Genomic DNA, 57,671 nt, shown 5'->3' with positions numbered 1-57,671 from the left:
ATGACCGAGAGCAGTACTTGTCGACACCGTTCAGGGCGAGCCACTACCACCGATTCCCGGCCTGGTGAAACCCTCGTATCTCCGGATTCTGACCAGGCCGTCGCCAGTTCCGCGACGCGGTTCACGTCCTGCCGCCGGGAGATCTGGCATGCCGCCGATTCCGAACCTTCGTACAGCCCCCGCCACCGCCATTGCCACCGACGACCCGTGGAGCCGGTTCTACGAGTTCATCGGTTACGCGGTCGGACAGCAGTGGAGGGATCAGGGCGCATCGCTCAGTTCCTCCAGTGGCTCGTCGTCGACGCGGGCAACCGCCGGCCCGCCGAAGGCGCGCCCTGGAGCCGGCAAGGCCGCCTGAGGGCTGTACTTCTCGGCATCCTCGATCGGGATGATCCGCACCTTGTCCTTCGTGCCACGGGGCCCGGGCCGGACCACGATCCGGTGGACGACCATCGACAGGGCTTGACGCTTCGCCCAGGCCTCCAGCCCCTCCCACTCGGTGAGGATGCCCCGGAACACCTGGGGGCTCGGGGCCACGGCCGGCACCGGCACGCTCTCCCGCTGCTCGATCTGCACCTCCAACTTGGCGATCGCGTCGGTCAGCTCCCGATAGCGGTGCTCGTAGCTCTCCAGCCTTGATCATGCCCTTGGTGTAGAGCGTGACCAGCCGCTCCAGTTCGGCGTTCCGCTCGTTGAGCTGGGCATACTGATCCACTTCAACGGGCCGTGCCACCGGGGTCGCCGCGGCCTCCCTGGCCGAAGCCGCCGCGATGGTGTCTCCCTCCGGAGTGACCCGCGACACCAGGAACGAGCGGACTGCGTCTTCCACGACGGTGAGGAGCACCGTGCCACCCGCGCACGTGGCCCCGCGAACCTTCGCCGAGCAGCGGAAGAACACCGAAATCCCGCTGTCACCGTTCTTCCGCTTGTACTTCGTGCTACCGGACACCATGCGCCAGCCGCACAGATCGCAGTAGATCAGGCCCGTCACGCTGTGAGCCGGGGAATTGTCCCGAGTACTGCCCGACCTGCTTCCCCGCCGCGCCTTGTACGCCGTCCAGAGGTCCTCGGGAACGAGCGGATCGTGAATCCCTTTGATCCACTCGATGCCGGGAGCGTCCACGTGGCTGCTCCCGAGCTCCTTCCGGTACTTGGTCGGCTGGTGGCGTACGTATCCCGCCTGGTAGCCGCTGTCGAGCATCCGGTACCACTTGCCGATGGTCAGGACCGCCCCTTCACGGGTGCGCAGGCCGCGCGCTGTCATGTCGACCACGATGCGGTTCATCGGCTCTCCGGCCGACAGGCGCTCGAACATCTCCCGTACGTAGGCGGCCTCCGACTCCTCGACGTGGAGAGCTCCCACACGGCACTTCTCGCAACGCGAGTCAGGATCCCCCTCCAGCGGGCGCCGGCACTTTCCGTAACCGAATCGGAGCTGACCGTCGTGGGTGACGCCGCGGTTGCGTCGGTGGTCGTGGGTCTCCATCCAGGATTCACGACTGCGGTCGACCTCGTACTCGGCGACGATCAAGTGCGTGTTCCGGCCGAGCCGACCGCCGCTGCTGGAGGTGTCGATATCCTCCTTCGCCGCCCGGATCTCTCCGCCGGCCTGCTCCAGGCGCTTGATGTTGTAAGAGCTCAAGGTCGCGTCACGCCCGAACCATGACCAACGCCACACCAGAACTACGTCCGCTTCGCCCTTTTTTGATTCGTTGGATGATCTGCTCCACCTGGCGTTTAGCGAAGTACTTGCCACTCAGGTTGAGGTCCTGCAGCACGTCGATGACGACCATGCCCTCGCGCTCCGCCAGCGTGTTGCACGCATCGATCTGGAGTTCGGGTGAGATCTTCTCGTCCTTGTCCCTGTACCGTGATACACGCACGTAGATGATGGCGCGCTTGGGCTGCTGGGGAAGCGAGGAGCCGGTGAGCAAGCCTGGAGTCACGGCCGATCCCACCCTTCTTGATCCTGAGCGGACGTTTGTGTCATGAGTACTAGTATCGGAATCGTCGGCCTGCCGAATGTCGGCAAGTCGACCCTGTTCAACGCCCTGACCAAGAACGACGTGCTGGCGGCCAACTACCCGTTCGCCACCATCGAGCCGAACGTCGGCGTCGTGGGTGTCCCCGACCCCCGCCTGAACAAGCTCGCCGAGATCTTCAGCTCGCAGAAGCTCCTCCCGGCCACCGTCGACTTCGTCGACATCGCGGGCATCGTGCGCGGTGCGAGCGAGGGGGAAGGCCTGGGCAACAAGTTCCTCGCGAACATCCGCGAGTCCGACGCGATCTGCCAGGTGATCCGCGCGTTCAAGGACGAGAACGTCGTCCACGTCGACGGCAAGGTCTCGCCGAAGGACGACATCGAGACGATCAACACCGAGCTGATCCTGGCCGACCTCCAGTCCGTCGAGAAGGCCGTCCCGCGCCTGACGAAGGAGTCCCGCCTCCAGAAGGAGAAGGTCGCGGTCCTCGCTGCCGTCGAGGAGGCCCAGAAGATCCTCGAAGCGGGCGACACCCTCTTCTCCCGGGGCATCACCGCCGGCACGGCGAAGGGCCGGCTGCTCCACGAACTGCACCTGCTCACGACGAAGCCCTTCCTCTACGTCTTCAACGTCGACGAGGACGAGCTGGTCGACGAGGACTTCAAGAACGAGCAGCGCGCCCTGGTCGCCCCGGCGGAGGCCATCTTCCTGAACGCCAAGATCGAGTCCGAGCTGATCGAGCTCGACGACGATGAGGCCCTCGAGCTCCTCCAGTCGATGGGCCAGGAAGAGCCCGGCCTGGCCACTCTCGGCCGCGTCGGCTTCGACACCCTGGGCCTGCAGACCTACCTCACCGCAGGTCCGAAGGAAACGCGCGCCTGGACGATCAAGAAGGGCGCCACGGCCCCCGAGGCTGCCGGTGTGATCCACACCGACTTCCAGAAGGGCTTCATCAAGGCGGAGATCATCTCCTTCGACGACCTCGTCGAGACGGGCTCGGTCGCCGAGGCCCGCGCCAAGGGCAAGGCGCGCATGGAGGGCAAGGACTACGTGATGCAGGACGGCGACGTGGTGGAGTTCCGCTTCAACGTCTAGCGGCTGATTCCTTGATCGGCCGATGCGGCTGGTCAGCATAGGAAACCCCAGTTCAGGGGCCAGGTCTTCGGGTCTGGCCCCTTCCTGTTTTCTCCGGTGGATTCAGCCCTTTTCCGGGTCGTGTGCTGACTTGGTGCTGACCCTGCGGAGGGGGTTGGGTCGGTGATGAGCTGGGCTTTCGAGGGGGCAGTGAGGGCGCCGGGATGGCCCTGGTGAGGGGGAGGAGGGGCGAAGCCCTCAGCGGCCCGCTCGCGGGCCCTCTTTATGCAAGAACGCGCATAGTCGCGAGAGTGCATAGACGGCCGTGCATGGCGTCCGTACCGTCGTTCTGGGCGGCTCCGGCAGGGGGCTGCGGACTTGGGGGTTCACGTGTCCGAGCGCACTGGATTGACCCGGCTGACGGGCGGAGACGACAAGAACGGCAACGGAAGCGGGGAGTGCGGACAGGGCGACTGCCCGAACGTGTACCGCACCGAGAAGGGGAGCATCGTGGTGCAGGGAGACCTGTTCGACGGCTTCACGCCCCCGCAGGGGGAGGGCCTGGTGGAGATTCCGGAGAGCGTGTTGCGGGAGGCAGTCCGTGCTCTTGGCTGGTGAGAAGTGGCAGGCGAAGTTCAGCGAGTTCACGAGTGAGGCGTGGCGGCTGGAGACACGCCCCGTCTACCGCGTGCCACAGGAGGCGGACGAGTTCTCCCGGTTCCTCGCAGGGGAACGGTTCCCCGGCCCGTACGAGGACGACTGGACGGCGCTGATCCGCAGGCACCGCGAGACCGGCGGGACGATCGGCCGCGTCCATGTGGTGACGCGTCCGCTCTCGGACTACCTGCGCTTCGAGTTCGAGCGGTACTACCGCCATCAGGCTCCGGTGGGGGAAGACATCCGCATCCTCGATGTCACGGATCGGACGAACCCCGTGGCAGGTGTCGACGACTTCTGGATGTTCGACCGCTCCACGGTCGTCCTGATGAAGTACGCCGACGACGGGACGCAGATCGAGCGGGAACTGTACGAAGGTGACCCCGCCCCGTTCCTGGAGTACCAGCGCATCGCTCTCGCTGAGTCGGTCCCGTTCCTGGAGTACGTGACTGCGTGACGTTCGAGCCCGAGCAGCTCGGCCAGTCCGCTCAGGAACTCGCCGCCACGCTGCGGAAGCTGCGCAAGCAGGCCGGTCTCTCCGGGGACCGGCTTGCCGCGCGCTGCAACATGTCGCAGTCGAAGGTGAGCCGCATCGAGAATGGTAAGGTGCGCCCCACCTTGGTGGACATAGAGCGCCTGCTCACTGCTCTGGAGGCCCCGCCGGCGCTGGTGGCCGAGGTGTCGGCGCTGGCCCGTATCGCCGCGACGGAGTGGCAGGACGCCCGCTCGATGCGTCGCAAGGGCCTGGACAAGAAGCAGCTCGAACTGGCAGGTCTGGAAGCGTCCTCGTCGCACTTCCGGTTCTTCCTCCTGTCCATGCTCACGGCTCTGCTGTCGACTCCGGAGTACATCCGGGCCAGCCTGGAGCACATCCCCGGTGAACACAGCCGGGCGGTGGCGAAGAAGCTGGAGCGGCAGGACATCCTCTACGACCGCCGCAAGCAGTTCACGTTCCTCGTCACCGAACAAGCCGCGCGCTCCCCCTTCGTCCCGCCGGACGCCATGGCCGTGCAACTGGACCGGTTGGCGTCGCTCACGCACCTGCCGAACCTGCGCCTCGGCGTGCTGCCCCTGGACACCCGGCTGCCGGGCTGCCCGCTGAACACCTTCACCGTCTACGACGAGCGCTTGGCGACGGTGGAGACGACGACGGGGGTCATGGTCTTCCGCGACCCACGGGACATCCGGATGTACCTCGACGAGTTCGCCGGGTACGAGGAGCTGGCGCTCTTCGGTGAGGACGCACGGAATCGCCTTGCGGACTGGACCGCGGCCTTCCGAACCTGATCTTTAGTCCAGGACGTGACTGAACCTCGATGACGTCCCTGTCTGCGGGAATGATGCCGTGTCATCGGAGAACCCAGGCGGGGAGACGTACGAGATGCGCGATACGTACAAAGCACAGACGACGATGTCCGAGACGGTGGCGCTGTCTCTGCCGCCGGTACGTCCGGAGCCCGTCGCGGGCTGCCGGGACTGTCTCGGCTTCGCGGTGCAGCGGGTCAACGCGGGGTCGGTCGGGGACTACTCTAGGGTCTCGGACATGAATGTGACCCTGCGGGCGCACCTGCGCGACACGCACGGGGGCGATCAATGACCCGCGCCGTGCTGCGGTACGTGACGCACCGGATCACCCAGCACCCGGACACCGACGTGACGTTCGAGGCCGAGTGTCTCCACTGTGAGTGGACAGCACATCCATCGGTAGACGGGGCGGCCGTGGACATCGAGTGCATGGGCCACACCGGGCGCAGCGGACACAAGGGGTTCCGGCGTTTGTGCACTTCGTTTGCGATAGTGGCCAGGATCGATAGCGGTGAGAGACCTGACTCGTCGAGTGGAGAGGTCCGTCCGTCCGAAGCCGCGGGTGGTGGGGTATGACCCCTTGAAGCCCGCTTCACCGGCCGCCACGTCTTAGCAGCTCGGATTCCGCCACGGTTCCAAGGCCGACGAGAGCCTCCCAGCGCACCCCGTCAAGGCCAGCATTCCGGTAGGTCAGCGGCGGCAAGAGCGTCTCGGAGGGCCTCCGCCGGCACTGTGCGGGGCCCCTCACCCGGATGCTCAGGCTGCAGTCTCGTAGAGCCACCGGCTAACCAGGGTGTAGCCGTCAGGAAGCTCGTCCCCATCCGTCAGCTCCCTGTATCTCTCCCTGGCCTCCGGGCTGGCCTGCTGGCCAGGGGGGAGCCTTCGCAGGAAAGGGTCGCGGTCGGGGTCTGGATAGGACTGGCGGGTCTGGCTCGCAGCTTCAGGGGCGGAGAAAGGCTCCTGCGCCTCGCTGTCCTCGGCTTCGTCTTGCGTCATGCCGTCCGACTTGAAGACCATGACGGCAACAGCCACGCCCGCAGCGACGCCCGCGGTCATGACCGTGGCTTTGACTACGCGGGTCGTCCTCGGGTGCTTCTCGGCCCAGTCCTTCGCCCGCTTGCGGAAGGAGGTGGGCTCGCCATCGTCGTTGGTGGGCTCGTTGGGCGTGGAGTCAGTCACTCACACAGATTTACCGGACGCGGCCCTCAGCAGTCAGGCAATCAGCCGACATCGCCCGATCAGGTTCCGTGGCGCTCGTACGTCTTCAGGCCTCCGCGAAGGTGCATCCTTTGGTCGCCGCAGACCCGATTGCCGTCTTCGCTCTGTGGCCCGCCGGGCGTCCCTGCTGGCGGGGACCGCGAGTCGTCTCTCTTCCCATACAGGGCAGCTCGGTCGCTTTCTCTACTACGCTTCCCGCGTGGACTCGGCTGCCGTATGCGTGAAACTCGCATCGATGGCTGGAAGCGGCCGCGCGACGTGCGTCACGCCGCAGGCATCAGGGTTGGCGGCCCGCGCGACCGCCATGACATACCGGGAAGAAGAGCCTTGGCCCTCAAAAAGACAGACCTTTACAGCTCGCTCTGGAAGAGCTGCGACGAGCTGCGCGGTGGGATGGACGCCGGCCAGTACAAGGACTACATCCTCACGCTGCTCTTCATGAAGTACGTCTCTGACAAGGCAAAGGTCGACCCCGACAGCCTCATCGACGTTCCGCGCGGCGGTTCCTTCGATGACATGGTCGCCGCCAAGGGCGACAAGGAGATCGGCGACCGCTTCAACAAGATCATCAGTCGGCTCGCGGAGGAGAACGATGACCTGCGCAACGTCATCGACCTCGCCGACTTCAACGACGAGGAGAAGCTCGGCAAGGGCAAGGAGATGCAGGACCGCCTCTCCAAGCTCGTAACGATCTTCAGCGACCTTGACTTCCGAGGCTCCCGAGCCGAGGGCGACGATCTCCTCGGCGATGCCTACGAGTACCTGATGCGCCACTTCGCCACGGAGTCCGGCAAGAGTAAGGGGCAGTTCTATACCCCCGCCGAGGTGTCCCGCGTTCTGGCCAGGGTGGTCGGCATCACCAAGGACACCCGCCAGGACCAGACGGTCTACGACCCGACCTGCGGCTCCGGCTCGCTTCTCCTGAAGGTCGCTTCCGAGACCTCACGCGGCATCACCATCTACGGCCAGGAGAAGGACAACGCTACGTGGGCGCTGTCCAAGATGAACATGATCCTGCACGGGAACGAGGACGCCCTGGTTCTCAAAGGCGACACCATCACCAGCCCTCAGTTCACCAACGGCAACGCACTCCAGACGTTCGACTTCGCCGTGGCTAACCCGCCGTTCTCGATCAAGTCCTGGAGCAATGGGCTGGAGCAGGAGTACGGCCGCTTCGAGTATGGCCGGCCGCCGGAGAAGAACGGTGACTATGCCTTCCTGCTGCACATCCTCAAGTCGCTCAAGAGCACGGGCAAGGCGGCGGTCATCCTTCCGCACGGCGTGCTTTTCCGCGGCAACGCCGAAGCTGACATCCGTCGTCGCCTGCTGAAGCAGGGATTCATCAAGGGCATCATCGGCCTCCCCGCGAACCTCTTCTACGGGACCGGCATCCCGGCCTGCATCATCGTTCTGGACAAGGAGAACGCTGTCAGCCGTACCGGCGTCTTCATGATCGACGCGTCCAAGGGCTTCATCAAGGACGGTAACAAGAACCGCCTCCGCAGCCAGGACATCCACAAGATCGTTGACGTCTTCACGCGGCAGACCACGATCGACCGCTACTCGCGCATGGTTCCACTGTCGGAGATTGCCGATCCGAAGAACGACTACAACCTCAACATCCCCCGCTACGTCGACTCCTCCGAGCCCGAGGACATCCAGGACCTCCACGCCCACCTGCACGGCGGTATCCCCGACCGCGACCTCGACGCGCTCAGCGGTTACTGGGACGCCTTCCCGCAACTGCGAGGTCAGTTGTTCCAACCGAACCGTCCTGGCTACAGCGACCTGACCATCGACGTCAGCAAAGTTCAGCAGGCGGTCCTCGACTCGTCCGAATTTCAGAAGTTCACCGACGAGGCCCGCGAGCTTGCCGCCAGGTGGTTCGACGCCTATCGCAAGCAGCTCGAAGAGATTGACGCCAACACCAAGCCGAATGACCTCATCGCCACGATCGGTGACGACCTGCTCACCCGCTTCAAGCCGGTGCCCCTGCTGGACGAGTACGACGTCTATGAGCAGCTCATGACGTACTGGCATGACGTCATGCACGACGACGTCTTCATGGTCATGAACGACGGCTGGCTACATGCCGCCAAGCCGCGGCTGATCACGGTGAACAAGGATCGCAAGGCCTCGGAGACACCTGATCTGGTAGTGGGATCGGGGCGCAGCGCCGCCAAGTACAAGACGGATCTCATTCCGCCGACCCTGATCGTGGCGCGCTACTTCGCAAAAGAGCAGGCCGAGCTTGACGAGCTCGTGACGACAGTGGAGGAGTGCAGCCGCGCGGTTGAGGAGTACATCGAGGAGCACGCCGTCGAGGGTGGGCTCCTAGCGGATGCCGTGAAAGACGACAAGATCAACAGAGCCCTCGTCTCGGACCGCCTAAAGGAGGCGCGACACGAAGGTGTGGATGCCGACGAGGTAGAGGCGCTGGCGCACCTAATCAAGCTGTACAACGCGGAGGCGGTAGCCAAGAAGGCTGCCAAGGAGGCGGAGGCGGCGCTTCACCTCGCGACACTGAAGAAGTATGGCGACCTCACTGAGAGCGACGTGCGGACACTCGTACTGGACGACAAGTGGCAGGCGATGGTCTCGCGTCGCGTGTCCGCCGAAGTGGTGGCCCTGACGCTCGCTCTTGTTGCACGGATCCATCTGCTTGGTGAGCGCTACGTCGAGACAGTGGACATGCTGCATGAGCAGTTGAACGCCCTTGAAGCGAGGGTCAACGGGCACCTTGCGGTTTTGGGGGTACGGGCATGACGCCTACGACAGCGACGTGGCCCACGAAGACTCTGGCCGAGCTTGGAGCTCAGATTACGAGTGGTTCGCGAGGCTGGGCGTCCTTTTATGCTGATCATGGAAGCCTGTTCGTCCGCATCACGAATCTCAACCGAGGTGACATCCAACTCGACTTGACTAACTCGCGCTTCGTAGACATCGCTCCGAAGAATGTTGAGGCCGTACGGACGTGTCTCGCGCCTGGCGACCTTCTCGTCTCCATCACTGCCGACATCGGGATCATCGGATACGTGGACGAAAGGGTCCCGACTCCGGCCTACATCAACCAACACATTGCCCGAGTGCGTTTCGATTCGCGCTTGGCTGATAGTCGATTCGTCGCTTACTACCTGTCGAGTTGGGAGCCTCAGCGCCGGTTCGTTGGCGCTACCGACACTGGTGCCAAGGCAGGCATGAACCTGCCCGCAGTAGCCGCGCTGACCACTGTGGCCCCGCCCTTGCCTGAGCAGACGCGGATCGCTGAAGCTCTCTTGGACGCGGATGGGCACATCGCAGCCCTCGAACGCTTGATCGTCAAGAAGCAGGCGGTCAAGCAGGGGCTCATGCAGCAGCTCCTCACCGGAAAAACACGCCTTCCTGGATTCACCGAACCATGGTCGGCGCGGAGTCTGGGCGACCTGCTGGCCTACGAGCAGCCCGGTCGATACCTAGTGAGGACAACGAAGCAACTTGACGCAGGTCGCGTTCCCGTACTCACCGCTGGTAAGACATTCATTCTCGGATTCACCAACGAGCTCCATGGCATCTACGAGGCCCATCCGGTAGTGATTTTCGATGATTTCACCACTGCGTCGAAATACGTGGACTTTGACTTTAAGGCGAAATCATCAGCGATGAAGATCTTGAGCCCCAAGGGGAGTGTTTGCCTGCGCTTCATCTATGAGCGAATGCAATTGATCGACTTCCCACTCGGGGACCACAAGCGGTACTGGATCTCGGAGTACAGCAAGCAGGAACTCTTGGTCCCTGGTGAGGAGGAGCAGGCAGCCATCGCTCAGGTCCTCGCCGACGCGGACGATGAGATCGATGCGCTGAAGGTCCGAGTCGCAAAGGCCCGATCCATCAAGCAAGGCATGATGCAGGAACTCCTCACCGGACGTAAGCGCCTACCTATGGAGGGGGAGACAGCGGTATGAGTGACGTCGGGCAGGTTGAGCGCGAGGCTCAGAACCGAGTCGTGCGGTTGTTCAAGGAGCAGCTGAGCTACCGCCACCTCGGCAGCTGGGAACGCCGCGCTGGCAACTCGAATATTGAGGTCGAGCTGCTGGAGGTAAACCTCCTCGCCCGCGGCTACGACAGCACCCTCGTCAGCAAGGCGATCGACCAGCTGAAGAAGGCTGCCGCGCTCGGTAGTGGTCGTGACCTGTACGAGGCGAACCGCGCCGTTTACGGGTTGCTGCGCTATGGGGTCAAAGTCAAGTCGGGAGCAAGTGAGCGGTATGAGACGGTCAAGCTTATCGACTGGGACGACCCGCAGGCCAACGATTTCGTCGTCGTTGAGGAGGTGACGATCGTTGGGAAGCAGACGAAGCGACCCGACATCGTGCTCTACGTCAACGGCCTGGCTCTGGTGACCTTGGAACTCAAACGCTCTCGGGTCGCCGTGAGCGAGGGCATCCGGCAGACCATCGGCAACCAGAAGCCCGAGTTCATTCGGTCGTTCTTCTCCACCGTCCAGCTCGTGCTCGCCGGCAATGACGTAGAGGGCTTGCGTTACGGCGTCATCGACACACCCGAGAAGTATTGGTTGCAGTGGAAGGAGCCCTCTGAGGTCGAGGAGCCGCTGGACCGTGCGCTTCTCCAGATGTGCGGTAAGGAGCGGCTGCTTGAGCTGATCCATGACTTCACCGTCTTTGACTCCGGTGTCCGTAAAGCGTGCCGTCACAACCAGTACTTCGGCGTCAAGGCCGCGCAGGAACGTATCGGTCGACGCGAGGGCGGCATCATCTGGCACACCCAAGGCTCGGGAAAGTCGCTCACGATGGTGTGGCTGGCGAAGTGGATCCGGGAACTTCCGGGCGACACACGCGTTCTACTGATCACCGATCGCACCGAGCTGGACGAGCAGATCGAGAAGGTCTTCAACGGCGTCAACGAGCAGGTCTATCGCACCAGCAGTGGCGTGGATCTCCTGGACACCTTGAATAAATCCGCTGAGTGGCTTATCTGCTCTCTCGTCCACAAATTCGGTAGCTCGGCGGATGGTGCGGACGCAGCCGAGGCGAGTAACGAGTTCATCAAGGAGCTCAAGGCCAGGGTCCCCAAGGGATTCAAGGCCAAGGGCAACCTCTTCGTCTTCGTCGACGAGGCCCACCGCACCCAGTCCGGCAAGATGCACGACGCGATGAAGGACCTGCTGCCGGGCGCCATGTTCATCGGATTCACGGGAACGCCGCTGCTCAAGGCGGACAAGGCCACAAGCATGGAGACCTTCGGATCGTTCATCCACACGTACAAGTTCGACGAGGCCGTCGAGGACGGTGTCGTACTCGATCTGCGCTATGAGCCCCGCTCCATCGACCAGCACCTGACGTCGCCGGTGCAGGTGGACAAGTGGTTCGAGGCCAAGACCAGAGGCATGACCGACCTGTCCAAGGCGGAGCTGAAGAAGCGCTGGGGCACGATGCAGAAGGTCGTCTCCTCCGAGCCCCGGGCTAAGCAGATCGTGCAGGACATCCTCCTCGACATGGAGACCAAGCCTCGGCTGATGGACGGGCGGGGCAACGCCATGCTCGTGGGCGAGAGCATCTACCAGGCGTGCAAGTTCTACGAACTGTTCTGCAATGCGGGCTTCCGGGGGAAGTGCGCCATCGTCACTAGCTACGCGCCGCGTCCCGGCGACATCTCCAAGGAGGACTCCGGCGCAGGCCAGACGGAGAAGCTCCGCCAGTACGACATCTATCGCAGGATGCTCGCCGACCACTTCGGAGAGTCTGAAGACGTCGCTATGACGAAGGTCGAGCAGTTCGAGAAAGAGGTCAAGCGGCAGTTTGTCGAGGAGCCGGGCCGCATGCGCCTGCTCATCGTGGTCGACAAGCTTCTGACCGGGTTCGACGCCCCGAGCGCCACATACCTCTACATCGACAAGACGATGAGCAACCACGGCCTGTTCCAGGCGATCTGCCGGGTCAACCGCCTCGACGGGGACGACAAGGAATTCGGTGGCATCGTCGACTACCGGGACCTGTTCAACTCGCTCCAGGACACCATCAGCGACTACACCTCCGGTGCACTCGACGGGTACGAGCCGCAGGACATCGAGGGCCTGCTGACTGACCGGATCGGTAAGGCGCGAGAGGCTCTCGACGAAGCGCTGGAACGGATCCGCGCGCTCTGCGAGGTGGTCGCGCAGCCCCGGAACACGCTCCAGTACCAGCAGTACTTCTGCGCGGCAGAGCCGGGCAACGCCGGACAGCTCAAGGCCAACGAGCCCAAGCGGGTCGAGCTCTACAAGGCCGTGGCCGCCGTCACGCGGGCCTTCGTCAATCTGGCGAACGACATGGAAGCCGCCGGGTACACGAGCCAGGAGATTGAGAGCATCCGGGCTGAGATCCGGCACTACACGGCTGTCCGCGACGAGGTAAAGCTCGGGGCTGGCGAGGACGTCGACTTCAAGCAGTACGAGGCCGGTATGCGGTTCCTTCTGGACACCTACATCCAGGCAGACGCGTCCGAGGCCTTGTTCGACTTCGAGGAGACCGGTCTCGTCCAGCTCATCGTCGAACTCGGTGCCGGAGCCCTCGACAAGCTGCCGAAGGGAATCAGGAACAGTCCTGAAGCGGTTGCCGAGACGGTCGCCAACAACGTGCGCAAGCTGATCGTTGAAGAGCGTGCGACGAACCCGAAGTACTTCGACAAGATGTCGGAGCTGCTCGACGCCATAATCGAGGAACGGCGCAGGGGCGCGATCGAGTACCAGGACTACCTTGCCAAATTGCTGGAGACTGCCGCGCAGCTCGGCAGCGGAGAATCAGGCGACGCCTACAAGTACCCTGCCTGGGCCAACAACGGGGCACAGCGAGCGCTGGTCGACTTCTTCCTTCCCGATGAGCGGCTGGCTGTCGAGGTCGATACGACGGTGCTCCACTCCAAGCCGCACGCGTGGGTGGGGAACCCGTTGAGGGAGCGGCGGGTCCGTAACGCGCTCAAGCGAACACTGCCCGATGACTTCGATCGGCTTGACGAGCTCTTCGAACTGGTGAAAGCACGGCATGAGTACCACTAGCGCCCACTTTGCTGTTCGGGGCATCGATGTCCAGGTGATCTACAAGGACATCAAGAACCTGCACATCGGTGTCTACCCCCCCATAGGTCGTGTTCGGGTGGCTGCCCCTCAGCAGCTGGATGACGATCAGGTTCGCCTGGCCGTCATCCAGCGGTTGCCGTGGATCAAGCGCCAGCAGGACCAGCTGCGTTCAGCCCAACGGCAGTCGGTACGCGAGATGGTTAGTGGCGAGTCCCACTACGTCTGGGGCGTACGACGTCGCTTGAAGGTCATTGAGCGACCCGGGCGCCCGCACGTTGAAATCGACTGCGACCGAATGCTGCTGTACGTGCCGATTGGTACGAGTGAGGAGCGCCGCCGCGATCTGCTCGACAAGTGGTGCCGCGAGCAACTCCGTGAGGCGATTCCTGCGCTCATCGAGCGCTGGGAGTCGAAGCTCGGGGTTTCGGTGCCGTGGTGGGGCATCCGGCGGATGAAGACCAAGTGGGGCTCCTGCAACCGGGAGACTCGCCGCCTGTGGTTCAACTCCGAACTAGCCAAAAAGCATCCAGAGTGCCTTGAGTACGTCGTCGTGCACGAGATGGTCCACTATCTTGAACGGGGGCATGGCCAGCGCTTTGTCGAGTTGATGGACGGCTTCCTGCCGGACTGGCGCAGCCGCCGCGATGGTTTGAACGCGGCACCGCTCTCTGATGAGCTGTGGGCGGGACGTTGAGTGCGGCTGGAGTTGCTCGGGCCTGGACGTTCACCACGGCAACAGTCCGGCATCCGTTCTGGAGGCCGCGGAGACGGTGGGCGTACTTCCGTCGCTCGAAGACTTTGAGTGACGTTTATCAGGTATCCGAGTTAATGATGAGGGAAGCGTCCCGCTTCCTCCTCAAATCCATTAGATGACGATGACGAGGAAGGTGCTGGACCCCATGGCGAAGCTTCGGTTGACCGTAGGGCGAGGCCACGTCGAGGAGCTTGCTCGACTGCGTCATCCCGTTGGAGCCATCGAGGAGCTGATCTGGAACTCCCTCGATGCGGATGCTGAACACGTCACCGTGGAGCTTGAGCGCAACGACTTCGGTGGCGTCGACCGCGTCGCCGTGATCGACGACGGCACCGGTATCGACGCGGAGAAGTGCGGCGACTACTTCGAGCAGATCGGCACGTCGTGGAAGAAGCGGGCGCAGGCCAGCGAGATCAAGAAGCGTGTGCTGCACGGGAAGAACGGGCGAGGCCGGGTCCGGGCGTTCGCTCTCGGCAGTGAGGTGCGCTGGACCAGCGTGAGCGGGGCGCAGGGAAGCCGTCGCCGTGTCGTCATTGAGTCCGACCGCAGCTCCATGGATGAGTTCGATGTCAGTGATCCCGAGGCGACGGCCGAAGTGACAGGGACGGCCTTCGAGGCGTTCGGCGGCGAGGATCTCCAGAAGCTGACCGAGGACGCCGCCCGGAACGCACTGACCGCCGCCTTCGCACTTCATCTGGAGGCGTACCCGGACATCTGCATCACCTACGACGGGACGCGGCTGGACCCGGCGTCGGAGCAGGTTCACGTCGACACGTACGAGGTGGCGGCTCCGTCGGGAAGTCCTCACCCGCCGGCCCAGCTGAAGATCATCGAATGGTCGCGCCCGTACTCCCGGGCTCTGATCCTGTGCGACGGCCGGGAAATGTCGTTGGCGCAGCTGAAGCCGGAGATCCAGGCTCCGGGCTTCCATTTCACGGCGTACCTGTCCTGGTCGGGGTTCGAGGACGATTCGGTCGGCGACCTCGCCTTTGCCGATTGGACGCCGGAGGGGCCTGCTGCCGAGGTGCTGGCCGAAGCCCGGGAGCGTATGCGTGAGCACTTCCGTTCCCGTGCCGACGAGCGTCGTCAGGAGCTCGTCGACTCGTGGCGCGCGGAAGGTTTCTACCCGTATACCGGCGAGCCCGCCAACGACCAGGAGCGCGCGGAACGCGAGACCTTCGACGCCGTGGCGACCGCGGTCGTCCGGCACCTGCCGGCGAGCAAGAGGGCCCAGAAGGTGTCCTTCGCGCTTCTGCGCTCCGTCCTGACCCACGAGCCGGGCGAGGTGCTGCGCATCGCCGAGGAGCTCTTCGCGCTCTCCAAGCAGGAGCAGACGGAACTCAGCCGACTGCTGGACCGTACGCCTCTGTCTGCTCTTATCAAGGCGTCGACGGCGACGACCGGACGTCTCGATTTCCTGTCGGCTCTGGAGCACCTCGTCTTCGAGCCTGCGGCCAAGGGGCGGGTCAAGGAGCGCACCGAGCTGCACCGGATTCTGGAGAACGAGTGCTGGATCTTCGGCGAGGAGTACGGGCTTCACGTCAGCGACCGCAGTCTGAACGAGGTGCTGAGGCAGCACTGCCGTCTTCTCGGCCGGGACGCGCCAGCTCCGGACCCTGTCCAGAGAGAGGACGGGAGCCGGGGGATCGTCGACCTGATGCTGTCCCGCGCTGCCCGGCAGCGGAAGGGGGAGCGCCACCATCTCGTGGTGGAACTCAAGAGGTCGAGCGTCACCCTTGGTATGACCGAGTTCGCGCAGATCAACAGCTACGCACAGGCGGTCATGAACGACGACAGGTTCCGGGACCCCAAGGTGACCTGGGACTTCTGGCTCGTCGGCAATGCTATGGACGACGGCCTGCGTCAACTCGCCCACCAGCCGGACCGGATGCCCGGTTGCGCCGTCAACCAGCCCGCGTACCGGATCTGGGTGCGTACCTGGGGCGAAATCATCGAGGACGCTCAGGAACGGCTCCGCTTCTACAGCGAGCAGCTTGAGTACCAGTCGTCGACCGAGCACGCCATGGACTATCTGATCAGGGAACACGCCGACACGGTGGTGGACCTGGTGAGCGATGGCACGGTGCCCGTGGCGAGGTCGGGGGACAGCGGAACGATCGGAGCTGCCGTTAACCCGTGACGCGCTTCTCCACGTGGGCGCCACGAAGGGGCTCTGGTCGGTTTCTAAGGTCACTTGCCGTAGACAATGAGGTAGAACCGCACCGAGCGGGCCGCCAGGGCGGCCAGGAGGTGAGGCGGGCAGCAGCGAAGAGATAAGGGACTGCGTACAGATGGCCGCGTAGCGGCCGGGGGCAACAGGACTTGCCCGCTGCAGACTGGCAGGCCCCTTCGGGGCCGCTCTCTCGATGACGTTTCTGTCTGGGGGCGCTGTCGCGCCCCGCGTAGCTCTGCCGTCGAGTTGTACGTCTTTTGTCGGCCCCTCCGGGCCGACACTGTTGCTTCCTCTGCGCTGCCGGGTTTTCGATGGGGGCCGCGAAGCGGCCCTCTTCAAGGTTGGGACTTCGCGGCCTCACGGCCGCGCTCTCACCAGGGGGAAATCTACTTCCTCTTGCCGTTGAACTAGATAGAGAAGAGCCGAAGAGATAGCCCCTGGCAGGACTGGGCAGTGGTGCACGCATGAGGTGAACCGGGGTCACGCTGCCCGTGAAGTACTGGCCTTGTGCTGCCAGGCCGAGCGCACTCCGTGGGTGCGGCACGACCTGCCGCCCTTCGCAGTCTGGACGTGGTGGTGCGGAAGCGTGAGACACCGCGCGTTGGAGTCAGCGCCGAGGAGCCCCTTCGACTTGGCGCGTTTGATGGCGTTCGGCAGGCCCGACCCGCTGAGCGGTCTGTTGCTCTTGTCGGCGAGCACCTCAGCAAGCTCGCCGGTGAAGAACTCGGCATGGCCGATCGCGTTCATTCGCCAGATGGCCGCGAAGTAGAGGCGCAAGCTCAAGTCTCCGAGATCGGGGTTGCGAGCGAAGCGTTCGCACTCACTCTTGGAGACGGCACTCCAGTAGATGCCGGTGCCGAAGTTGATGCCGTGGGGCTGCATGTAGGCAGCCCTCCCTTCTTAAGGCGCACGTGTGCGCGCCGGTGTCCTCCCGCCGGGCGGCGGGATCATGTGACCTCCTTTCGGTCGGGTACGGGCGAAGCGGAAACGTTGGTCAGGCCGAGACCGGACACTCCCGGTCGATCCAGCGGTCGACCTCGGACAGACGGAAGCGCAGGCTGCCGCCGACCTTCCGTGACGGGATCCCGAGTGCTCGGTGGTTGTTGTAGATCCACGCGGGCTTCTTGCCCAGGTACTCGGCCAGCTCATTGATGGTCATGAGGCGCTGGTGGTGCAAAGGCGGGTCTCCTTCGGGAGCGGCGGGTGGACGTTCACATCTTGAGCCGCCCATCCACCTTGGTCAAGTCCGGCTATGTCGCATCCGGATTTGACCAGGCGGGGTGATCGGCTTACGTTTTGGCTATGAACATGACGCCTCAGTCACCCGGAGCGGAGCCTCAACCCGGTGTGACTGTCACGAAGCGCTTTGGCGCATGGATGGTCACCATGTATCGGCCGCCCGGTGCCATCCGGTCAGGAGGACCACGAGAGATCCACATCGTTCCGGCGGACGATGCCGACCCTCAGGAGGTCGCACGCGGCATCACGAGCACTGTGCTCCGGCGGATCAATACGGCCCCGCCGGGCGAGGACTTCGCCGCGATGCGGTCCTTGGCGGACGCTGCCGAGATGGAGATCCGTGACCTCGGCGAGCGGTTGGCCTCCATGCCGGGCGGGGTCACCGACGAGCGTCTGGCGGTGCTGTCCGCCCTCTACGTGCACTTCGTTGACGCTGGAGAGCGCGCGCCGGCGCAGCGTCTGGCGGTGGGGTTCGACCTGAACTCGGCCACCGTGAAGGGGCACCTGCGCGCCGCCCGTCAGAGGGGCTTCCTGACGAAGGTCGAAGGGAAAGCGGGCGGGCGGCTCACGGACAAGGCAGTGCAGATACTCAAGGGGATGAAGAGTGGCGCAGGTACTGAAGAAGTGTGACTGCCGGAACAAGACCCGGTGCGCGCACCTGTGGACCGTCCGCTATCGGGAGCCGGGAGGGAGAAGCGCACGGCAACGCGAGCGTTCGTTCCCAACGAAGAGGGAAGCCGAGAGCTTCGGCGTCAAGGCGGAGAACGACAAGCGCCAGGGGGTCTACGTCGACCCCCAACTCGGTCAGATCTCGCTGCGGAAATGGGCCGAGGAGTGGCTGGCGCAGCACCAGGTGAACGAGTCCACCCGGCGCAACTACCAGGGCTTCCTCTCCAACCACCTGATCCCCGAGCTGGGCTCCCGCACTCTCGCCGGCCTCACCGTCGCCGACGTGAAGAAGCTCCAGGCCGCCATGACGGCCCGTGGACTGGCGGCCGCGACGGTCAACGACCGCATGAACATCCTGCGCAGCATGATGACGGCGGCCGTGAAGGCGCGCCGGATACCGGATAGCCCGTGCGAAGAGGTGCCGCCGCTCAAGGCGGCAGGGACTGCGGTTGACCCGGACGAGATCCCGACTCTGGCCGAGGTGTACGCCATCGCGGCGGCCATGTCCGACCAGTACCGCCTCACCGTGTGGCTTCAGGCAGGCGCGGGGCTGCGCATCAGCGAGACCCTCGGCTTCTCGGCCGACTGCCAGCGGGACGGCTTCCTTCGGCTGCGCCGACAGATCAGCGCCAAGGCGAACCACGGCGACTGCGTCACGCGCTTCGTGCCGCTGAAGCACCGTACGCCGGAGGAGTTCCGGGACGTGCCTACGCCGGCCTTCCTCGACCAGGAGATCGGGCTGCACCTGAAGCGCTGGGGGACGGTCGAGATCGACGGCCTGGAGGTGCTGTTCGCTCCGCGTGAGCGAGGCAAGGGCAACATGCCCACGGCCTCGACGTACGGCTACCACTGGCGCAAGGCGCTGGTAGCGGCTGGCGTGGTGACGCCGGACGGGAAGGCGAAGTACACGCCGCACTCGCTGCGGCACTTCTTCGCCTCGACGGCCCTCGCGAACGGTGTGCCGATCCATGAGGTGAGCCGCTGGCTCGGGCACCGGAACATCAAGACGACCGTCGACACGTACGGGCACCTGGTGCCAGAGGCGTGGGACCGCTGCCGAGACGTGATGCAGGAGGCGCTGCGCCCTTCACTGCCCCACCCTGCGGCGGCGCTGGTGGCGTGACGTGCTGACCGGCCGACACGGTGCTGACTTGGTGCTGACCCTGCGCTGCTTCGGAGGGCGGAGACCCTTGAAAACACTGGGTAGTGAGCGACTTCTTGAACGTTCCGCTTCAACGTGTAGCTGGTCGGTTCTGCAAGCTAGCTACTTCGTCAAGAATGCTGGTCAGAGGGGCTCGCCGTCGAGGTGGTCTCCCCCGACTCCGCACACCGGGACCGCACGGTAAAGCTCCACAAATACGCAGAGGCCGGCATCCCGCACTACTGGCGCATCGAGGACGAGGACGGAGCACCCGTCGTCCACGTCTACGAACTTGACGAGCCAACTTCCACCTATGTACCCGTCGGGATCTTCAGGGGCTCGCTCAGCCGTCTGGTGCCCTTCGAGATCAACCTCGACCTGGAGAATCTCGCTCCACCCCGCCGCGGCTGAGTCGGCACCATGTCAGTACGGAAATGCGGTAGGGGCCGGACTTACCCAAGTCCGACTAAGCCGGGTCTGCCCGCACGCACACGTCCGCGCGGACGGCAGGGGGAGCCCTACCGTCCGCGCGGACCCCGGCCGGGTCTACGCCGCCCTGCGGGCGAACGCCTCGGCCCTGCTGCGGCGCTTCGGGTCGAAGGCGTCGACGGTGCCCGCGCCCGCGTTGCCGGGACCCGCCTGCCAGCCGCGAATCGTGCGGGCCACGCCCTTCACCTTCGGGTGACCCGGCTTGTGGGCGAGCTCGAAGTGGGACTCCTTCGGGGTGGTGAGATCGCCGCCCCAGGTGACCGCACCGTCCAGCTCGGCGAGGATGTCCCGCACCACGACGAGTTCGTGCGGGTAGAGGCCCCCCTTGACCCCGGCCGGGTACGCGAGCGGCCGGATCGCCAGGGCGGTGCCCGACAGGTAGTTGGACTCGTAGTCCTCGGCCACCGTGCGCGCCGTGGAGTGACCCGTGACGTCGCCCTCGCGGAGCTGGTCGATCTCGTAGTGGAAGCGGCGGGCCACGTGCAGCAGGATCACCGCCGCGTCACCGCCCGCGAGACGTACGGACCGGCCCGATCCCTCGATCGGGAAGAGTTCCGCCTCCTCCAGCACGGGCCAGCCGTTCGCCGACTTCGCGCCGGCCCATCGCCGGCCCACGGGAGCACCGCCGGCCGACGGGAGGGGTGGCGCGGCGTACGCGGTGCCGGGGAGGCCGGTTAGGGCCGTGGTGGCCCCGAGTGCGGCGCCCGCCAGGAGCACACCGCGTCGGTCAATCTTGTTTCTCACTCTTCTTCCTTCCGGTGACCGCCGTCGCGACGGCGCCCGCGGCACAGCCGACGAGCAGCAGGGCGATGGCGACGAGAGAGGGGTTGACCCAGGCGGGGACCAGGTCGAATTCGGCGTTGCACCTGTTGTGCAGGGGGAACCACTGGGACGGCTCGCGCCAGGACTCCGACCGGTAGGCCTCGTCGTAGGGGGCGCCGCGCGAGGCGCAGGCCTCCCGGACGTCGAGACCGCTGGAGAAGACCCCGACGAACCGGACGACGCAGCCGAGCCCGGTCAGCACCACCGCCGGGAACGCCCACCAAACGGGGCGTTCCCAACGGCGGGCGGACAGTCCGCGCGCGGTTTTCCAGACACTCAGCACGAACACGGCCAGGACGAGTGGGGGGAGTGCGATGGCGGCCAGTGCCGAGACGGCGTTCACTTACGGGGTGGTCCCTTCGTTCATTCGCGGGCCGCGCGCCTCTTGGCGGCCTTCACGTACTTCGCGTGGTTCGCTTCATAGGTGGCCCGCAGGCGCTGTTCGGTTCCCGTGCGGGCCAGCAGCACGTCGACGAAGCCCTGCTCGAAGGGCTCCAGCTCGTCGTACCCGAGCATCGCGGGCAGCGTCTTGATCCCGCCCCGGACCGTCACGAGGCCGACCTGGCCGGCCACGACCTTCACGTCGTCCGCCGCGGTGAGAATGTTGTGGGCAAGGAACTTGGCGTCCTCCGCGTTGCCGCTGAAGCGCCCGTTCCAGTAGCGGCTGAACCGTGTCAGACCGCCACCCCCGTTGTAGAGGTCGCGGACGGCCTCGACGATCGTCCTGCCGTCGCGGACCGCCTTGGCCAGCAGCCAGGCGTCGGCGTCCTCGATCAGGTCGTTGTAGCCGAAGCTGGACGCGACCCCGACCTTGGCCATCTTCAGCTGGACGAAGTTGCGGCCGTCGGGGTACTGGTCCGAGGCCCGGCGCCAGTCGACGTAGAGGGTCAGCAGGTCGCCGCCCCAGCCCGCGACGTCGCCCGCGTTCACCGAACGCGGGTTGGACGGCATCCAGGAGACGAAGTGCCCGTTGGCGGACGCCATGAGGTGCTCGGCACCCAGCTCGTACGCGGTGTAGGGGTCGGTGAAGTCGGTCATCACCGACATGCCTTTTCCGTTGGCGTAGTCGACGAACGCCGTGTCGTACGACCCGATCAGGAAGTCCCAGTCGCCGCCGCCGTACGCCTTGTGGCGGATGTACTCCATCACCAGCTGGTTCGGGTCGCGGTCCCCCGTGTAGGCCACGGCGTGGTCGTACAGGCGCTGGACGTAGTCGATGAAGGCGTCCGCCGGGCCCGACGGCTTGTTCACGCTGCTCTGGCCGGGGTCGATGCCGGAGATCACGTCACGGTCGAGATCGAAGGTGTCCGACCCGTTGGTGACCTGGAACTCCTTGATCTGGTTGAAGGACCAGTTGGCGGGGATCGGGAAGCCGAGGTTGCCGGAGAAGCCCCACGACATGCCCGAGACGAACGAGTAGCGGGCCCCGGTCTGCCGGCTGACGACGGTGCACACGTTCCGCGACCCGTACACGCCGTGCACGTAGCGCTTTCCGTTGTACGCGAGGCCGGCGGCGACGCCGTGGAAATACGGCACGATCGCCGCGTCGATCTCCTCGCGGGTGGCGTCGTAGTCCACCGCGAAGTAGATGACGGTGCCGCGGTTGAAGCCGTAGCCGGCGGCCAGGCTGTGGGCGTTGAGCGCGTGCTGGTAGCCGTGGGTGTACGTGAAGTCGGAGAGCTGGCGGGCGTTGTCCTGGTAGATCGGGAAGACCTTCAGCCCGTTGCTGAACATCGTGTTCAGCTCACCCGGCTTGATCTCCTTGTCCAGGGTCGAGCCCGGGGGGTCGTACAGATAGCGGCCCACGACCTCGTAGCCGTTGTTGCGCAGCCACTGGGCGCGGGAGGCGGTTATCTCGAACCGGGTGTCGGAGCCCGTGGCGGGGCGGTCGGGATCGCCCATCGAGACCAGGAGCTGTGCCCATGTCCGGTAGTCCGAGCGCCCGTTGACGTCCAGCTTGCAGAACCGCTGGAAGATCTCGACCCACTCGCGGAGCTTGGAGTCGTAGCTGCTGCGCCACGTGGTGGGGGTGCCCGTCTCGCTCGAGCCGGTCGGGACTGGGGAGTTGAACACGCAGGCGGCGGAGAACAACTGGACCCACAGGCCTGAACTGCCTTCACCGAAGTTCTTGGTCTGCAGCCCCGCCTGCGTGGCCGGGCCGAAGTTCCCGTTCGGGGCGGCGATCCCGAGTTCGTACTGGATGGCGATCATCATGGACTTCTGCACGTCACGGGAGTAGATCCCGTCGCAGGGGCCGATGGTGTACGCGTCCCTGGTCCAGTAACTGCCGTTGAGCCAGCGCTGGATCGAACGGATGTCGTCCGTGCCGCCGCTGACCTTCGTGTACGCGTCCATGTTCAGGATGCACTTGAAGATCTTCGGCGTGGTGACTCCGCCGGCGGTGCCGGTTCCCCCGTCGGGCAAGCCCATGTCGAGGAGGAGGCTCTTGACCGCCTCGGTGGTCACGGCGCCGTATCCGCCGTAGCCGTTGGCCCCCCAGTAGCCCTTGCAGAACAGGCCGTGCTGGATGATGCGGACGATGTTGGTGTTCTTGTCCCAGCCGAAGCCGATGTCGCCGAGGGCCTGGAGCCGGGACATCGTGGTCGGGCCGAAGCTGGCGACCACCGGGCTGATGCCCAGTTCGTGCTGGAGGCCCATGACGAGGGCGTTCATGGTGGACCAGCCGGTGTGGCCGTCCTCGGGGCAGCGTACGTATCCGGAGACGCTCCCGTAGGTCGCGTTGACCCACGTCTGGGCGTCGAGGACCTTCTCGTCCAATGTCGTCCTTTCTCGGCAATGGGCGGCAGCCGGCCCGGCGCTCCTGTCACGACTGCATCGCGGGGTGCCGAGGACACGCTGCTCTGCCGGGGACGCTACGCAGCGGAAGTCTCCGATCTCTCTCCGGAGACCGCGCCGCGGCGTGTGCGGGGACCCGGCGCCCGCCCGGACCTCGCGGACGGCGGCACAGTCGTACCGTGGTGACAGAGACGCCTGATGTCCCCGCGCGGGGTGTCGCGCACCGGTCACGGACGGTGGGCGGCCCTCGCGGGCCCTGCGGGCACGCGGAGGCGGGCCGGGCCCGTCGGCGACGTGCCGGGGCGGACGGCACCGGTACCAGGACAGGAGATCGGCATGTCGTATCCGGAACCCGTCTACGCCGGCGGCGAGGGCGAGATCACCGCGGTCTACCGTCCGGCGGACAGCACCCCGAACCTGCTGACCCGCAGCGGCGGCAGCACCGACTACCTGGCCACCACCGGATCGACGCACGGCGAGTTCGGGCTCTACCGGATCACCATGGGTCCCCGGGCGGGCGGCCCCGCCGCGCACTTCCACCGGTCGATCTCGGAGTCCTTCTACATCCTCGGCGGGACGGTCCGGATCTACGACGGCGAACGCTGGACCGACACCGGGGAAGGTGACTTCCTGTACGTCCCCCAGGGCGGCCTGCACGCCTTCCGCAACGACTCCGACGAGCCCGCGTCCATGCTGCTGCTCTTCACCCCTGGAGCGCCCCGCGAGGAGTACTTCGAGAAGGTGGGGCAGGTCTCGGACTGGCCCGAGAAGGAGCGGGCGGAGTTCTTCATCAAGCACGACACCTACTGGACTGACTGAGATCCGGACGGGCGGAGACCCGTCACGGCGCCAGGCCCGTCTTGAGACCCGCCCCGCAGAGCGGGACCACGACGCTGCGGCCCGTCTCGCCCCCCATGGCCGCCCAGCACGCCACCCCCGTGGTCTCCACGAACAACCCCCGGGCGTCCAGGTCCAGTTGCGCCGCGCGGATCTGCTCCTCCGTCACCGTGAGGAAGGTGCCCCCGGACTCCCGGACGGCCGCGAGGATCTGCCGGGCGCGTGGAGGGCGCGGGATGGCGATCCCCTCGGCGAGCGTGGGCAGGACCGGGCCGCCGGTGTCCGGCAGGTCCTCGTCCCCGGCCCGGAAGGCCGCGGCCAGCGGGGACACCGCCGCGGCCTGTACGGCGATCAGGGCCGGGCGGCGGTCGATCAGGCCGTGGGCGAGGAGTTCCGCGGTGGCGAGCGCCGCCCCCAGGAGCAGGGTGCCGTTCCCCACCGGCACGGCGACGGCGTCCGGCAGGGTGCCGCCGAGGTCCTCCCAGATCTCGTAGACGTACGTCTTGGTGCCGTGCAGGAAGTACGGGTTGAAGACGTGCGAGGCGTAAAAGGTTCCGGGCGCGTCCGCGGCGGCGCGGGCCGCCGCCGCTGTCGCCTCGCGGCCGCCCGGCACGGTCTGCAGGCGGGCGCCGTGGGCCCGGATCTGCTCGGTCTTCTTCGGGGAGGTCCCCTCGGGGACGTACACGGTGCAGGGCAGGCCCGCCCGGGCGCAGTAGGCGGCGACGGACGTGCCCGCGTTGCCACTGCTGTCCGCGACGACCCTGTCCGGGGAGAGCCTGCGCGCCAGTTCGGCCAGCATCACGGCGCCTCGGTCCTTGAAGGAGAGCGTCGGCATCAGGAAGTCGAGCTTGGCCGAGACGTCTTCTGTCAGGGCGACGAGCGGGGTCCGGCCCTCACCGAGTGAGACGGCCGTGCCGTCGAGCGGGAGGACCTCCGCGTAGCGCCACAGCGAGTTGACGCGTCCGCCCAGCGTGGCGGGCGCCACAGGGGCCTGCGGGCCGGTGTCGAGGTCCCAGGGGCCCCGGCAGACCGGGCAGCACCAGGCCAGGGATGCGGCGTCGGCCCGCGCCCCGTCCTGCGGGCAGATGTAGGTCGCCGTGGGCGTGCGGGTGTCGGACATGGGAGGAATCTATGGCCGCGCGGCGCCCGTGATCCAGCCCGGCTCGGGGTGGGGAGCGCACGGGGTGCGGCCCGGTGCGCTCCTCACCCGCCGTGTGCTTCAGCGCCGTCCGAGCCCCCGGGCGACCGCGGCCATCAGCTCGCCGTTGTCCGTGTCGCCGTCCAGCGACCAGAACATCGCCCCGCCGAGCCCGCGTTCGCGGATGTACGAGGTCTTGGCGCGCAGCACCTGCGGGTCGTCGTAGGTCCACAGGGTCGTGCCGTCGAACAGCCAGGCGTGGCCGTTCCTGACGTCCCGGTGCACCTTGTACGCACCGGATTCGGCCAGCTTCTTGAGGGCCTTGTAGTCCTCGTATCCGGCGGCCCAGGTGGCGGGCGCGGGTCCGGCCGCGGGCTGCCCGAGTCCGTCGCCTCCCCCGGTGACACCGGTCCAGCCCTGGCCTTAGAAGGGCATGCCCATCACCAGCTTGCGGGCCGGGGCGCCACGCCTGATCCAGTCACGGACCGTCTGGTCCACACTGAAGTCACCGGTGGCACGGAGGGCGGACTGCTGGGCCGTCGTCGCCTCGCCGGAGACGTGGAAGTCGTAGCCCTGGAGGTTGACGAAGTCGAAGTCCCGCATGATGCGCGGCACGTCGAAGCCCGCGTCGATCTTGGCGGGTGCGTTCGGGACGAACGCGGAGAGTTCGTAGTGCTTCTGCCCGCTCCTCCCCTTGCGGCCGCTCTTCGCGTAGGCGTCGAGCTGCGTGCGGAACTCGTGTACCAGGGCGGTGAAGTTGCGCTTGTCCTCAGGGCGGTGGACCGTGTCCGTGTCGTCGGCCGAGCCGGGCCACTCCCAGTCGAGGTCGATGCCGTCGAACAGGCCCGCGGCGGCGCCCTCGCCCCGCGCGCGCCGTCGGCGGGCAGGTTGCCCTTGATGTACAGGTCGATGCACGACGAGACGAGCGCCTTGCGCGAGGCGGCGGTGCGCGCGGCGTCCGAGAAGTGCGTGGACCAGCTCCAGCCGCCGAGGGAGATCATCACCTTGAGGCCGGGGTGGGCCGCCTTGAGTTCGCGCAGCTGGTTGAAGTTGCCCGCGAGTGGCTGGTCGTCGGTGTCGCCGACCCCGTCCACGGACCCGGCGTCGTCCAGCGGACGTGCGTAGTCCGCCCAGGCGTCGGCTTCGCCGGGCACGTTGCCGGTGAAGCACCGGCCCTCGGCGCTGACGTTGCCGAAGGCGTAGTTGATGTGGGTGAGCCTGGCCGCGGCGCCGCTGGTGTCCAGGTCCTTGACCTGGAAGTCGCGTCCGTAGACACCCCTGTTCTTCGACGCATGGGGCTCGTTCCTGTGCGTGTGCCGGGATGGGGCCGGGCGCGGGCCCGGGTGTTGCCGGTGCCGAGGGTCAGCGGGAGCCGTGCTGTGCACAGGAAGGTATTGGTCTGGGCCAAAAACGGTCAAGGGTCCGGGCGTGCCTGGGCCAGGTATGCGCTGGTCGGCGTCGAATCATCACTTCGAGTGAAACTCTGGCCCGTGCTTGCGGTTCTCAACCCACGGTTGCGACGCTGTTGCTGTCCGTCAACCTGTTGGGAGTGGCCTGTGCCTTTCGGTGAGCAGCCCGCCTATCTGCGCGTGGCGAGCGATCTCAGGGAGAAGATCGTAAACGGCGCGCTGCCGCCCCATACCCGTCTGCCGTCGCAGGCCCGCATCCGCGAGGAGTACGGCGTCTCGGACACCGTGGCGCTGGAGGCGCGCAAGGTGCTGATGGCCGAGGGGCTCGTGGAGGGGCGGTCCGGCTCGGGGACGTATGTGCGTGAGCGCCCGGTGCCGCGACGGATCGCGCGCTCCGGTTACCGCCACGGGGCGGGTGCGAGCCCGTTCCGCCAGGAACAGACGGCGGAAGGGGTGCGGGGGACCTGGGAGTCCCGCAGTGAGCAGGAGGAGGCGAGCCCCGAGGTCGCCGAGCGCCTCGGTATCGAGCAGGGCGACCGCGTGATGCGCACGAGGTACGTCTTCCGGGAGGCGGGTGAGCCGGTGATGCTGTCCACCTCCTGGGAGCCCCTCGCCGTCACGGGGCGCACGCCGGTGATGCTGCCGGAGGAGGGGCCGTTGGGCGGCTGTGGCGTCGTCGACCGGATGGCGGCCATCGGCGTCGTCGTGGACAACGTCGCCGAGGAGGTCGGCGCCCGCCCCGGCCTCGCGGAGGAGCTCCTGGCGCTCGGCGGGGTGCCCGGCCATGTGGTGATGGTGATCGGGCGGACGTACTACGCCTCGGGGCTGGCGGTGGAGACGGCCGATGTGGTCGTTCCCGCCGACCGCTACCGGATCGCCTACCATCTGCCGGTCAAGTGACAGCTGGGGCGCCTGTGGTGACCGCTGGGAGCGACGGGCCGGCCGCCGCCCGTGACGCGGAGTCGAAAGGCTCCCGCCGCTCCTGACCGGCGGGCAGTCGCCGAGGACGGACATCGCAACGCCCACGACGCGGGACAGGGGGCGCACTCGACGGAGTGCGCCCCCTTCGGTGTGGCCGGATAGATGTCTCTTTGTGTAAACCCGCATCCGCTGAGTGAAGGTCAGGCGTACGCTCGGGCATATGCGTACTGCGGTTTCCTGGGGACCCTTAGAAGCGTGCACGCCGGTGGGGAGAGGGGCGAGATGCTGGGGAGGAAGGCCATGACCGAGAGCGGTGCCGTGCTCCCCTGGCTGGTGATCAGACGGGACGACAACGGCAACAGGTATCGCGTCGGCCGCTATGCGACGCAGGACGAGGCACAGAAGATCGCCGACGGCCTGGACCGTCATGGACACAAGCAGCTGTACTGGGTGGAACGCTCCGGGCGGAGCGCGCGCCCGTAGTGACCGGGAGTCCACCGGCTACGCTCCGGCGCATGAGTGATTCCGTGGTGGTGGCAGGGGCCGTCTGTGACGGAGGGCGGCTCCTGGCCGCCCGGCGCAGCGCCCCGCCCGAGCTCGCCGGCCGATGGGAGCTGCCCGGCGGCAAGCTGGAGCCGGGCGAGAGCGGCGAGCAGGCGCTCGTGCGGGAACTCCGCGAGGAGCTCGGCGTGGAGGCGGAGCCGCTGGAGCGCATCCCCGGGGAATGGCCGCTGAAACCGGGCTATGTGCTGCGCGTGTGGACGGTCCGGCTGGTGTCGGGCGAGCCCCGCCCCCTGGAGGACCACGACGAGCTGCGCTGGCTCGAGGCGGGGGAGACGGGCACCGTGGACTGGCTGGAGCAGGACCGCCCCGCCGTGGCCGAGGTCGTACGCCGCCTGCGCGAAGCGCCGCGCGCCTGACGGGCCTCCGTCGGGCCTTCTCGCAGGGCTCCCGCCGGACGGTTCTCCGTGCCGGCCCGCCGGGCAGTGGTTCGTGCGCGCCGGCCCGGAACGCCCGCAGAGACCCCGCCGACGGGCGGGTCCTGCCCCGCGACATCCGCCGTGGCGCCCCCTGTCGTCGGCTCGCGCCGCTGTGCGCGATCACCGTGCGGGGCGCGTGCAACCGCACGCCCCCACCCGATCGACCTCGCGATAAGGTGCGCCACATATCGGGTATGTGCCGATTAGCCCCTTGGGAAGGGGTGTCCCGCTGCCGACCCTGGGAAGTGATCGGCGTGACCGACTCCGACGGTGACTGTGCCGAGTGGAGCTTTCCGGCGGCGCCGGGCTCCGTGCGCAGCGCCAGGCACGCGGTCCGTGACGCACTGCACCAATGGGGATACGACGGAGGGCTGGGGGACATCGCCGTACTGCTCGTCAGCGAGCTGGTGACCAACTCCCTGCGCCACGCGTCGGGCCCCATCGGCGTCCGGCTCGTAAGGCCGCACCCCCGGCATGCCGGACCCGGCGCGCAGGACGACGGGCAGGCTCTGCTGGTGGAAGTCTCCGATCCGGTTCCGGATGAGCCCACCGAACGCACTGCCGGACCCGAGGACGAGGGCGGGCGCGGACTGCAGCTCGTGGCTCGTTCCGCACGCCGCTGGGGGACCCAGCGAGGAAAGAGCGGCAAGACGGTGTGGTTCGAGCTCCCTCTGCCTGGTTAGGAGTGGGGTGGGACCAACCGCGATCACCGGAGGTCTGCAGGACCTGGCCGAAAGGTACTGAGACCGTGCTGTGATCGTGAACGCCGTGCCGGTGAGGCCCGTAGTGCTGAATACTGCGGGCAGGGCCGGTCCGGTGTGTGAGCTGGAGGGGACGGTCGCGTGAGCGAGATACCTGGGACAGCGGGCGACGTCGTGTGGCAGAGCAGTCCGCCTGGCTCGATCTATGAATACATCAGGGTCGCCTCCTTCTCGATCGGGGCGGACGGGCTGATCGAGCAGTGGAGCCGGCGGGCCGCCGGTCTGTTCGGCATGGCCTCCGACGAGGTGGTGGGCCGAGACCCGGTGGAGGCCTTCATGCCCTCCGAGCTGCGCTCCTACGCCCACAGGCGGGTCGGCGAGATCCTCGACGGCAAGGAGTGGACGGGCCTGGTGCCGTTCCGCGTACCGGGCGAGAACGGGGCGAGCGGTCTCGCCGAGATCTACGTCATGCCCAGTGAGACGGGGGCGGGTGAGCGGGCCGCGCTCTGCATCGTCGTGGACGTGCGCGCGCTGCGTCGCATCGAGACGGACCTGTCGGCCTCGCAGGCGATATTCGGCCAATCTCCCTTCGGATTCGTCCTCTTCGGCGCCGACTTCACCGTCGTACGGGCCAACCAGCGGTTCGCCACGGTCTTCGGGGGCGAGGCCGATGACCACCGCGGACGCACCGTGGACGACTACCTGGCCAGGCCCGAGGCGGAACGGCTCTCCGCCACGCTCAGGCGTGTCCTGGAGACGGGCGACGCCGTCACCGATCTCCAGCTCGTCGGTGTCCCTCCCGGTGGCATCGGCCGTCGCCACTGGTCCATGAACCTCTACCGGGTGCACAGCGGATCCGGGCGCCGCATCGGCGTCGCCGGGCTCGCCACCGACGTCACCCAACGGCACATCGCCGCCCGCGAGGCAGCCAGCGCGCGGCGCAATCTCGCCCTGCTCAACGAGGCCAGCGCGCGCATCGGCAACTCCTTGGACCTGGAGACCACCGCCAGGGAACTGCTCGACGTCGCCGTGCCCGGCTTCTGTGACATCGCCTCCGTCGACCTGTACCAGGGACTGCTCACCGGTGAGGAGGCGTCGCCCTCCAGCTGGGGCCGGCCCCAGGAGTCCGGTACCGGCTCGGCCGAGCTGCGCCGGGTCGCTCACGCCAGCGCGGTCTCCGACGCGTCGGGCGTCCTCCCCGGTACCGCGGACGGGCCCGGCGCGGACGCGGGCACACACTCCGGCGCGGGGGGCGGGCAGCCCGCGCTCGGCTCGGTCCACCGCTACCCGTTCCACTCGCCGTGCGCCGTCGCGCTGCGCACCAGCCGCGTCGAGTCGGTGCCCGGGGACGAACGAGGGATCGTCCACTCCACCCTGGCGGTGCCGATGGTCGCGCACGACGTGGTCGTCGGCCTGGTCCAGTTCTCCCGCACCAAGGGCAGCGAGCCCTTCGGCGAACGGGACCGGGCCCTGGCCACCGAGCTCGCCGCCCGGGCCGCCGTGTGCATCGACAACGCCCGCCTCTACCGCCGGGAACACGAACGGGCACTGATCCTCCAGCGCAGCCTGCTCCCGCCCGGCGACCCCGAGGCGGCCGGTCTCGACATCGCCTGCCGGTACCTCCCCGGCAACACGGCCACCGAGGTCGGCGGCGACTGGTTCGACGTCATCGAGCTCCCCGGCCACCGCACGGCCCTGGTCGTCGGCGACGTGATGGGCCGTGGACTGCGGGCCGCCGTGGCCATGGGCGAACTGCGCACCGCCGTACGCACCCTGGCACTCCTGGACCTGGAGCCCGCCGAGGTGCTCTCCGCCCTGGACGAGGTCGCGCGTGGCCTGGGCACCCCCGGCGGCGGCGAGCGGAGCGACGGCTTCGGCGCGGGCGGCGGCGCCCAGTGGCCCTCGCGCGTCGCCCACAAGTCGCGCGAGGCCGACCTCTCCGAGGTGTATCTGGCGACCTGCGTGTACGCGGTGTACGACCCGGTCACCCGGCGGTGCACCTTCGCTAACGCCGGCCACCTGCCCCCCGTCGTGGCCGAGCCCGGCGAGCCGCCCCAGCTGCTGGAGGTGCCGCCGGGCATGCCCCTGGGGGTCGGCGGCGAGCCCTTCGAGGAGGTCGAGATCGAGCTCGAGGAGGGTTCCCTCCTCGCCCTCTACACCGACGGGCTGGTGGAGTCCCGGGACCATCCCCTCGACGAGGGCCTCCAGGCGTTCCGGCAGGCCCTCGCCGATCCGTCGCAGCAGCTGGAGGACGTCTGCGACCACGTGCTGACGACCTTGCACACCCGGCACGGCGAGGACGACATCGCCCTGCTGATGGCACGCATCCAGGGACTGGAGACGGACGCGGTGGGCGACTGGCGACTGCCACGCGAACCGCGTTCCGTCGGCCGCGCCCGCGAGCTGGCACGTGAACAGCTCAGCGCCTGGGACCTCGGCGATCTGGTGGACACCACCGAACTGCTCGTCAGCGAACTCGTCACCAACGCCCTGCGCTACGGCGAGGGCGAGATACGGCTCCGGCTGCTGCGTGACCGCACCCTCGTGTGCGAGGTGTGGGACGCGGGACTGGTCCAGCCGAGGCGACGGCGCGCGCGCGACACCGACGAGGGCGGGCGCGGCCTGCAACTGGTCGGGCTGCTCAGCGCGGCCTGGGGGTCGCGGCGCACCCCGCGCGGCAAGACGGTGTGGTTCGAGCTGGCGCTGCCCGACGGGGAGCCCGCCCCGGAACTCTCCGTGGACCAGCTGCTGAGCATGTACTGACCGGCGCGGAAGGGACCGCGGCGCCCGCACCGGGGGATCCGCGGTCCGGCGGGGTCGTGACTCCTCTCCTCGTAAGAAACCGTGAAGTGACGATCCGGGACGGTCCGGCCCGCGGTCAGAAGCGGCCGCCGCCGCGCCGGCCCCGCGTCGCGCCGCCGCCGAAGCTGCCAGGCCCTCCGCCCCGCCCGCCCTCGCCCAGCAGGCCGCCGAGGATGATGCCGCCCAGCACCGCGCCGCCCGTCCCGCCGCCTCCGCGCGTGCCTCCCGGACCGCTGCGGTCGCGGTAGTTCCGGACGTCCTGCTCGGCCAGGCTCCGCGCCTGCCTTGCCAGGGCGTCCGCCTGCCGCGCCTGGGACAGGGCGCCCTGCGGGTCCCCGGCCTCCGACAGCTCCCGGGCCCGCTCGTACCGGCGCTGCGCCTCCGCGAGCCGGGTACGGGCCTGGCTGCCGACCGCACCGCGGTTGGTGGTGACGTAGTCCGCGGCGGCTCCGGTCGATGCCCCCGCGGTGAGCAGCGACTGATCGAGCAGCGAACGCGCCCGCCGGTGCGCGTGCTCCTGCTCGCGGGCACCGGCCAGTGCCCCGTCCAGCGCGGCGTCGGCCTCCTCGACCCTGCGCAGCGCGTCGACGGGGTCGTACGGACCGGAGTCGAGCTCACCCCGCACATCGGCGTTCACCGCCTCGGCGCGCGCGACCCGGCCCTGCAGATCCGCGGTGGACACCCCCTGCGGCGTCCCCCGGAGCAGCCCCCTGGCGTCCGCCAGGTCCGTCTCCATCCCGGTGAGCGCCCCCGGCAGGCCGGCCGCGGCCTCGGCCAGTTCCCGGCTGCGCCGGTCCACACCGTCCACGAGGGTGGAGACCTGCTGGATCGCCCCTTCGGCGGCACGTACGTAGACGGCGGCCCGCGCGCTGTCCCCGCCGTCCACGGCCTGGCGCGCCTGGTTGAGGCTGGAGGTGGTGAAGACCAGCCGGTCCTTGGCCCGTTCGACGTCCTGGGCCGCCGGCGCCGTCGCGGGCTCCGCGTAGCGCTCGCGCAGCGCGCCGACCGCCGTCTCCGCGGCGGAGACGCGCCCCAGCAGCTCACGGAAGGTGATCTCGGCGGTGTTCACGGCCTGCGGAGCGGTCTGTTCGAGTGCGCGCAGCCGGTCGAAGTCCTCGGACACGGCGTCCAGGCGTCCGTTGGCGTCCGCGCACCGGCTGATGATCTCGTCGAGCATGCCGCGCCGCGTCTCGTCGTCCTCGGGGAACGCGTCGTCGAGCTGCTGCCGGAGCCGGAACGCCGTGGTGAGCTCGGCTCCCGCCCGCCGGACGGCGTCCGCGAAGGGCGCCGCGGCCTCCTCGCCGAACTGTGCCGTCGCGAAGCCGAGTTCCTCCTCGCTCGTACGCACGGCGTCGTCCGTGTCCACCAGGTCGGCCTTCGCCCGCGCGTCGAGTTCCGGCAGCGCGAGACGGGGCGCGGCCGCCGCTCGGGCCCCGCCACCCGGCGCGGGGGTCGTCCGGATCGCCGTACGCCGCTTCCGGCGGGCGAGGGTGAAGACGGCGACCGCGACCGCGACGACGAGCACGGCCACAGGCACGATCAGGTTGACGGAGGCCCCGTCGCCGCCGGAGCCGCCGGGATCATCGGTGCCCGGCGTGACGGCCGGGGCCGGGACCGGCTCACCGGCGAGCACCGAGTCCCGGCCGGAGAAGCCGCGTACGTACACCACGAACAGCTGGACCCGGCGGTCCCGGTACAGCCGGTCGAGTGCCGCCTCGACCTGCGGTTCGCGGTTGCCCAGCGCCCCCACCGTGCCGGGGATCCGCCCGTCACGCGAGAGCGGGACGGGACCGTCGGCCGTGGCGGGGGGGCTGCCCGGCAGGAGGATCCAGAGGACCGCCGTCAGCGCGGCGAGGAGGACCCTGCCGGGTATCGATGGCCGGGAGCTCCCGGTCCGGCTGGCAGACGGCGTCACATCTGGGAGGCTATGTCTGCCCACGGTCGCCCGCGACCCGGCGCGATCCGTACCGCTGCGGCCCCCCTCGCCCGCTGCCTGCGGGGCCGCAGCGGGCGAGGGGGCCGTCAGATGCCGAAGCGTTCAGCGGCGAGCAGCGGGCGCACCCGCGAGCGGAAACCGCCCGCCCGGAACGGCCCCTGGAGGAGGCCGGGCCGCAGGGCCTGGGCCAGCGCCGCGGCGATCATGCCCTGGTCGAGCGCCAGCATGAAGTCGCTGACCCGGCCGGTACCCACGTTGACCGAGTCCCGGAAGCCGTAGCCCTGGTGGTACGCGCCGAAGTCACGGTCCAGCGCCCGGAGGTTGTCCATGGCCTCCCGGTGGGCGTACGGCAGCGCGAGGAACGAGGCGTGCGGGGTGACCACGCCGTTGGTGAACGCCGACGGGTCCGGCAGCGGCGCGCCGTCAGTGGTGTACGTGCGGTCGGTGTTGGACGCGTAGCCGTCGATCTGCATGCCGAGCGCGTCGACGCCGTACTCCTGGTATCCGCCCTCGGGCACGTTCGCGGGGGAGAAGCCCCAGTAGCCGTACCGCGCCTCCAGCAGGCCGTGCTCGATCTGGCCGCGCACGTACCGCTGGTGGTTGAGGCCCCAGGACCGCGGCGACCACTCCGGCTCGGGCACGAACAGCGGCACCATCAGCGCCTCGAACATCGAGCCGCCCCACGTCGGGACGACCTTCCGCCCACGATGGGTGTAGTGCCCCTGCCACACGCGCACACCACCCGTGACGACGTACGCGCCCTGCGGGTGCTGCTCCTGCCCGTGCTCCGGCAGCATCGTGCGCAGCATGTGCCAGTAGTGCTCCGGGGGCAGCGAACCGTCCGCGATGCCGAGGTAACTCGCCATCCGTGGTTCGGTGTTGAGGGCGCCGTAGTGGTGACCGGTCGGCTCCCCGGTGTCGGTCCAGAAGCCGCCGCGCAACTGTCCCGGACCGGCCACGGGATCGGCCGGATCGTACGGCGTGTAGTAGTACGACCAGTCGGCGGTGGCCAGGATCCGGGCTATACGGGGCCGCAGCGAGGGCGCCGCCTCTGCGGCGATCCTCAGCCCTGTGACCAGCCAGGCGTTGTCCACCGAGGAGAGGAAGGGCCGGACGGGGTCGCCGGTGCCCGGCCACTCCGTCAGCACGGAGCCGTCGTGGGCGTCGTACCAGTTGAGCCAGAAGCCGTGGTGGCGCTCCAGCCTCTCGACGGCGGACACCGTGCGTTCCAGCGAGCGGAGCATCGCGGCGCCGCCGATCACGCCGAGTCCTGCGGCCGCCACCGTCGACCAGAGGCCGCAGCCGATGTTGGTGGGCGAGGTCTGGCGGGAGACGACCGGCCGTGAGCCGGTGACGTCGATCTTGTCCGCGGTGAGACCGAGAGAGGTCGTCATCGCCTCGATCGAGCGGTAGGTGTCGCGGAACCAGACGAGGAGCTGCTCGCGGTCGGGACGGGGACCCGGTGCGGCGGCGGCGCTGGGAGCGCCGAGGGCTCCGAGGGACAGGGCCGCGGCCCCGGTCCCGGCTGCGGTGACGAACGTGCGACGGTCCATGAGGAACCTCTCGGTGAAGAGTCGTCGAACTGGCACGGTGTGCAGGGAACGGTGCTCCCGGACGCGTCCGGGTATGACGGCACGGGAGCCGCCGCCCGTCAGGTGGCGGCGGCTCCCGCACCGGAGGGAGCCGTCAGGCGGCTCCCGGATCTCGGGCCGGTCTCAGAGCCTGTCGGGTGACCTCTGATCGGGCGGTCACGCCCCGGCACGCACGCTTCCCGCGTTGCCGAAATCCCCTAGTAGCTCCGCTACGAGGACACTCCGGCGCCTTGGAATCGCACGCACCGGACCGCGCCCACTTTCCGATCGAAGGCCACCCGACAGGCTCTCAGCCGGCGGTGCCGCGGGGCAGCTCACGGGACCGTCCGAGCGAGCCCAGCCACTCGGCCGAGGGGCGCGCGGTCCGCTCGAAGGTCTCCCAGTCCACGCCGATCAGGCCGAAGGTGGGCGTGAACGAGCCCCACTCGTAGTTGTCCAGGGCGCTCCACGCCAGGTAGCCCCGGACGTTCAGCCCGTCCTCGATCGCGGAGGCCACCTCGCCCAGCGCACCCGTGTAGTAGGCGACGCGGCGGGTGTCGTCGGAGGTGGCGATGCCGTTCTCCGTGACGATCAGCGGCATGTCCGGCCCGACGATCCCGGCGGTGTGCCGCAGCGCGTGCCCGACGGCCGCCGGGTAGTACTCCCACTGCGTCAGCGTGCGCTCGACGTCGCCGGACGCGGGGACCGGGCCGTCGGGGCCGATCTCCGTACGGGTGTAGGACTGCACGCCGATCCAGTCGTCGCCGCGGGCCGCCTCGATGAAGACGTCCTCGCGCGGGTGGCGGTATGCGGCGGTGACGTCCTCGGCGCCCGGACGCGCCTGGTAGACCTGGTTGGCGATGGTCCAGCCGACCTGGATCCCCGCGTCGAGCGCCCTGATCTCCTTCACGGCCGCGTGGTGCGCGGCGATGACGGCCTCGGTGGTCTCGTCGTCCGGGGTGGGCAGTCCGGCGGGCGGGAAGCCGATGTCGCCTCGCTTGGCCTGGCCGGCCATCACGGCGATCATGTTCGGCTCGTTGATGGTGCAGACGTGGCCGACGCCCTCGGAGATCACCGGAGCGCAGGCCGCGACGTAACGGGCGAAGAGCTCGACGGCGCCGTCGGCCGTCCAGCCGCCGCGCGCCTCGAACCACTGCGGCACGGTGAAGTGGTGCAGCGTGACCATCGGCCGCAGACCACGGGCGATCGCACCCTCGACCATGCGCCGGTAGTGGGCGAGCTCGGCCCGGGAGAACCGGCCCTCGGCGGGCTCGATGCGCGCCCACTCGACGGAGAACCGGTAGTCGGTGAAGCCCAGCGAAGCCAGCAGGTCCATGTCCTCGCGCCAGCGGTGGTAACTGTCGCAGGCGTCCAGGCTGGGCTCCTGGATGTGGGTGCCGGTGGAGTGCTCCTTCACCCACCAGTCGCTGTTGGTGTTGTTGCCCTCGATCTGGTGGGCGGCCGTGGAGGCGCCCCACAGGAAGCCTTCGGGGAACGGGACCGGGGTGTGCGTCATCGCGAAACGTCTTTCCTGTGCGTGAAGGGGTGCGGCCGCGGGGTGGGGCGCGGCCTCGTGGGCGTACGTCTGCCGGCGCACCTGTGTGCGGTGCGTACCGTGCGTGCGGCGGTCGGGGCGGGCTACTTCATGCCCGCCGTGGCGATGCCCTGGGTGAAGTGCCGTTGCAGGACGATGAAGAGGACCAGCACCGGCAGCACGACCAGGAAGGCTCCCGCCATCAGCATGCCGTTGGAGCCGCCCGCCTTGTTGGGATCGGTGGCGAAGGTGGCCAGGGCCACCGGGAGGGTGTACTTGTCAGGGTCGTTGGTCGCGATCAGCGGCCAGACGAAGTTGTTCCACGAGCCGAGGAAGGTGAAGATCGACAGTGTCGCCAGGGCGGGCTTCACCAGCGGCATGACGATGCGCCAGAAGATGTACCACTCGCCGGCGCCGTCCATCCGGGCCGCCTCCAGCAGCTCGTCCGGGATCGACTGCATGAACTGCCGCATGAGGAACACGCCGAAGGCCCCCGCCGCGAACGGCAGCACCAGACCGGCGTAAGAGTCGATCAGATGGAGCTTGCTCATCAGCACGAAGAGCGGCAGCAGCATCAGGTTGCCGGGCACCATGAGGGCGCCCAGGACCAGGCCGAAGATCTTGTTGCGGCCGACGAACCTCAGTTTGGCCAGGGCGTATCCGAGCATCGAGCAGAACACCAGGTTCGAGACGGTGACCAGCACCGCCACGATCACGGAGTTCATGAAGTACCGCGGAAGGTCCAGCTTGTCGAGCAGCTCCCGGAAGTTCCCCAGGGTCCACTCGGTGGGGATCCACACCGGGGGACTGGCCGAGAGCTCGCTCGTCGTCTTGAAGGACGAGAGGGCCATCCAGAGGAACGGCGCCGACATGACCAGCAGGCCCAGCGAGAGCAGGACGTAGACCAGGGGGCGCTTCGCGTTCCGGGGCTTGCGCTGGGACGCCTTCCCCGCGAGGGCGGGTGCGTTCGGGGCGGTCATTTCGTGTTGTCCTTCAGCAGTCGGAGCTGCAGCACCGTGATGCCCATGATCACCACGAAGAGGACGTACGCCATGGCGCTCGCGTAGCCCATGTGGAAGAAGTTGAAGCCCTCGCGGTACATGTCCAGCGAGACGGTGAGCGTGGAGTCGGACGGGCCGCCCTGCGTCATCACGAACGGCTCCTCGAAGACGTTGAGGTAGCCGATCGTGGTGATCACCGTGGCGTAGAGCAGCGTCGGCCGCAGCAGGGGGACCGTGATCCCCCGGAACTCCTGCCACGCACCCGCGCCGTCGAGCCGCGCGGCCTCCCGGACCTCGGTGGGGATGGCCTGCAGGCCCGCGATGAAGAGCACCATGACCGTGCCGACGTTGCGCCAGACCGCCATCGCGATCAGCGACGGCATCGCCAGCGCCTCGGAACCGAGGAAGTCCGGTGCGGTGAGGCCCACTTCGGAGAAGAGGCCCGCGATGAGCCCGTCGCTCGGGTCCAGGACGAACCGCCACACCACCGCGACCGCCACGATCGTGGTGACCACGGGGGCGTAGAAGCCGACGCGGAAGAAGGTCCGCGCCCGGTCGATGCCGTTGTTCAGGAGAACGGCGACGACCAGCCCGAGGACGATCGTCAGGGGCACGCCCACGACGACGAAGTACGCCGTGTTGAAGAGCGACTTGAGGAACTTCTCGTCGCCGAACAGCTTGGTGTAGTTGTCGAAGCCGACGAAGTTCGCCTCGAACGGGCGCGTCACGTTGCGCAGCCCGAAGTCCGTGAAGCTCATCACCAGCGTGGCGAGGATCGGGAACGCCAAGAAGACGGTGAACAGGACGAGGAAGGGCGTCGAGAACAGCCAGCCCGCCGCGTTCTGTACGCCCATCGAGCGCTTCCTGCTGCCCGGACCGCCCCGGGGCGGGGAAGCCCCGGGAGCGTCCTGCACCTTCGCCGACTGCGTGGCACGTGGGGTCGTGGTGGCCATGGCTACTGCTTCACGAGGCCTTCGATCTCGGACTGCGCGGTCTTCAGCGCGTCCTCGGCGGAGGCCTTGCCCTGCGTCACCTTCGCGATGGCCTGGTCGACCTTGTCGGTGATCTCCGTCAGCTTCGCCATGGAGGGCGAGGACTTCGCGGTGTCCATCTGCTTCTTGAAGACCTGGAGGTTCTGGTCGCCGGCGAGCTTGCCGGAGTCCCAGGCCGCGGTGTTCGCCGGGAGGTCCTTGGTGCGCTCGTACCAGTCGGCCTGGCCCTTGGCGTCCGTGAGGTACTTGACGAACTTCGTGGCGGCGGCCTTGTGCTCACTGTCCTTGGAGATCACCAGGGAGGAGCCGCCCGCCGAGGACACCGAGGACTTGCCCGCCGGGACCGGGGCGACGGCCCACTTGCCCTTGATCTGCGGCTGGCCCTCGTTCAGCAGGGTGACGTGCCACGGGCCGCCGAAGAACATGGGGACCCGGCCGTTGCCGAAGTCCTTCACGACGTCGTAGCCCGGCGGCACGGACTTGCTGGAGAGCCCCTTGTCGAAGTAGGTGCCGTACTCCTTCAGCGCGCTGACGGCCGCGGGGCTGTCGATGACGGCCTCGCCCTTGTCGTTGATGATCTCGCCGCCGGCGGAGAAGAGGAAGGGATAGAAGCTCTGCACCGTGTCCAGGCCGCTGGGCTGGACGGACAGGCCCCACTTGGTGCCGGCCTTCTCCCGGTACGCGGTGGCGAGGTCCCGCATCTCCTGCCAGTCGGCGGGCGCCTTGTCGACACCGGCCTTCTTCGCGAGGTCGGTGCGGTAGTAGAGGACCCGGGTGTCGACGTACCACGGCACGCCGTACGCGGTGCCGTCCACCTCACCCTGGTCCCAGCCGGCGGGGAAGAAGTCCTTCTTGTCGAACGACTTCGTGTCGACCGGCTCCAGGACGCCGAGCTCGGCGAACTCCCCCATGTAGGTGCTGCCCATCTGCGCCACGTCCGGCAGGGTGCCGGCCGCGGCGGCGGACACGAGCTTCTGGTGGGCGACGTCCCAGCCGACCGGAGTCACCTTGACGGTGATGTTCGGGTTGGCCTTCTCGTACACCTTGGCCACCTCGGCGAGCTTCTCGCCCTCGGCTCCCATGGCCCAGACGGTGAGTGTCTGCTTGGAGTCCGCGGCGGCCTCGCCGCCACCGGAGCTGCCGCAGGCGGAGATGCCGAGGGCGAGCGCCACGGTGATGGCGGCGGAGGCGGTTCTGACGGTGCGGGACATGGAGGGCTCCTCCTTGAGCAATCCGGATGTATGCGCTGTCTGTAAGCGCATACATCACTCTGCGACAGTGTTTCGGTAATCCGCAAGGGGGTGCTGGGTCACACTCCTGCAACGTGCTGGACATCCCCGGGCCCGACCTCGGAACCGTAAGCACGCTGTTTGCGTATTGGAAGTGGATGTGATCAATTCCGCTTGTTCCGCGGAACTCCAGCGGCCGTGTGGGGCGCGCCGATGTCTCCGCATGGCTCCGTTCGCACACGGTGCTGCGGTACTTCGACGCCGCGACCGTCACCGCCGCGGTGAGGGGTTTGTTGCTGGGTGCCGCGGCTCAGTCTTCGGGGACTGGCTCGCGGCGTGAACCCACGCCGCGCCGGACCCCGGCGCCCGGGCTGCCGGAGGCCCGCCCCTGCGGTGGTCAGCAGCCGCAGCTCGCGCGGCGGGCCAGGGATACGGGGAGCTCCAGGGTGACCGGGTCGCGGGACGGATCGGCCAGGCGTTGCACGAGCAACTCCACAGCCTGCTCGCCCAGTTGCCTGATGGGCTGGCGTACGGTCGTCAGCGACGGACGGACGATCCGGCTCAGCGGAATCCCGTCGAAGCCGGTCACGGCGATGTCCTCGGGCACCCGCACCCCGCGCCGTTCGAAGGCCCGCAGCGCGCCGACCGCCATCTGGTCGTTGGCGAAGAGCATCGCCTGAGGCCGTTCGGTGGCGCGGTCCAGCAGGGTCTCGGCGGCCCGGGCGCCCTCGGCCCGGGTCATCATCGCGGTGCGCAGGCCGGGCTCGTCCGGGGCCGGGAGGCCGGCATCGCGGCACGCCTCCCGGAAGCCGCGGAACCGTGCCTCCGAGTCGGGGGACTCGGGCCCGCTCCCGACGAACGCGAGCCGCCGCAGCCCGTGGTCCTCGATCAGATGGCGGGCCAGTTCGCGCTCCCCGGCGGTGTTCGCGACGACGATGTGGTCGAGGTGGTCGATCTCGCGCGGCCCCGCGAGCATCACTACCGGCAGGCGGCGCGAGATGACCTCGAGGTCCGCGGTCGGCACGGTCCGCGCCAGTACGGCGAAACCGTCCACCCGCCCCGCCACCTTCGCGACGAGGCTCTCCGGCCCGCCCTCCAGGGAGGCTGCGATCAGGAGGGCGTAGCCGTGCCGGCGGGCCGCCCGCTCCATCCCGCGGATGATCTGGTCCGAGTACAGCATCGCCGCGTCGTCGGCCCCGCCGTCGGTCTCCGCGTCGGCCTCGGCCTCGGGGTCGGCGTAGTCCGGGAAGCAGAGGCCCAGCACCCCGGTGGTGCGGCTCGCCAGGCCCCGGGCGTTCCCGCTCGGCACGTAACCGAGTTCGCGGCCCGCCTCCAGCACCCGCTCGCGCGTCTGCGCGCGCACCGAGTCCGGATTGCGGTAGACCCGGGAGACCGTGGCGATCGAGACACCCGACCGCTCGGCCACGTCGTACACCGTGGGGGCGCTCACTCGACCGACCGTCCGCTTCTTTCCTTCGCACACACCGCCCGCGGCGGCGGGCGGCCTCTCTCTTCTGAAAGCGCATTCACCCTAGATCGCGGGCCGGGGAGCGGGCAACAACGACCCGCCCATCCCGGTAAACAGACAGGCGGCCTTGCAAGATGTCCTGTCCATCTTTACGGTGGAGAGTATGTCCAGCAGCCCAGGCACCCCCCCGCCCTCCGCCGTCGGCCCCGACGAGGCCCCCGGTGCCGAACGCGTGGCGGACGATCTCGCGGCCGTCGTGAGCAGGCTGCTCCGACGGCTGCGCGGCTCGTCGGCGGACAGCCTGCTGACCCCGTCACAGCGCTCGGTCCTCGCCAGGCTCCAGGACGGCGGTCCGGCCACCACCGCGGCGCTGGCGCGCGCCGAGCTCGTACGTCCCCAGTCGATGCGGCTGACGCTGGGCGCACTGGAGAGCCGGGGTTTCGTCACGCGCGCCCCCGACCTCGCCGACGGCCGCAAGTCGGTCGTGTCGGTCACCGAGGCCGGAAGCAGCACCCTGGCCGGTGTGCGCGCCGCGAAGCGGAGCTGGCTGGCCGGAGCGATCGCCGGTGAACTGGACGGGGAGGAGCGCCGCACGCTCGCCGAGGCCGTCGAGCTCATCGGCCGTCTGGTCGACGAATGAGCCGGTACGGCCCCGGCCCCGGCGGCGAGGTGACCGGACCTCAGACCCCGGCCCTCGGTGCGGGGGCCGCCGGACAGCGGCCCGAGGCGCGGCCCGCGTTCGGCCGGCGAATGACTGAGCCACCGCAGGAGGCACAGTCTCCGGCGCCCGTGTCCGGTCCCGGGTTCGGCGCCCGCCTCACGGCCCCCCTGCTGATGGGTTCCCTGCTCAATCCGCTCAACACGACCATGATCTCCACCGCCCTGGTAGGCATCGGTCACTCCTTCGGCATCGGGGTCGCCGACACCGCGTGGCTCATCTCGGTCCTCTACCTCGCCAGTGCCGTCGCCCAGCCCGTCCTCGGCAAGCTCGCCGACACCCTTGGTCCACGCCGGGTCTTCCTGGCCGGTCTCGTGGTCGTGATCGCGTCAGGCCTGGTCGGAGCACTCGCCCAGGGCTTGGGTGCGCTGATCGTCTCCCGGCTGCTCCTCGGGGTAGGCTCCTCGGCTGCCTACCCGGCCGCCATGGCCGTCCTGCGTGACGAGTCACGGCGCCTCGTGCGCCCCACCCCCCGTCCAGTGCTCGCCCGGCTGTCGTTCGCCGCGCTGGGCAGCGCGGCGGTCGGACCCGCGCTCGGCGGGCTGCTGGTGACCTTCGTCGGCTGGCGCGGCATCTTCGCCGTCAACGTGCCGATCGCGCTCATCGCCCTCGCCGCAGCCCTCCTGTGGATACCGGCGGACCCTCCGCGCGAGCTGGCTGGCGGCGACGGTACACCCAGGCTCTCGCTGGACCCGCTGGGCATCTGCCTGTTCTCCGGGGCGCTGACCGTGCTGGTCTTCTTCCTGCTCGACCTCGCGCACCCGCAGTGGTGGCTGCTCGCCCCGTTCGCCGGACTGACCGCCGTGCTCGTCCGGTGGCAGCTGCGCACCTCGCAGCCGTTCATAGACATCCGGTTGCTCGCGGGCAACGGCGCCCTGCTGCGCACCTACATCCGCCACGGCCTCAGCTACCTGCTGATCTACTGCGTCATGTACGGCTACACGCAGTGGCTGGAGGAGGCCCGCGGCTTCTCGCCGGGGCATACCGGGCTGCTCATGCTGCCCATGTCCCTCACCGCCCTGGTCTGCTCGCTGCTCGGCGCCCGCACCAAGGGCCTCCGTGCCCCGCTGACCGTCGCCTGCGTCCTGCTCACCGCGGGCGCGGCCGTCCTGGTCTTCCTCTCGCACGACACCCCGCTGGCCGTCCTGCTGCTCGCGGGAGCGTGCTTCGGCGCACCGCAGGGACTCATCGGGACGAGCAACCAGGCCGCCGTGCAGGCGTACGCGCCGCCGGAGAGCATCGGGGCAGCTGCCGGGCTCCAGCGGACCGCCCAGTACATCGGCGCCATCACGGCGTCGAGCCTGATCGCCCTCGCGTACGCCGACACGGCGAGCGACGCGGGGCTGCACCTCATGGCGGGCGTGGCCGTCGTCCTGGCCGTCCTGCTGGCCGTCCTGACCCTGACCGACCGCGCCCTGCGCGCCCGCACCTGAAGACCCCACCCCCCGGCGCCCCTCCGCGCGCTCGCCCCCGCCGGCCGTGCCCCCACATGCACGCGACCGATCAGCACCGTCCCAAGGAGTACGCACATGACCGCCACCGTCCTCGACCCCCGTACCGCACTCGTCGTCGTCGACCTGCAGAAGGGCATCGTCGGCCTGCCGACCGCCCACCCGGCCGACGGCGTGGTCGCCAACTCCGCGGCCCTCGCCGAGGCCTTCCGCGCCAAGGACCTCCCGGTCTTCCTGGTCCGCGTGACCGGCGGCGCGCCGGGCCGCACCGAGGGCCCCGCCCGGTCCGGACAGCCCGCCGCCGACTGGGCCGACCTCGTGCCCGGGCTCGGGCAGCGCGAGAGCGACGTCGTCGTCACCAAGCAGCAGTGGGGCGCCTTCCACGGCACCGCACTCGACCTCGAACTGCGCCGCCGCGGCATCACCCAGGTCGTGCTGACCGGCATCGCCACGAGCATCGGCGTCGAGTCCACCGCCCGGGCGGCGCACGAGCACGGCTACCACGTCACCGTCGCCACGGACGCGATCACCGACATGGACGCCGACGCGCACCGCAACAGCGTCGAGAAGATCTTCCCGAGGCTCGGCGAGACCGGCACCACCGCCGCGATCATCGAGCTGCTGGGCTGAACCGCGGCCGGACCGGGGCCGGCCCGGGGCCGCACGGGTGACTTCCGCGGCTCCTGCGGCCGCGTCGGCCCGTTCATGCGGGTGCGGGTGCTTTCAGTAGATCAGCGAACCAGTCTGATCAACTGCAAATGCCACCAGAACGCATCATCCGGTCCATTCGTGTACGAGATGGACCGGGCCGGCCCCGGAGGTATCAGCCATGGCCCACGTCGGCGTCCCACGCGGGACGGCCCGAAAGCGCCGCTCGGTCGCGCTCCTGGCGACAGGTGTGCTCACGATTCCGGTGCTGGCGGCCTGCACCTCGGACAGCGGGCGGCCTACCCAGGTGGCCGTCCCACAGGACATCGCGCCGGCCGCCCGGGAGAGGGTGACCGAGGGGTCCACCCTCACCTGGGCGATCGACGCGGTGCCGGCCACCCTCAACGCCTTCCAGGCCGACGCCGACGGCGCGACCACACGGATCACCGGGGCCCTGCTGCCCTCCCTCTTCCCGATGGACGAGCGCGGCGAGCCCCGGCTCAACCCCGACTACCTGGAGTCGGCGAAGGTCATCGAGCAGGAGCCCAAGCAGGTCGTCCTGTACAAGCTCAACCAGCAGGCGGTGTGGAGCGACGGCCGTGAGATCGGCGCTCCGGACTTCGTCGCCCAGTGGCGCGCGCTGAGCGGCAAGGACTCGGCCTTCTGGACCGCGCGCAACGCGGGATACGAGCGGATCGAGAAGATCGAGCGCGGCAAGGACGACCTGCAGGTCCGGGTCACGTTCTCCAAGCCCTACGGGGACTGGCGCTCCCTCTTCTCCCCGCTGTACCCGAAGGAGGTCACCGCGACCCCCGCGGCCTTCAACGACGGGGCCAGGACCACCATCAAGAACACCGCAGGACCGTTTCGGCTGCGCAGCGTCAGCAAGGCCAAGGGGACGGTCGTGCTCGACCGGAACCCGCGCTGGTGGGGCAACGAGGCCAAGCTCGAATCACTGGTCTTCCGGGCCGTCGAGCCCAAGGACAGGACCAAGGCGCTGACCCAGGGCACGGTGCAGGTCGCCGACGTCGACGCGTCGACGGCGAACAGCATCGCCCTCGCGGCCCGCTACCGGGGCGGCAACGGGCAGCCGCCCGCGCACGGACCCGGCGCCGACGTCACCCCGGCGTCCGCCCTGCGGTCCTGGGCGCTGGCCCACGGTTCGGACGAGGAGGCCGCCGAGACGGCGCAGGCCGCCCGCGAGAAGAGCAGGCAGGCCGTGGCGGTCTACGCCGCCGAGCAGAAGTCGCTGCGTTCGTTCGCCGTACGGAAGTCCCTGGAGCCCGCCTACACGCAGCTCGCCCTGAACGGCGAGTCCGGGCCGCTCGCCGACGACCGGGTGCGCCGGGCGATCGCCCGCACGCTGGACCGGCAGGAGCTGGCCGACACCGTACTGAAGCCGCTCGGCCTCCCCGCGAAGCCGCCGGGCAGCCACCTGGCCCTGGCCGGGCAGCCCGCGTACAAGGACGGCAGCGGCGCGCTCGGCGACCAGGACACCAAGGAGGCTCAGGCCCTCCTGGCCGACGCGGGGTTCACCACCGCCGGAGCCGTCCGCAGGACCCAGGACACCAAGGCGGGCAGCGAGGCCGAAAAGAAGAAGAAGGCCGCCCAGGACGCCGAGGCGGGGGAGAAGGACAAGAAGGTCACGGGGGAGGGGAAGGAGTCCGCGAAGCCGTCGGACAAGGATAAAGAGGACAAGGCCGCGGTGACGGACAAGGACGACAAGGCCTCGCGTGAAGAGGGTACGTACATCGTCGGTGACGACAAGCCGGGCGGGCGCCGGGCGGGCGATGTCGAGGTCACCGCGCAGGACAAGCAGCCCGGCGGACCCGCCGGCGCCTACGCCCCCGCGGGCACCGCGGCACCGGCCCCCGCCGCGGCCAAGGGGCGCCTCGGCAAGGACGGCAAGCCGCTGACGCTGCGCTTCGTCCTGCCGTCGGGCCCGGGATCGCAGTCCCTGCGCACCGTGGGGGAGAAGATCGTCGAGATGCTCGACTCGGTCGGCATCGGCACGACGGTCACCAAGGTCTCCGACGACAGCTACTTCAAGGACCACGTCGCCTCGGGGGACTACGACCTGGCGCTGTACTCGTGGCCCGCCACCGCCTACCCGGCCACCGACGGGCGCCCCATCTTCGCCAAGCCGGAGCCCGCCACCGACGGCTCGCTGCTCGTCGAGCAGAACTACACGCGGGTCGGCTCGGACCACATCGACCAGTTGTTCGACCGGGCCATCTCGGAGCTGGACGCCAAGAAGTCGAGGGATCTGCTCAGGCAGGCCGACGCCAGGATCTGGGCCGCGGCGGGATCGATTCCGCTGTATCAGAGGCCACAGCTGGTCGCCGTCGACAAGAAGCTCGCGAACATCGGCGCCTTCGGCTTCTCCTCGCCCCGTTACGAGGACATCGGATTCACCGCGCGACAAGCGGCAGGTTCCCCCGCGAATCGTAAGAAGTAGCAGGTCAACGCAGTAGAGAAGCTCAGGAACAGCTCAAATTCCCTTGCCCGCCGGAGTCCCCGGCGGGCAAGGTTGTGTCCGCCCAGACCCGGGCCGTTCGTCTTCTCACACCCCTTGCCGTCCCGCCGGACACCGGCCGGATGTTGACGAAATACCGGCTGAATATCGGCTGAATCATGGCCGGCGGCCCGTCCGGCGGATCGGCCCGGGAAGCCCCGGACCCCTCGGGCCCGTACCATTGGACTAGCCGTGGCGTGCCGCCCGGCGGGCGTACGAGGACTCGAAGACCGACTGAGACGCCTGATCCCACGATCCGAGAGAAGCGCAAGCCACCCATGCCCACGCGCCACGACATCCGTAACGTAGCCATCGTCGCCCACGTCGACCACGGCAAGACCACGCTGGTCGACGCCATGCTCAAGCAGGCGGGCGCCTTCGCCTCGCACGCCGCCGAGAACCTCGACGAACGCATGATGGACTCGAACGACCTGGAGCGTGAGAAGGGCATCACGATCCTGGCCAAGAACACGGCCGTGAAGTACCACCCGAAGGATGGCGGCGACGTCATCACCATCAACATCATCGACACCCCCGGCCACGCCGACTTCGGTGGTGAGGTCGAGCGCGGCCTGTCGATGGTGGACGCGGTCGTCCTGCTCGTGGACGCCTCCGAGGGACCGCTCCCGCAGACCCGCTTCGTGCTCCGCAAGGCGCTGACGGCCAAGCTGCCGGTCATCCTCTGCATCAACAAGACGGACCGCCCGGACTCCCGCATCGCCGAGGTCATCGACGAGACGTACGACCTCTTCCTGGATCTGGACGCCGACGAGGACCAGATCGAGTTCCCGATCGTCTACGCCTGCGCCCGTGACGGCGTCGCCTCGCTGACCAAGCCCGAGGACGGCACGGTTCCCCCGGACAGCGACAGCCTGGAACCGTTCTTCAGCACGATCCTCTCCGCGGTCCCGGCCCCGGAGTACGACGAGGACGCCCCCCTCCAGGCACACGTCACCAACCTGGACGCCGACAACTTCCTCGGCCGTATCGCGCTCTGCCGTGTCGAGCAGGGTGAGCTCCGCAAGGGCCAGACGGTCACGTGGATCAAGCGCGACGGCACGATGTCCAACGTGCGCATCACCGAGCTGCTGATGACCGAGGCGCTCACCCGTAAGCCCGCCGAGAAGGCCGGGCCGGGCGACATCTGCGCCATCGCCGGTATCCCGGACATCATGATCGGCGAGACCCTGGCCGACACCGAGAACCCGATCGCGCTGCCGCTGATCACGGTCGACGAGCCGGCCATCTCGATGACCATCGGCGCGAACACCTCGCCGCTCGTCGGCAAGGGCGGCAAGGGCCACAAGGTCACCGCCCGTCAGATCAAGGACCGCCTGGACCGCGAGCTGGTCGGTAACGTCTCGCTGCGCGTCCTGGAGACCGAGCGCCCCGACGCCTGGGAGGTCCAGGGCCGCGGTGAGCTCGCGCTCGCGATCCTCATCGAGACCATGCGCCGCGAGGGCTTCGAGCTCACCGTCGGCAAGCCGCAGGTGGTCACCAAGCAGGTCGACGGCAAGACGCACGAGCCGATCGAGCGCATGACCATCGACTCGCCCGAGGAGCACCTCGGCGCCATCACGCAGCTCATGGCGACCCGTAAGGGCCGCATGGAGACGATGACGAACCACGGGTCCGGCTGGGTCCGCATGGAGTGGATCGTCCCGTCACGCGGCCTCATCGGCTTCCGCACGGAGTTCCTGACCCAGACCCGTGGCACGGGCATCGCGCACTCCCTGTTCGAGGGCCACGAGCCGTGGTTCGGCGACCTGCGCACCCGTCACAACGGCTCGCTCGTGGCCGACCGCGCGGGCGTCGTGACGCCGTTCGCGATGGTCAACCTCCAGGAGCGCGGTGTGATCTTCACCGAGGCCACCACAGAGGTCTACGAAGGCATGATCATCGGTGAGAACTCGCGTTCCGACGACATGGACGTGAACATCACGAAGGAGAAGAAGCTCACCAACATGCGTGCCGCTTCCGCCGACACCACGGAGAACGTGGTGCCGGCCCGCAAGCTCTCGCTGGAGCAGTCCCTGGAGTTCTGCCGCGACGACGAGTGCATCGAGGTGACCCCGGAGACCGTCCGTATCCGTAAGGTCGTCCTGGACCAGAAGCAGCGCGGCCGCAGCGCCTCGCGCGCCAAGAACGCCTGACCTGATCCGGACCGCCGGTGAGGGCCGGCGAACCGCTTGTACGAGGAATTGACATGAGGCCCGGCGCCCCGCAGACACTGCGGGGCGCCGGGCCTTTCGTCAACCAGTTTTCGTGACCGAGGTGTCCGAATATCGGGCGTCGCTCTCCGGAACATGTGTTAACGGTCCGTTTCGGGGGTGTCTGTCTGGGATCACTTTGTCCGGATTTCGGTCAACCATGGCTCCTTGATGTTGTAAAACCGAGACCCTTTAAGTGTGGTTTACAGCCCGGTGTTACTTAATAGTTGGCTCCATTGAGCTCGGGTCAATGGGTCGGCGCACTGTGGGGAGTGCGGACTCACGAGCACACTCGGGGCACTGCAAGCGATCGCCGCCAGGGGTGTCGGTGAATCTCTACAGTGCCCCTCTTGTAGTCAAAAGTGGACTCATGAGGAGGAAACCCATGCGCGGTGCCAAGAGCGCCAAGTGGGTCGCGGGAGCGGCAATCATCGCCCTGGCCGCGACTGCCTGCGGCGGCGGCGACAAGGACGACAACGGCAGCAAGAGTGCCAAGGGTGCGGTTGACCCCAACGGCATCTTCTCCGTCGAGGTCGGTGAGCCGCAGAACCCGCTGCAGCCGGCGAACACGATGGAGTCGAACGGCAGCATCGTCACCGACGCGATCTTCTCGCAGCTCGTCGACTACGACCCGGCCGGCAAGCTCGAGATGATCAACGCCGAGTCGGTCGACACCAAGGACTCCAAGCTCTGGACGGTCAAGCTCAAGAAGGACTGGAAGTTCCACGACGGGACGCCGGTCACCGCCGAGTCCTACGTCAAGGCGTGGAACTGGGCGGCGAACATCACCAACGCGCAGACCAACGCGTCCTGGTTCCAGGGCATCAAGGGCTACGCCGACGTGCACCCCGACGGTGAAGGCGCCAAGCCGAAGTCGGACAAGATGTCCGGCCTGAAGATCGTGGACGACTACACGTTCACCATCGAGCTGGACGCCCCGCTGCCGTACTTCGCGTACAAGCTCGGCTACACGGCCTTCTCCCCGCTCCCCGAGTCCTTCTACGCGGACCCGAAGGCGGCCGGCGAGAAGCCGGTCGGCAACGGCGCGTACAAGTTCGTGAGCTGGGACCACAAGAAGCAGATCAAGGTCGTCCGCAACGACGACTACAAGGGTCTCGACAAGGCGAAGAACGGTGGTGTGATCTTCAAGAACTACACCACCCTCGAGACCGCCTACGAGGACCTGAAGTCGGGCAACGTCGACGTGCTCCGCCAGATCGCTCCGAAGGACCTCCCGGTCTACCGTGCCGACCTCGGTGACCGTGCGGTGTCCAAGCCGTACTCCGCCATCCAGACGCTCGGTGTCGCCATGTACACCAAGCAGTGGAAGAACACCGACCCGAAGGTCCTCCAGGGCCTGTCGATGGCCATCGACCGGGACACGATCACCAAGACGGTTCTCCAGGGGACCCGCGAGCCGGCCACCGGCTGGGTCGCCAAGGGTGTCCTCGGTTACCAGCCCAACGTGGCCGGTGACGTGACCAAGTTCGACCCCGCCAAGGCCAAGGCCCTCATCAAGGAGGGTGGCGGTGTTCCGGGCAACAAGATCTGGATCCAGTTCAACGCCGACGGCGGCCACAAGGAATGGGTCGAGGCCGTCTGCAACAGCATCACCCAGGCGACCGGTGTCCAGTGCGTCGGCGACTCCAAGGCCGACTTCCAGGCCGACCTGGACGCCCGTGACGCCAAGCAGGTCAAGTCGTTCTACCGCAGTGGCTGGGTGCTCGACTACCCGGTGAACGCCAACTTCATCAGTGACCTGTTCCGTACGGGTGCGGCCGGTAACAACGGCTTCTTCTCGAACAAGGACCTCGACAAGAAGATCGCGGACGCGGACTCCGCCGCCACGCTCGACGAGTCGGTCAAGAAGTACCAGGAGGTGGAGAAGGATCTGGTCAACTACATGCCGACCATCCCGCTCTGGTACTACAAGGTCAACGCCGGTTACTCCGAGAAGGTCCAGAACGTCGACTACGCGCAGGACGGCGACCCGATCCTGACGCAGGTCGAGGTCAAGAAGTAACCACCGACGTAGTCCGCAGGCCGGTGCAGAACCGACACTGACATCGGTTCCTGCGCCAGCCTGCACGCCGTGGCCGGGGGGCCCTTCCGCGACACCGACGATCCCACGAGGGGTCGGTGACGAGGGAGGGCCCGTCGGGCTGCTGCGTGCCACTTACATGGAGGCACCATGGGGCGCTATGTCGCACGCCGACTGCTCCAGATGATCCCGGTCTTCATCGGGACAACTCTGCTGATCTTCCTGATGGTTTACACGCTGCCCGGCGACCCCGTCCGGGGGCTCTTCGGAGACAAGGGCGCGGACCCCGCGACCGTCGCCGCCATTCGGCACCAACTCGGCCTCGACCAGCCGATCCTGGTGCAGTACTGGGAGTACATGAAGGGCATCGTCCTTCACTTCGACTTCGGCACCCAGATAGCCAGCGGCAGGCCTGTCACCGACGTACTCGGTGACGCGTTCCCGGTCACGCTGAAGCTCGCCGCGATGGCGTTCGTCATCGAGATCGTCGTCGGTCTCGGCCTGGGTGTCGCCGCCGGTCTGCGCGCCGGCCGTCTCACCGACAACGTCGTGCTGATCCTGACCTTGCTGATCATCTCGATCCCGGTCTTCGTGCTCGGCTTCATCGTCAAGTCGGTGTTCGCGTTCCAGCTCGGATGGATCGCCCCGAACGTGTCGAACAATGCGACGTGGAGCGAGTTGATCACCCCGGCGATCGTCCTCGGTTCGCTCTCCCTGGCGTACGTGGCACGACTGACCCGTACGACGATGGCGGAGAACCTGCGCTCGGACTACATGCGCACGGCCGTCGCCAAGGGTCTGCCCAAGCGCCGCATCGTGGGTATCCACCTGATGCGCAACTCGCTGATCCCGGTCGTCACCTTCCTCGGCACGGACCTGGGCGCCCTCATGGGCGGCGCGGTCGTCACCGAGGGCCTGTTCAACGTGAAGGGCATCGGCGGCACCATCTTCGAGTCGATCGTCCGGCGCGAGGGCACCACCCTCGTCGGACTGGTCACCGTCCTGGTGATCGTCTATCTCTTCATGAGCTTGCTCGTCGACCTGCTGTACGCGGTCCTGGACCCGAGGATCCGGTATGCCTGACCTGACCAAGACCGCTCCCGTGCCTGACGAGGCCAAAGCTCCCGTCGCGGACCCGTCCGCCGCCGTCAAGGCGGACAAGGCACGCAGCCTCTGGGGCGACGCGTGGCAGGACCTGCGGCGCAACTGGTACTTCATCATCTCCGCGGCGCTCATCGTGATCCTGCTCCTGATCACGGTCTTCCCGGGTATGTTCACCAGCGCCTCGCCCACCACGGGCGACCTGGTGCACCACTTCCTGGGCAAGCCCGAACTGAGCAAGATCGGTTCGCCCGACTGGTTCGGCTACGACGGCCAGGGCCGCAGCGTCTACGCCCGTGTCATCTACGGCACCCGCGCCTCGGTGATCGTCGGTGTCTCGGTGACACTCGTCGTGACGCTCTTCGGAGGCCTGATCGGGATGCTGTCCGGCTACTTCGGTGGCTGGATCGACGCCCTGCTCTCCGGGTTCACCAACATCTTCCTGGGCCTGCCCTTCCTGCTCGGTGCGATGGTCGTGCTCCAGGCGTTCGCCGACCGGTCGATCTGGGTGGTCGTCTTCGCCCTGGCGTTCCTCGGCTGGACCCAGATCGCGCGGGTCATGCGCGGTGCGGTCATCACCGTCAAGCAGGCGGACTTCGTCCAGGCCGCCAGAGCCCTCGGTGCGAGCACGCCCCGCATCCTGTTCCGGCACATCCTGCCGAACGTCATGGCGCCGGTGATCGTGGTCGCGACCATCTCGCTCGGTGTGTACATCTCGGCGGAGGCGACCCTGTCCTACCTGGGTCTCGGTCTGGCCCCGCCGACGGTCTCGTGGGGTATGGACATCTCCGGTGGTTCGAGCCAGATCCGGGTGGCCCAGCACATCCTGATCTACCCGTCGATCATGCTCAGCATCACCGTTCTGGCGTTCATCATGCTCGGCGAAGCCGTCCGTAACGCCCTCGACCCGAAGACGCGATAAGGAGGGCGCACGTGACCACCATCAGCAAGAACGCAGAGATTCCGTCCGCGCGCTCGGGAGACGACAACGTCGGCCCGCTGCTCGAAGTCCGCGACCTGCACGTGGAGTTCCACACCCGCGACGGCGTCGCCAAGGCCGTCAACGGCGTGAACTACAGCGTCAGCGCGGGCGAGACCCTCGCCGTGCTCGGCGAGTCCGGATCCGGCAAGTCCGTGACCGCGCAGGCGATCATGGGCATCCTGGACATGCCCCCCGGCCGCATCCCGCAGGGCGAGATCCTCTTCCGCGGCCAGGACATGCTCAAGATGTCCAACGAGGAGCGCCGGCAGATCCGCGGCCAGAAGATCGCGATGATCTTCCAGGACGCGCTGTCCTCGCTGAACCCGGTGCTCTCCGTGGGCTACCAGCTCGGCGAGATGTTCCGCGTCCACCAGGGGCTTTCCAAGAAGGACGCCAAGGCCAAGGCCATCGCGCTGATGGACCGTGTGCGCATCCCGGCGGCCAAGGAGCGGGTCAACGACTACCCGCACCAGTTCTCCGGCGGTATGCGTCAGCGCATCATGATCGCCATGGCGCTTGCCCTGGAGCCCGACCTGATCATCGCGGACGAGCCCACCACGGCGCTCGACGTGACGGTCCAGGCGCAGGTCATGGACCTGCTCGCGGAGCTGCAGCGCGACTTCAACATGGGCCTGATCCTGATCACCCACGACCTCGGCGTCGTCGCCGACGTCGCGGACAAGATCGCGGTGATGTACGCGGGCCGGATCGTCGAGACCGCCCCGGTCCACGAGATCTACAAGCGCCCCGCACACCCCTACACCAAGGGTTTGCTGGCGTCGATCCCGCGCCTGGACCAGAAGGGCCAGGAGCTCTACGCGATCAAGGGTCTGCCGCCCAACCTGTTGCACGTGCCGTCCGGCTGCGCCTTCAACCCGCGCTGTGCGATGGCGCAGGACATCTGCCGTACGGAGATCCCGGCCCTGCGCCCGGTCGCCGAGCAGGACGGCACCGAGCTGGTCGGCCGCGGCAGTGCGTGCCACTTCTGGAAGGAGACGATCCATGGCTGAGCTCGAGAAGGAGTCCGTGGACGCCACCCCGAACGTCACCGAAGTGGCGACGGTCAACGCGGCCACCGGGACGGAGGCCGCAGCCGCCCTCGACGCCCCGGCGTCGCAGGGGGAGCCGATCCTCCAGGTGCGCAACCTGGTCAAGCACTTCCCGCTGACCCAGGGCATCCTGTTCAAGAAGCAGGTCGGCGCGGTCAAGGCCGTGGACGGCATCTCGTTCGACCTCTACCAGGGCGAGACGCTCGGCATCGTGGGCGAGTCCGGCTGTGGCAAGTCCACCGTCGCCAAGCTCCTGATGACTCTGGAGCGGGCCACCGCCGGTGAGGTCTTCTACAAGGGCCAGGACATCACCAAGCTGTCCGGGCACGCCCTGAAGGCCGTACGCCGCAACATCCAGATGGTGTTCCAGGACCCGTACACCTCGCTGAACCCGCGTATGACGGTCGGCGACATCATCGGGGAGCCCTTCGACATCCACCCCGAGGTGGCCCCGAAGGGCGACCGGCGCCGCAGGGTGCAGGAACTCCTGGACGTCGTGGGTCTGAACCCGGAGTACATCAACCGGTACCCGCACCAGTTCTCCGGCGGTCAGCGCCAGCGCATCGGCATCGCCCGCGGCCTCGCGCTCAACCCGGAGATCATCATCTGCGACGAGCCGGTCTCCGCGCTCGACGTGTCGGTGCAGGCGCAGGTCATCAACCTGATGGAGAAGCTCCAGGACGAGCTCAACCTCTCCTACCTCTTCATCGCGCACGACCTGTCGATCGTCCGGCACATCTCCGACCGGGTCGGCGTCATGTACCTCGGCAAGATGGCCGAGATCGGTACGGACACGCAGATCTACGACCACCCGACGCACCCCTACACCCAGGCGCTGCTGTCGGCGGTCCCGGTCCCGGACCCGGACGCCCGTGAGGGCCGCGAGCGGATCATCCTCTCCGGTGACGTCCCGTCGCCGGCGAATCCGCCGTCGGGCTGCCGCTTCCGCACGCGGTGCTGGAAGGCCGAGGACAAGTGCGCCACCGAGGTGCCGCTGCTGGCGATACCCGAGCGCTTCAAGGCCTCGGAGACGCCCGCCGCGCACGAGTCGGCGTGCCACTTCGCCGAGGAGAAGGGCGTCGTCCGCGCGGCGTAGTCCCCCCGGTCCGTACCAACGAGGACGCCCGGCCCCCGAGAGGGGGGCCGGGCGTCCTCGCGTTGCGGTAGCCACGTACGGCGGACATGAACATGCGACGGACTGTCATATGGGGTGATATGGGGCCTTGAGGTACTCAATGGACATCTAGGAGGCACTCCATGCGCGGAGCCACACGAGCCAGGTGGGCCGTCTGCGCCGTCGCCGTCGTCCTGACGGCCACGGCGTGCGGCGGCGGGGACAGCGGTGGCGGTGGTGGCGCCGACGGGATCGTGAGCTCCTCCTGGGGCGACCCGCAGAACCCGCTGGAGCCCGCGAACACCAACGAGGTGCAGGGCGGCAAGGTCCTCGACATGCTCTTCCGGGGGCTCGTGCGGTACAACTCCAAGACCGGCGCGGCCGAGAACGCGATCGCCGAGAAGATCGAGACGTCGGACTCGCAGAACTTCACGATCACGATCAAGGACGACTGGACCTTCAGCAACGGCGAGAAGGTCACCGCCCAGTCGTTCGTGGACGCCTGGAACTACGGCGCCGCTCTGAAGAACAACCAGAAGAACGCCTACTTCTTCCAGTACATCGACGGTTACGACGAGGTCCACCCCGAGTCCGGCTCGGCGAGCGTGGACAAGCTCTCCGGCCTGAAGGTCGTCAACCCGACCACCTTCACGGTCAAGCTGTCGCAGAAGTTCTCGCTGTGGCCCGACACCCTCGGCTACGCGGCCTTCGTTCCGCTGCCCAAGGCCTTCTACTCGAACCGCGACAGCTGGCTCTCCAAGCCCATCGGCAACGGCCCCTACACCATCGAGTCGTACTCCAAGGGCTCGTCGATGAACCTGCGCCGGTGGGACGACTACCCGGGTCCGGACAAGGCGCAGAACGGGGGGATCGACCTCAAGGTCTACACCGACAACAACACCGCCTACACGGACCTCACGGCCGGCAACCTCGACCTGGTCGACGACGTGCCAGCCTCGCAGCTCAAGAACGTCCAGGCGGACCTCGGTGACCGGTACATCAACACTCCGGCCGGCATCATCCAGACGCTCTCGTTCCCGTTCTACGAGAAGGCCTGGGACACCCCCGGCGCGGTGAAGGTCCGCCAGGGCCTGTCGAAGGCGATCAACCGCGATCAGATCACCAGCCAGATCTTCCAGAAGACCCGAACCCCCGCCTCGGACTGGACCTCCCCGGTCCTCGGCGAGGAGGGCGGCTTCAAGGAAGGGCTCTGCGGACCGTCCTGCGACTACGACAAGGCGGGGGCGAAGAAGCTGATCGAGGAGGGCGGCGGCATCCCCGGCGGCCAGCTCAAGATCTCGTACAACGCCGACACCGGCTCCCACAAGGAGTGGGTCGACGCCGTCTGCAACAGCATCAACAACACGCTGGGCAACAACAAGGCCTGCGTCGGCGACCCCATCGGCACCTTCGCCGACTTCCGCAGCCAGGTGTCCACCCAGAAACTGAGCGGAGCTTGGCGCGCGGGATGGCAGATGGACTACCCGCTGATCCAGAACTTCCTCCAGCCGCTGTACTACACCAACGCCCCGTCGAACGACGGGAAGTGGAGCAACGAGGAGTTCGACGGACTGGTGGACAAGGCCAACGCGGAGACCGACAAGGCCAAGGCCGTCAGCACCTTCCAGGACGCCGAGAAGATCCTCGCTGAGCAGATGCCCGTCATCCCGCTCTGGTACCAGAACGGCAGCGCCGGCTACTCGGACAGCGTCGAGAACGTCTCGCTGAACGTCTTCAGCGTCCCGGTCTACAACGAGATCAAGGTCAAGTGACCCGCTGAGACGGGGAGGCCGGACGTCCACGCACCGGCCTCCCCGCCGCCCGCCCCGACCGTTCACCCCGACCCCCGGAGCCCCTCATGGGACGTTATGTGATCCGGCGGCTGCTGCAGATGATCCCGGTCTTCTTCGGCACCACGTTGTTGATCTTCTTCATGGTGAACGTGCTGGGTGA

46 protein-coding genes and 3 pseudogenes (1 of these 49 cut by a window edge) are annotated in these 57,671 nt (G+C 67.9%); 31 read left to right on the top strand and 18 right to left on the bottom strand.

What is annotated here, in order from left to right:
- Window positions 1-261 precede the first annotated feature (261 nt).
- From ACFU5K_RS05115 to ACFU5K_RS05105, 3 genes and pseudogenes are all read right to left on the bottom strand, one after another.
- Window positions 262-582 carry a hypothetical protein gene (locus ACFU5K_RS05115; protein ID WP_384056991.1) on the bottom strand — a complete coding sequence of 107 codons (321 nt, stop codon included), beginning with the start codon at window positions 580-582 and terminating at the stop codon, window positions 262-264.
- Between the two features lie 244 nt (window positions 583-826).
- Window positions 827-1,678, bottom strand: a pseudogene (locus tag ACFU5K_RS05110) (recombinase family protein); the annotation flags it as partial.
- Window positions 1,650-1,958: a recombinase family protein gene (locus ACFU5K_RS05105; RefSeq protein WP_384056970.1), complete on the bottom strand. Its 309-nt coding sequence runs from the start codon at window positions 1,956-1,958 to the stop codon at window positions 1,650-1,652. The pseudogene ACFU5K_RS05110 and the gene ACFU5K_RS05105, both read right to left, overlap by 29 nt.
- A gap of 30 nt (window positions 1,959-1,988) precedes the next feature.
- Here ACFU5K_RS05105 and ychF point away from each other — a divergent pair, with 30 nt between their 5' ends.
- The 5 genes from ychF to ACFU5K_RS05080 all read left to right on the top strand — a co-directional run bounded on the left by ychF (window position 1,989) and on the right by ACFU5K_RS05080 (window position 5,310).
- Window positions 1,989-3,077, top strand: coding sequence for a redox-regulated ATPase YchF (gene ychF, locus ACFU5K_RS05100; protein ID WP_384056967.1), 1,089 nt, complete (start codon window positions 1,989-1,991; stop codon window positions 3,075-3,077).
- Between the two features lie 369 nt (window positions 3,078-3,446).
- Entirely contained in the window at window positions 3,447-3,674 is a 228-nt protein-coding gene (locus ACFU5K_RS05095) for a hypothetical protein (protein ID WP_209443737.1), read from the top strand.
- Window positions 3,658-4,170, top strand: coding sequence for a DUF6879 family protein (locus ACFU5K_RS05090; RefSeq protein ID WP_384056964.1), 513 nt, complete (start codon window positions 3,658-3,660; stop codon window positions 4,168-4,170). Before ACFU5K_RS05095 ends, ACFU5K_RS05090 begins: the two co-directional genes overlap by 17 nt.
- A complete protein-coding gene (locus tag ACFU5K_RS05085) occupies window positions 4,167-5,000 on the top strand; it encodes a helix-turn-helix domain-containing protein (RefSeq protein ID WP_384056961.1) in 834 nt (277 codons plus the stop codon). The genes ACFU5K_RS05090 and ACFU5K_RS05085 overlap by 4 nt, the downstream gene beginning before the upstream one ends.
- Before the next feature lie 58 nt (window positions 5,001-5,058).
- Window positions 5,059-5,310, top strand: a complete 252-nt coding sequence (locus ACFU5K_RS05080) for a hypothetical protein (protein WP_384056959.1) — start codon at window positions 5,059-5,061, stop codon at window positions 5,308-5,310.
- 464 nt (window positions 5,311-5,774) lie between these two features.
- Here the strand turns inward: ACFU5K_RS05080 and ACFU5K_RS05075 are convergent, their stop codons facing one another.
- Window positions 5,775-6,197: a hypothetical protein gene (locus ACFU5K_RS05075; RefSeq protein ID WP_384056956.1), complete on the bottom strand. Its 423-nt coding sequence runs from the start codon at window positions 6,195-6,197 to the stop codon at window positions 5,775-5,777.
- A 255-nt stretch (window positions 6,198-6,452) separates the two neighbouring features.
- On the opposite strand from ACFU5K_RS05075, the gene ACFU5K_RS05070 reads away from it, so the two are divergent.
- The 5 genes from ACFU5K_RS05070 (at window position 6,453) to ACFU5K_RS05050 (ending at window position 16,181) form a co-directional block, all read left to right on the top strand.
- Window positions 6,453-9,002 (top strand): type I restriction-modification system subunit M, encoded by a 2,550-nt coding sequence (locus ACFU5K_RS05070; protein ID WP_384056953.1) that lies wholly within the window; start codon window positions 6,453-6,455, stop codon window positions 9,000-9,002.
- A 269-nt stretch (window positions 9,003-9,271) separates the two neighbouring features.
- A complete protein-coding gene (locus tag ACFU5K_RS05065) occupies window positions 9,272-10,177 on the top strand; it encodes a hypothetical protein (RefSeq protein WP_384056951.1) in 906 nt (301 codons plus the stop codon).
- A complete protein-coding gene (locus tag ACFU5K_RS05060; RefSeq protein WP_384056948.1) occupies window positions 10,174-13,266 on the top strand; it encodes a type I restriction endonuclease subunit R in 3,093 nt (1,030 codons plus the stop codon). Before ACFU5K_RS05065 ends, ACFU5K_RS05060 begins: the two co-directional genes overlap by 4 nt.
- Window positions 13,253-13,981 (top strand): M48 family metallopeptidase, encoded by a 729-nt coding sequence (locus tag ACFU5K_RS05055; protein ID WP_384056945.1) that lies wholly within the window; start codon window positions 13,253-13,255, stop codon window positions 13,979-13,981. Before ACFU5K_RS05060 ends, ACFU5K_RS05055 begins: the two co-directional genes overlap by 14 nt.
- 175 nt (window positions 13,982-14,156) lie before the next feature.
- Complete coding sequence (locus tag ACFU5K_RS05050; protein WP_384056943.1) at window positions 14,157-16,181, top strand: ATP-binding protein; 2,025 nt, start codon at window positions 14,157-14,159, stop codon at window positions 16,179-16,181.
- A gap of 513 nt (window positions 16,182-16,694) precedes the next feature.
- On the opposite strand, the gene ACFU5K_RS05045 is transcribed toward ACFU5K_RS05050, so the two are convergent.
- Window positions 16,695-17,096, bottom strand: a complete 402-nt coding sequence (locus ACFU5K_RS05045) for a hypothetical protein (protein WP_384056940.1) — start codon at window positions 17,094-17,096, stop codon at window positions 16,695-16,697.
- Window positions 17,097-17,208: 112 nt separating this feature from the next.
- The gene (locus ACFU5K_RS05040; RefSeq protein ID WP_157840926.1) at window positions 17,209-17,373 is read right to left on the bottom strand and encodes a helix-turn-helix domain-containing protein; all 165 of its coding nucleotides are present in this window, start codon (window positions 17,371-17,373) and stop codon (window positions 17,209-17,211) included.
- Window positions 17,374-17,561: 188 nt separating this feature from the next.
- Here ACFU5K_RS05040 and ACFU5K_RS05035 point away from each other — a divergent pair, with 188 nt between their 5' ends.
- The 3 genes and pseudogenes from ACFU5K_RS05035 to ACFU5K_RS05025 form a co-directional block, all read left to right on the top strand.
- Window positions 17,562-18,083, top strand: coding sequence for a hypothetical protein (locus ACFU5K_RS05035; protein ID WP_384056936.1), 522 nt, complete (start codon window positions 17,562-17,564; stop codon window positions 18,081-18,083).
- On the top strand, window positions 18,058-19,245 hold the full coding sequence (locus tag ACFU5K_RS05030; protein WP_384056933.1) for a tyrosine-type recombinase/integrase: 1,188 nt from the start codon (window positions 18,058-18,060) through the stop codon (window positions 19,243-19,245). Before ACFU5K_RS05035 ends, ACFU5K_RS05030 begins: the two co-directional genes overlap by 26 nt.
- Before the next feature lie 171 nt (window positions 19,246-19,416).
- A pseudogene (locus ACFU5K_RS05025) lies at window positions 19,417-19,674 on the top strand (Uma2 family endonuclease); the annotation flags it as partial.
- Between the two features lie 135 nt (window positions 19,675-19,809).
- Here the strand turns inward: ACFU5K_RS05025 and ACFU5K_RS05020 are convergent.
- Genes ACFU5K_RS05020 through ACFU5K_RS05010 form a run of 3 tightly spaced genes read right to left on the bottom strand, consistent with a single transcriptional unit; the run spans window position 19,810 to window position 23,352 of the window.
- Window positions 19,810-20,496 (bottom strand): hypothetical protein, encoded by a 687-nt coding sequence (locus tag ACFU5K_RS05020; protein ID WP_384056930.1) that lies wholly within the window; start codon window positions 20,494-20,496, stop codon window positions 19,810-19,812.
- Window positions 20,480-20,917, bottom strand: a complete 438-nt coding sequence (locus ACFU5K_RS05015; protein WP_384056927.1) for a hypothetical protein — start codon at window positions 20,915-20,917, stop codon at window positions 20,480-20,482. Before ACFU5K_RS05015 ends, ACFU5K_RS05020 begins: the two co-directional genes overlap by 17 nt.
- Before the next feature lie 20 nt (window positions 20,918-20,937).
- Window positions 20,938-23,352, bottom strand: coding sequence for a glycoside hydrolase domain-containing protein (locus tag ACFU5K_RS05010; RefSeq protein WP_384056924.1), 2,415 nt, complete (start codon window positions 23,350-23,352; stop codon window positions 20,938-20,940).
- Between the two features lie 354 nt (window positions 23,353-23,706).
- On the opposite strand from ACFU5K_RS05010, the gene ACFU5K_RS05005 reads away from it, so the two are divergent.
- The gene (locus tag ACFU5K_RS05005) at window positions 23,707-24,189 is read left to right on the top strand and encodes a cupin domain-containing protein (protein ID WP_384056921.1); all 483 of its coding nucleotides are present in this window, start codon (window positions 23,707-23,709) and stop codon (window positions 24,187-24,189) included.
- A gap of 22 nt (window positions 24,190-24,211) precedes the next feature.
- On the opposite strand, the gene ACFU5K_RS05000 is transcribed toward ACFU5K_RS05005, so the two are convergent.
- Window positions 24,212-25,327, bottom strand: coding sequence for a threonine synthase (locus ACFU5K_RS05000; protein ID WP_384056918.1), 1,116 nt, complete (start codon window positions 25,325-25,327; stop codon window positions 24,212-24,214).
- 99 nt (window positions 25,328-25,426) lie between these two features.
- A pseudogene (locus ACFU5K_RS04995) lies at window positions 25,427-26,622 on the bottom strand (glycoside hydrolase family 18 protein); the annotation flags it as partial.
- A gap of 279 nt (window positions 26,623-26,901) precedes the next feature.
- Between ACFU5K_RS04995 and ACFU5K_RS04990 the strand changes: the two are divergent.
- From ACFU5K_RS04990 to ACFU5K_RS04970, 5 genes are all read left to right on the top strand, one after another.
- A complete protein-coding gene (locus ACFU5K_RS04990; protein ID WP_384056916.1) occupies window positions 26,902-27,654 on the top strand; it encodes a GntR family transcriptional regulator in 753 nt (250 codons plus the stop codon).
- A 321-nt stretch (window positions 27,655-27,975) separates the two neighbouring features.
- Window positions 27,976-28,158 carry an SPOR domain-containing protein gene (locus tag ACFU5K_RS04985; protein WP_384056913.1) on the top strand — a complete coding sequence of 61 codons (183 nt, stop codon included), beginning with the start codon at window positions 27,976-27,978 and terminating at the stop codon, window positions 28,156-28,158.
- Window positions 28,159-28,190: 32 nt separating this feature from the next.
- Window positions 28,191-28,595 (top strand): (deoxy)nucleoside triphosphate pyrophosphohydrolase, encoded by a 405-nt coding sequence (locus ACFU5K_RS04980; protein ID WP_384056910.1) that lies wholly within the window; start codon window positions 28,191-28,193, stop codon window positions 28,593-28,595.
- Between the two features lie 305 nt (window positions 28,596-28,900).
- On the top strand, window positions 28,901-29,338 hold the full coding sequence (locus tag ACFU5K_RS04975; RefSeq protein ID WP_384056907.1) for an ATP-binding protein: 438 nt from the start codon (window positions 28,901-28,903) through the stop codon (window positions 29,336-29,338).
- A gap of 192 nt (window positions 29,339-29,530) precedes the next feature.
- Entirely contained in the window at window positions 29,531-32,119 is a 2,589-nt protein-coding gene (locus ACFU5K_RS04970; protein WP_384056987.1) for a SpoIIE family protein phosphatase, read from the top strand.
- 115 nt (window positions 32,120-32,234) lie between these two features.
- On the opposite strand, the gene ACFU5K_RS04965 is transcribed toward ACFU5K_RS04970, so the two are convergent.
- The 7 genes from ACFU5K_RS04965 to ACFU5K_RS04935 form a co-directional block, all read right to left on the bottom strand.
- Window positions 32,235-34,073, bottom strand: a complete 1,839-nt coding sequence (locus ACFU5K_RS04965; protein ID WP_384056904.1) for a TPM domain-containing protein — start codon at window positions 34,071-34,073, stop codon at window positions 32,235-32,237.
- A 107-nt stretch (window positions 34,074-34,180) separates the two neighbouring features.
- On the bottom strand, window positions 34,181-35,647 hold the full coding sequence (locus tag ACFU5K_RS04960) for a glucoamylase family protein (RefSeq protein WP_384056984.1): 1,467 nt from the start codon (window positions 35,645-35,647) through the stop codon (window positions 34,181-34,183).
- A gap of 328 nt (window positions 35,648-35,975) precedes the next feature.
- The gene (locus tag ACFU5K_RS04955) at window positions 35,976-37,181 is read right to left on the bottom strand and encodes a glycoside hydrolase family 1 protein (protein WP_384056901.1); all 1,206 of its coding nucleotides are present in this window, start codon (window positions 37,179-37,181) and stop codon (window positions 35,976-35,978) included.
- Window positions 37,182-37,303: 122 nt separating this feature from the next.
- Window positions 37,304-38,179, bottom strand: a complete 876-nt coding sequence (locus tag ACFU5K_RS04950; protein ID WP_384056898.1) for a carbohydrate ABC transporter permease — start codon at window positions 38,177-38,179, stop codon at window positions 37,304-37,306.
- Window positions 38,176-39,153, bottom strand: coding sequence for a carbohydrate ABC transporter permease (locus tag ACFU5K_RS04945; RefSeq protein ID WP_384056895.1), 978 nt, complete (start codon window positions 39,151-39,153; stop codon window positions 38,176-38,178). Before ACFU5K_RS04945 ends, ACFU5K_RS04950 begins: the two co-directional genes overlap by 4 nt.
- Before the next feature lie 2 nt (window positions 39,154-39,155).
- A complete protein-coding gene (locus ACFU5K_RS04940; RefSeq protein WP_384056891.1) occupies window positions 39,156-40,403 on the bottom strand; it encodes a sugar ABC transporter substrate-binding protein in 1,248 nt (415 codons plus the stop codon).
- 415 nt (window positions 40,404-40,818) lie between these two features.
- A complete protein-coding gene (locus tag ACFU5K_RS04935) occupies window positions 40,819-41,871 on the bottom strand; it encodes a LacI family DNA-binding transcriptional regulator (RefSeq protein ID WP_384056884.1) in 1,053 nt (350 codons plus the stop codon).
- Between the two features lie 181 nt (window positions 41,872-42,052).
- Here ACFU5K_RS04935 and ACFU5K_RS04930 point away from each other — a divergent pair, with 181 nt between their 5' ends.
- From ACFU5K_RS04930 to ACFU5K_RS04875, 12 genes are all read left to right on the top strand, one after another.
- Window positions 42,053-42,529, top strand: a complete 477-nt coding sequence (locus tag ACFU5K_RS04930) for a MarR family winged helix-turn-helix transcriptional regulator (RefSeq protein ID WP_384056881.1) — start codon at window positions 42,053-42,055, stop codon at window positions 42,527-42,529.
- A gap of 110 nt (window positions 42,530-42,639) precedes the next feature.
- Window positions 42,640-44,040, top strand: coding sequence for an MFS transporter (locus tag ACFU5K_RS04925; RefSeq protein WP_384056981.1), 1,401 nt, complete (start codon window positions 42,640-42,642; stop codon window positions 44,038-44,040).
- A gap of 96 nt (window positions 44,041-44,136) precedes the next feature.
- Window positions 44,137-44,688 (top strand): isochorismatase family protein, encoded by a 552-nt coding sequence (locus ACFU5K_RS04920; RefSeq protein ID WP_384056878.1) that lies wholly within the window; start codon window positions 44,137-44,139, stop codon window positions 44,686-44,688.
- Between the two features lie 199 nt (window positions 44,689-44,887).
- Window positions 44,888-47,164, top strand: coding sequence for an ABC transporter family substrate-binding protein (locus tag ACFU5K_RS04915; protein ID WP_384056875.1), 2,277 nt, complete (start codon window positions 44,888-44,890; stop codon window positions 47,162-47,164).
- Window positions 47,165-47,499: 335 nt separating this feature from the next.
- On the top strand, window positions 47,500-49,374 hold the full coding sequence (typA, locus tag ACFU5K_RS04910; protein WP_384056872.1) for a translational GTPase TypA: 1,875 nt from the start codon (window positions 47,500-47,502) through the stop codon (window positions 49,372-49,374).
- Between the two features lie 442 nt (window positions 49,375-49,816).
- Entirely contained in the window at window positions 49,817-51,454 is a 1,638-nt protein-coding gene (locus ACFU5K_RS04905; RefSeq protein WP_384056869.1) for an ABC transporter substrate-binding protein, read from the top strand.
- A gap of 168 nt (window positions 51,455-51,622) precedes the next feature.
- Window positions 51,623-52,555, top strand: coding sequence for an ABC transporter permease (locus ACFU5K_RS04900; RefSeq protein ID WP_384056865.1), 933 nt, complete (start codon window positions 51,623-51,625; stop codon window positions 52,553-52,555).
- Window positions 52,548-53,495, top strand: coding sequence for an ABC transporter permease (locus tag ACFU5K_RS04895; RefSeq protein ID WP_384056862.1), 948 nt, complete (start codon window positions 52,548-52,550; stop codon window positions 53,493-53,495). Before ACFU5K_RS04900 ends, ACFU5K_RS04895 begins: the two co-directional genes overlap by 8 nt.
- Window positions 53,496-53,506: 11 nt before the next feature.
- On the top strand, window positions 53,507-54,565 hold the full coding sequence (locus ACFU5K_RS04890; protein WP_384056859.1) for an ABC transporter ATP-binding protein: 1,059 nt from the start codon (window positions 53,507-53,509) through the stop codon (window positions 54,563-54,565).
- Window positions 54,558-55,700 (top strand): ABC transporter ATP-binding protein, encoded by a 1,143-nt coding sequence (locus tag ACFU5K_RS04885; RefSeq protein ID WP_384056856.1) that lies wholly within the window; start codon window positions 54,558-54,560, stop codon window positions 55,698-55,700. The genes ACFU5K_RS04890 and ACFU5K_RS04885 overlap by 8 nt, the downstream gene beginning before the upstream one ends.
- 161 nt (window positions 55,701-55,861) lie before the next feature.
- Window positions 55,862-57,490 carry an ABC transporter substrate-binding protein gene (locus ACFU5K_RS04880; protein ID WP_384056853.1) on the top strand — a complete coding sequence of 543 codons (1,629 nt, stop codon included), beginning with the start codon at window positions 55,862-55,864 and terminating at the stop codon, window positions 57,488-57,490.
- Between the two features lie 86 nt (window positions 57,491-57,576).
- Window positions 57,577-57,671: the 5' end (the start) of an ABC transporter permease gene (locus ACFU5K_RS04875; RefSeq protein WP_384056850.1), read on the top strand. It continues 829 nt past the right edge of the window; only the first 95 of its 924 coding nucleotides appear in the window; its start codon is at window positions 57,577-57,579; the stop codon falls past the right edge of the window.

This window comes from Streptomyces sp. NPDC057428 (assembly GCF_042803195.1).
Classification (GTDB): Bacteria; Actinomycetota; Actinomycetes; order Streptomycetales; family Streptomycetaceae; genus Streptomyces.
Note: the sequence above shows the minus strand (reverse complement) of the source record. Positions and strands in the feature narration are given on the sequence as shown.

What these genes read in the sequence shown, in the direction of transcription:
- typA (WP_384056872.1), top strand. Translation starts at nt 47,500, where the DNA reads ATGCCCACGCGCCACGACATCCGTAACGTAGCCATCGTCGCCCACGTC.
- ACFU5K_RS04980 (WP_384056910.1), top strand. Translation starts at nt 28,191, where the DNA reads ATGAGTGATTCCGTGGTGGTGGCAGGGGCCGTCTGTGACGGAGGGCGG.
- ACFU5K_RS05045 (WP_384056940.1), bottom strand. Translation starts at nt 17,096, where the DNA reads ATGCAGCCCCACGGCATCAACTTCGGCACCGGCATCTACTGGAGTGCC.
- ACFU5K_RS04945 (WP_384056895.1), bottom strand. Translation starts at nt 39,153, where the DNA reads ATGGCCACCACGACCCCACGTGCCACGCAGTCGGCGAAGGTGCAGGAC.
- ACFU5K_RS05050 (WP_384056943.1), top strand. Translation starts at nt 14,157, where the DNA reads ATGACGATGACGAGGAAGGTGCTGGACCCCATGGCGAAGCTTCGGTTG.
- ACFU5K_RS04960 (WP_384056984.1), bottom strand. Translation starts at nt 35,647, where the DNA reads ATGGACCGTCGCACGTTCGTCACCGCAGCCGGGACCGGGGCCGCGGCC.
- ACFU5K_RS05005 (WP_384056921.1), top strand. Translation starts at nt 23,707, where the DNA reads ATGTCGTATCCGGAACCCGTCTACGCCGGCGGCGAGGGCGAGATCACC.
- ACFU5K_RS04895 (WP_384056862.1), top strand. Translation starts at nt 52,548, where the DNA reads ATGCCTGACCTGACCAAGACCGCTCCCGTGCCTGACGAGGCCAAAGCT.
- ACFU5K_RS05040 (WP_157840926.1), bottom strand. Translation starts at nt 17,373, where the DNA reads ATGACCATCAATGAGCTGGCCGAGTACCTGGGCAAGAAGCCCGCGTGG.
- ACFU5K_RS04905 (WP_384056869.1), top strand. Translation starts at nt 49,817, where the DNA reads ATGCGCGGTGCCAAGAGCGCCAAGTGGGTCGCGGGAGCGGCAATCATC.
- ACFU5K_RS04985 (WP_384056913.1), top strand. Translation starts at nt 27,976, where the DNA reads ATGACCGAGAGCGGTGCCGTGCTCCCCTGGCTGGTGATCAGACGGGAC.
- ACFU5K_RS04940 (WP_384056891.1), bottom strand. Translation starts at nt 40,403, where the DNA reads ATGTCCCGCACCGTCAGAACCGCCTCCGCCGCCATCACCGTGGCGCTC.
- ACFU5K_RS04900 (WP_384056865.1), top strand. Translation starts at nt 51,623, where the DNA reads ATGGGGCGCTATGTCGCACGCCGACTGCTCCAGATGATCCCGGTCTTC.
- ACFU5K_RS04925 (WP_384056981.1), top strand. Translation starts at nt 42,640, where the DNA reads ATGACTGAGCCACCGCAGGAGGCACAGTCTCCGGCGCCCGTGTCCGGT.
- ACFU5K_RS04950 (WP_384056898.1), bottom strand. Translation starts at nt 38,179, where the DNA reads ATGACCGCCCCGAACGCACCCGCCCTCGCGGGGAAGGCGTCCCAGCGC.
- ACFU5K_RS05055 (WP_384056945.1), top strand. Translation starts at nt 13,253, where the DNA reads ATGAGTACCACTAGCGCCCACTTTGCTGTTCGGGGCATCGATGTCCAG.
- ACFU5K_RS04915 (WP_384056875.1), top strand. Translation starts at nt 44,888, where the DNA reads ATGGCCCACGTCGGCGTCCCACGCGGGACGGCCCGAAAGCGCCGCTCG.
- ACFU5K_RS04930 (WP_384056881.1), top strand. Translation starts at nt 42,053, where the DNA reads ATGTCCAGCAGCCCAGGCACCCCCCCGCCCTCCGCCGTCGGCCCCGAC.
- ACFU5K_RS04880 (WP_384056853.1), top strand. Translation starts at nt 55,862, where the DNA reads ATGCGCGGAGCCACACGAGCCAGGTGGGCCGTCTGCGCCGTCGCCGTC.
- ACFU5K_RS04955 (WP_384056901.1), bottom strand. Translation starts at nt 37,181, where the DNA reads ATGACGCACACCCCGGTCCCGTTCCCCGAAGGCTTCCTGTGGGGCGCC.
- ACFU5K_RS05000 (WP_384056918.1), bottom strand. Translation starts at nt 25,327, where the DNA reads ATGTCCGACACCCGCACGCCCACGGCGACCTACATCTGCCCGCAGGAC.
- ACFU5K_RS05060 (WP_384056948.1), top strand. Translation starts at nt 10,174, where the DNA reads ATGAGTGACGTCGGGCAGGTTGAGCGCGAGGCTCAGAACCGAGTCGTG.
- ychF (WP_384056967.1), top strand. Translation starts at nt 1,989, where the DNA reads ATGAGTACTAGTATCGGAATCGTCGGCCTGCCGAATGTCGGCAAGTCG.
- ACFU5K_RS04920 (WP_384056878.1), top strand. Translation starts at nt 44,137, where the DNA reads ATGACCGCCACCGTCCTCGACCCCCGTACCGCACTCGTCGTCGTCGAC.
- ACFU5K_RS04885 (WP_384056856.1), top strand. Translation starts at nt 54,558, where the DNA reads ATGGCTGAGCTCGAGAAGGAGTCCGTGGACGCCACCCCGAACGTCACC.
- ACFU5K_RS05070 (WP_384056953.1), top strand. Translation starts at nt 6,453, where the DNA reads ATGCGTGAAACTCGCATCGATGGCTGGAAGCGGCCGCGCGACGTGCGT.